Annotated in this window: 44 protein-coding genes; 21 read left to right on the plus strand and 23 right to left on the minus strand. The window is 43.7% G+C overall.

All coding sequences use genetic code 11. The annotated features are described in order from the left end of the window. Positions 1 to 141: 141 nt before the first annotated feature. The 5 genes from B3143_RS04820 to betI all read right to left on the minus strand — a co-directional run bounded on the left by B3143_RS04820 (position 142) and on the right by betI (position 7,335). Positions 142 to 2,340: an OsmC domain/YcaO domain-containing protein gene (locus B3143_RS04820; protein ID WP_004785685.1), complete on the minus strand. Its 2,199-nt coding sequence runs from the start codon at positions 2,338 to 2,340 to the stop codon at positions 142 to 144. A gap of 355 nt (positions 2,341 to 2,695) precedes the next feature. Continuing rightward, positions 2,696 to 3,466 (minus strand): hypothetical protein, encoded by a 771-nt coding sequence (locus B3143_RS04825; RefSeq protein ID WP_261634843.1) that lies wholly within the window; start codon positions 3,464 to 3,466, stop codon positions 2,696 to 2,698. Positions 3,467 to 3,593: 127 nt separating this feature from the next. Next, positions 3,594 to 5,249 (minus strand): choline dehydrogenase, encoded by a 1,656-nt coding sequence (gene betA / locus B3143_RS04830; protein WP_004785682.1) that lies wholly within the window; start codon positions 5,247 to 5,249, stop codon positions 3,594 to 3,596. Between the two features lie 10 nt (positions 5,250 to 5,259). Next, positions 5,260 to 6,735 (minus strand): betaine-aldehyde dehydrogenase, encoded by a 1,476-nt coding sequence (gene betB / locus B3143_RS04835; protein ID WP_004785680.1) that lies wholly within the window; start codon positions 6,733 to 6,735, stop codon positions 5,260 to 5,262. Positions 6,736 to 6,756: 21 nt separating this feature from the next. Continuing rightward, on the minus strand, positions 6,757 to 7,335 hold the full coding sequence (gene betI, locus B3143_RS04840; RefSeq protein WP_004785677.1) for a transcriptional regulator BetI: 579 nt from the start codon (positions 7,333 to 7,335) through the stop codon (positions 6,757 to 6,759). Positions 7,336 to 7,605: 270 nt separating this feature from the next. Between betI and B3143_RS04845 the strand changes: the two genes are divergently transcribed. Both B3143_RS04845 and B3143_RS04850 read left to right on the plus strand, forming a co-directional pair. Then, on the plus strand, positions 7,606 to 9,642 hold the full coding sequence (locus B3143_RS04845) for a choline transporter (RefSeq protein WP_004785675.1): 2,037 nt from the start codon (positions 7,606 to 7,608) through the stop codon (positions 9,640 to 9,642). A 28-nt stretch (positions 9,643 to 9,670) separates the two neighbouring features. Then, a complete protein-coding gene (locus tag B3143_RS04850; RefSeq protein ID WP_004785673.1) occupies positions 9,671 to 10,279 on the plus strand; it encodes a MarC family protein in 609 nt (202 codons plus the stop codon). Between the two features lie 64 nt (positions 10,280 to 10,343). Here the strand turns inward: B3143_RS04850 and B3143_RS04855 are convergent, their stop codons facing one another. Together B3143_RS04855 and B3143_RS04860 are read right to left on the minus strand one after the other, a co-directional pair. Next, on the minus strand, positions 10,344 to 12,494 hold the full coding sequence (locus B3143_RS04855; protein ID WP_004785671.1) for a TonB-dependent receptor family protein: 2,151 nt from the start codon (positions 12,492 to 12,494) through the stop codon (positions 10,344 to 10,346). 479 nt (positions 12,495 to 12,973) lie between these two features. Further along, positions 12,974 to 13,126 carry a hypothetical protein gene (locus B3143_RS04860; protein ID WP_004785669.1) on the minus strand — a complete coding sequence of 51 codons (153 nt, stop codon included), beginning with the start codon at positions 13,124 to 13,126 and terminating at the stop codon, positions 12,974 to 12,976. 323 nt (positions 13,127 to 13,449) lie between these two features. On the opposite strand from B3143_RS04860, the gene B3143_RS04865 reads away from it, so the two are divergent. Both B3143_RS04865 and B3143_RS04870 read left to right on the plus strand, forming a co-directional pair. Further along, positions 13,450 to 14,028 (plus strand): ANTAR domain-containing response regulator, encoded by a 579-nt coding sequence (locus B3143_RS04865; protein WP_004785667.1) that lies wholly within the window; start codon positions 13,450 to 13,452, stop codon positions 14,026 to 14,028. A 10-nt stretch (positions 14,029 to 14,038) separates the two neighbouring features. Further along, on the plus strand, positions 14,039 to 15,043 hold the full coding sequence (locus tag B3143_RS04870; protein ID WP_286739708.1) for an ABC transporter substrate-binding protein: 1,005 nt from the start codon (positions 14,039 to 14,041) through the stop codon (positions 15,041 to 15,043). A gap of 68 nt (positions 15,044 to 15,111) precedes the next feature. Here B3143_RS04870 and mtlD read toward each other — a convergent pair whose 3' ends face one another. Continuing rightward, positions 15,112 to 17,238 (minus strand): bifunctional mannitol-1-phosphate dehydrogenase/phosphatase, encoded by a 2,127-nt coding sequence (gene mtlD / locus B3143_RS04875; protein ID WP_004785663.1) that lies wholly within the window; start codon positions 17,236 to 17,238, stop codon positions 15,112 to 15,114. Positions 17,239 to 17,643: 405 nt separating this feature from the next. On the opposite strand from mtlD, the gene B3143_RS04880 reads away from it, so the two are divergent. Further along, positions 17,644 to 18,354, plus strand: coding sequence for an HAD family hydrolase (locus B3143_RS04880; RefSeq protein WP_004785662.1), 711 nt, complete (start codon positions 17,644 to 17,646; stop codon positions 18,352 to 18,354). A 68-nt stretch (positions 18,355 to 18,422) separates the two neighbouring features. On the opposite strand, the gene B3143_RS04885 is transcribed toward B3143_RS04880, so the two are convergent. The 5 genes from B3143_RS04885 to B3143_RS04905 all read right to left on the minus strand — a co-directional run bounded on the left by B3143_RS04885 (position 18,423) and on the right by B3143_RS04905 (position 23,639). Next, positions 18,423 to 18,773: a hypothetical protein gene (locus B3143_RS04885; protein ID WP_286739709.1), complete on the minus strand. Its 351-nt coding sequence runs from the start codon at positions 18,771 to 18,773 to the stop codon at positions 18,423 to 18,425. 259 nt (positions 18,774 to 19,032) lie between these two features. Then, entirely contained in the window at positions 19,033 to 20,199 is a 1,167-nt protein-coding gene (locus B3143_RS04890; protein WP_004785658.1) for a fatty acid desaturase family protein, read from the minus strand. A 40-nt stretch (positions 20,200 to 20,239) separates the two neighbouring features. Further along, on the minus strand, positions 20,240 to 21,262 hold the full coding sequence (locus B3143_RS04895; RefSeq protein ID WP_004785657.1) for a flavin reductase family protein: 1,023 nt from the start codon (positions 21,260 to 21,262) through the stop codon (positions 20,240 to 20,242). A 318-nt stretch (positions 21,263 to 21,580) separates the two neighbouring features. Further along, on the minus strand, positions 21,581 to 23,218 hold the full coding sequence (locus B3143_RS04900) for a long-chain-fatty-acid--CoA ligase (RefSeq protein WP_004785656.1): 1,638 nt from the start codon (positions 23,216 to 23,218) through the stop codon (positions 21,581 to 21,583). 259 nt (positions 23,219 to 23,477) lie between these two features. After that, a complete protein-coding gene (locus B3143_RS04905; protein WP_162835335.1) occupies positions 23,478 to 23,639 on the minus strand; it encodes a hypothetical protein in 162 nt (53 codons plus the stop codon). A gap of 189 nt (positions 23,640 to 23,828) precedes the next feature. Here B3143_RS04905 and B3143_RS04910 point away from each other — a divergent pair, with 189 nt between their 5' ends. Continuing rightward, entirely contained in the window at positions 23,829 to 25,250 is a 1,422-nt protein-coding gene (locus tag B3143_RS04910) for a PLP-dependent aminotransferase family protein (RefSeq protein ID WP_004785652.1), read from the plus strand. Between the two features lie 40 nt (positions 25,251 to 25,290). On the opposite strand, the gene B3143_RS04915 is transcribed toward B3143_RS04910, so the two are convergent. From B3143_RS04915 to B3143_RS04925, 3 genes are all read right to left on the minus strand, one after another. Further along, the gene (locus B3143_RS04915) at positions 25,291 to 26,631 is read right to left on the minus strand and encodes a DcaP family trimeric outer membrane transporter (protein ID WP_004785650.1); all 1,341 of its coding nucleotides are present in this window, start codon (positions 26,629 to 26,631) and stop codon (positions 25,291 to 25,293) included. 112 nt (positions 26,632 to 26,743) lie between these two features. Continuing rightward, on the minus strand, positions 26,744 to 28,114 hold the full coding sequence (locus tag B3143_RS04920; RefSeq protein WP_004785647.1) for an MFS transporter: 1,371 nt from the start codon (positions 28,112 to 28,114) through the stop codon (positions 26,744 to 26,746). 229 nt (positions 28,115 to 28,343) lie between these two features. Next, positions 28,344 to 29,255 (minus strand): LysR family transcriptional regulator, encoded by a 912-nt coding sequence (locus tag B3143_RS04925; protein WP_004785644.1) that lies wholly within the window; start codon positions 29,253 to 29,255, stop codon positions 28,344 to 28,346. Positions 29,256 to 29,370: 115 nt separating this feature from the next. Between B3143_RS04925 and B3143_RS04930 the strand changes: the two genes are divergently transcribed. The 12 genes from B3143_RS04930 to pcaD all read left to right on the plus strand — a co-directional run bounded on the left by B3143_RS04930 (position 29,371) and on the right by pcaD (position 40,629). After that, positions 29,371 to 30,480 (plus strand): muconate/chloromuconate family cycloisomerase, encoded by a 1,110-nt coding sequence (locus B3143_RS04930; protein ID WP_004785642.1) that lies wholly within the window; start codon positions 29,371 to 29,373, stop codon positions 30,478 to 30,480. Positions 30,481 to 30,495: 15 nt separating this feature from the next. Further along, the gene (gene catC / locus B3143_RS04935) at positions 30,496 to 30,786 is read left to right on the plus strand and encodes a muconolactone Delta-isomerase (RefSeq protein WP_004785640.1); all 291 of its coding nucleotides are present in this window, start codon (positions 30,496 to 30,498) and stop codon (positions 30,784 to 30,786) included. A 153-nt stretch (positions 30,787 to 30,939) separates the two neighbouring features. Then, positions 30,940 to 31,860 (plus strand): catechol 1,2-dioxygenase, encoded by a 921-nt coding sequence (gene catA / locus B3143_RS04940; protein ID WP_004785638.1) that lies wholly within the window; start codon positions 30,940 to 30,942, stop codon positions 31,858 to 31,860. A 75-nt stretch (positions 31,861 to 31,935) separates the two neighbouring features. Continuing rightward, positions 31,936 to 33,324 carry a benzoate 1,2-dioxygenase large subunit gene (gene benA, locus B3143_RS04945; protein ID WP_004785635.1) on the plus strand — a complete coding sequence of 463 codons (1,389 nt, stop codon included), beginning with the start codon at positions 31,936 to 31,938 and terminating at the stop codon, positions 33,322 to 33,324. Then, complete coding sequence (gene benB, locus B3143_RS04950) at positions 33,321 to 33,812, plus strand: benzoate 1,2-dioxygenase small subunit (protein ID WP_004785632.1); 492 nt, start codon at positions 33,321 to 33,323, stop codon at positions 33,810 to 33,812. Before benA ends, benB begins: the two co-directional genes overlap by 4 nt. A gap of 91 nt (positions 33,813 to 33,903) precedes the next feature. Further along, positions 33,904 to 34,920 (plus strand): benzoate 1,2-dioxygenase electron transfer component BenC, encoded by a 1,017-nt coding sequence (benC, locus tag B3143_RS04955; protein WP_004785630.1) that lies wholly within the window; start codon positions 33,904 to 33,906, stop codon positions 34,918 to 34,920. 16 nt (positions 34,921 to 34,936) lie between these two features. Beyond that, complete coding sequence (gene benD / locus B3143_RS04960; protein ID WP_004785628.1) at positions 34,937 to 35,722, plus strand: benzoate diol dehydrogenase BenD; 786 nt, start codon at positions 34,937 to 34,939, stop codon at positions 35,720 to 35,722. A 57-nt stretch (positions 35,723 to 35,779) separates the two neighbouring features. Next, a complete protein-coding gene (benE, locus tag B3143_RS04965; RefSeq protein WP_004785625.1) occupies positions 35,780 to 36,994 on the plus strand; it encodes a benzoate/H(+) symporter BenE in 1,215 nt (404 codons plus the stop codon). Positions 36,995 to 37,036: 42 nt separating this feature from the next. Then, positions 37,037 to 37,708 (plus strand): 3-oxoacid CoA-transferase subunit A, encoded by a 672-nt coding sequence (locus B3143_RS04970; protein WP_004785624.1) that lies wholly within the window; start codon positions 37,037 to 37,039, stop codon positions 37,706 to 37,708. A 21-nt stretch (positions 37,709 to 37,729) separates the two neighbouring features. Next, positions 37,730 to 38,383, plus strand: coding sequence for a 3-oxoacid CoA-transferase subunit B (locus B3143_RS04975; RefSeq protein WP_004785621.1), 654 nt, complete (start codon positions 37,730 to 37,732; stop codon positions 38,381 to 38,383). Positions 38,384 to 38,546: 163 nt separating this feature from the next. Continuing rightward, positions 38,547 to 39,752, plus strand: a complete 1,206-nt coding sequence (gene pcaF / locus B3143_RS04980; protein WP_004785619.1) for a 3-oxoadipyl-CoA thiolase — start codon at positions 38,547 to 38,549, stop codon at positions 39,750 to 39,752. A gap of 97 nt (positions 39,753 to 39,849) precedes the next feature. After that, a complete protein-coding gene (gene pcaD, locus B3143_RS04985; protein ID WP_004785618.1) occupies positions 39,850 to 40,629 on the plus strand; it encodes a 3-oxoadipate enol-lactonase in 780 nt (259 codons plus the stop codon). Between the two features lie 57 nt (positions 40,630 to 40,686). On the opposite strand, the gene B3143_RS04990 is transcribed toward pcaD, so the two are convergent. Continuing rightward, entirely contained in the window at positions 40,687 to 41,574 is an 888-nt protein-coding gene (locus tag B3143_RS04990; protein ID WP_004785615.1) for a DMT family transporter, read from the minus strand. A 629-nt stretch (positions 41,575 to 42,203) separates the two neighbouring features. Between B3143_RS04990 and B3143_RS04995 the strand changes: the two genes are divergently transcribed. After that, positions 42,204 to 43,292: a zinc-binding metallopeptidase family protein gene (locus B3143_RS04995; protein ID WP_004785614.1), complete on the plus strand. Its 1,089-nt coding sequence runs from the start codon at positions 42,204 to 42,206 to the stop codon at positions 43,290 to 43,292. Positions 43,293 to 43,423: 131 nt separating this feature from the next. Here B3143_RS04995 and B3143_RS05000 read toward each other — a convergent pair whose 3' ends face one another. Further along, positions 43,424 to 44,599 (minus strand): thiolase family protein, encoded by a 1,176-nt coding sequence (locus B3143_RS05000; RefSeq protein ID WP_171064830.1) that lies wholly within the window; start codon positions 44,597 to 44,599, stop codon positions 43,424 to 43,426. Between the two features lie 78 nt (positions 44,600 to 44,677). Next, positions 44,678 to 46,459 (minus strand): acyl-CoA dehydrogenase C-terminal domain-containing protein, encoded by a 1,782-nt coding sequence (locus tag B3143_RS05005; protein ID WP_004785610.1) that lies wholly within the window; start codon positions 46,457 to 46,459, stop codon positions 44,678 to 44,680. Positions 46,460 to 47,023: 564 nt separating this feature from the next. Here B3143_RS05005 and B3143_RS05010 point away from each other — a divergent pair. Next, positions 47,024 to 47,632 carry a TetR/AcrR family transcriptional regulator gene (locus tag B3143_RS05010; protein WP_004785609.1) on the plus strand — a complete coding sequence of 203 codons (609 nt, stop codon included), beginning with the start codon at positions 47,024 to 47,026 and terminating at the stop codon, positions 47,630 to 47,632. 53 nt (positions 47,633 to 47,685) lie between these two features. Here B3143_RS05010 and B3143_RS05015 read toward each other — a convergent pair whose 3' ends face one another. The 4 genes from B3143_RS05015 to cysK all read right to left on the minus strand — a co-directional run bounded on the left by B3143_RS05015 (position 47,686) and on the right by cysK (position 52,243). Next, complete coding sequence (locus B3143_RS05015) at positions 47,686 to 47,883, minus strand: heavy-metal-associated domain-containing protein (RefSeq protein WP_004785606.1); 198 nt, start codon at positions 47,881 to 47,883, stop codon at positions 47,686 to 47,688. 53 nt (positions 47,884 to 47,936) lie between these two features. Next, positions 47,937 to 48,371, minus strand: coding sequence for a Cu(I)-responsive transcriptional regulator (cueR, locus tag B3143_RS05020; protein ID WP_004785605.1), 435 nt, complete (start codon positions 48,369 to 48,371; stop codon positions 47,937 to 47,939). Further along, the gene (locus B3143_RS05025) at positions 48,371 to 51,061 is read right to left on the minus strand and encodes a heavy metal translocating P-type ATPase (protein ID WP_286739720.1); all 2,691 of its coding nucleotides are present in this window, start codon (positions 51,059 to 51,061) and stop codon (positions 48,371 to 48,373) included. Before B3143_RS05025 ends, cueR begins: the two co-directional genes overlap by 1 nt. Before the next feature lie 183 nt (positions 51,062 to 51,244). Beyond that, the gene (gene cysK, locus B3143_RS05030; RefSeq protein ID WP_004785600.1) at positions 51,245 to 52,243 is read right to left on the minus strand and encodes a cysteine synthase A; all 999 of its coding nucleotides are present in this window, start codon (positions 52,241 to 52,243) and stop codon (positions 51,245 to 51,247) included. Positions 52,244 to 52,533: 290 nt separating this feature from the next. Here cysK and B3143_RS05035 point away from each other — a divergent pair, with 290 nt between their 5' ends. Continuing rightward, positions 52,534 to 52,854 (plus strand): ArsR/SmtB family transcription factor, encoded by a 321-nt coding sequence (locus B3143_RS05035; protein ID WP_004785598.1) that lies wholly within the window; start codon positions 52,534 to 52,536, stop codon positions 52,852 to 52,854. Positions 52,855 to 53,056 lie beyond the last annotated feature (202 nt).

Here is a 53,056-nt window from a genome sequence, read left to right on the forward strand (position 1 = left end):
GTTAGCCGGATGCTTACCTTTATTTTTCTTTTTTAAAACACTCGCAAAATGTTAGAGCAATATAAAAAAATAGCCCATTCTAAGATGGGCTATTTTTTAAAGATTTAAAGACCAGTAAAGTCAGCTAATCATCTTCACTTATTACGCTGCTACAAACTTGGCGCGCGCTGCATGGAGTTTCTTGTAGCTATCAATTAAACGCAGATGACGATCCAGACCTTCAAGCTGCATATTGGTTTCAGCTAAACCGTAGAAACGTACTGTACCTTCTACTGAACCGAGGACTGCATCCATACGGGCATCGCCAAACATACGGCGGAAGTTGTGTTCATAGTCTTCCAGTTCCATTTCATCATCCAGAATGACTTCAAGCACTACATTCATGCATTGATAGAACAGGCCACGTTCAACGGTATTGGTATTGTATTGCAAGAACTGTTCGACCAGATCTTTAGCTTCTTCAAATTGTTGTAGAGCCAGATAGATCAGGAGTTTTAGTTCCAGAATGGTCAGCTGACCCCATTCGGTATTTTCGTCAAATTCAATGCCGATCAAGGTACGGATCTCGGTGTAATCATCTTCATCTGCTTCTTCCAGACGTTCAACCAGAGCTTCTAGCTGTTCATCATCCAAACGATGCAGGTTCAGAATATCTTCACGATATAACAGCGCCTTGTTGGTATTGTCCCAAACCAAATCTTCCATCAGATAAATTTCAGAATAACCCGGCACCAGAATACGACAAGCGGTTGCACCTAAATGCTGATAGACCGCCATATAAACTTCATGGCCCATCTCTTCCAGAATGGTAAACAATTCTTGTGCCTCATCGGCATTTGAGTTTTGGCCATTATTGGTGAAATCCCACTCAACAAAATCATAGTCAGATTTTGCGCTGAAGAAACGCCAAGATACGACACCACTTGAATCAATAAAGTGCTCAACAAAGTTATTCGGTTCAGTGACTGCATTTGAACTGAAGGTTGGTTTTGGCAGATCATTCAGGCCTTCAAAACTACGACCTTGTAACAGTTCAGTCAGACTGCGCTCTAAAGCCACTTCAAAGTTTGGATGTGCACCGAATGAGGCAAAGACACCACCCGTACGCGGGTTCATCAAGGTCACGCACATCACCGGGAACTGACCGCCCAAAGAAGCATCTTTGACCAGTACTGGGAAGCCTTGCTCTTCTAAGCCTTTAATACCTTCAATAATTTTCGGATATTTTGCCAGTACGTGTTCAGGTACATCCGGCAGTGCCAGCTCACCTTCCAGAATTTCACGTTTAACCGCACGTTCGAAAATCTCAGACAGACATTGTACTTGAGCTTCAGCTAAGGTATTGCCCGCGCTCATACCATTACTGAGATACAGGTTTTCAATCAGATTCGATGGGAAATATACAGTTTCACTATCAGACTGACGTACAAATGGCAATGAACAGATACCACGTGCTTTATTGCCCGAGTTAGTATCATAAAGATGAGTACCTAGTAACTCATCTTCAGGATCATAAATTTCACGGGTATGTTCATCTAAAACTTCTGCTGGCAACTCACCATTTGGACCCGGCTGGAACCATTTTTCATCCGGATAATGCACAAATTCTGCATTGGCAATATCTTCACCCCAAAACTGGTCATTATAGAAGAAATTACAGTTCAGACGCTCGATAAATTCACCCAGTGCAGATGCCAGCGCACTTTCCTTGGTTGAACCTTTACCATTGGTAAAGCACATCGGTGACTGGGCATCACGAATATGCAATGACCAGACATTCGGTACAATGTTACGCCAAGACGCAATTTCAATTTTCATGCCGAGGCCTGCCAGAATCGCAGACATATTGGCAATAGTTTCTTCAAGTGGTAAGTCTTTACCCGGAATACAGGTTAGGCTGTCTGAAGCCAGATTTGGCATCAACAAAGCCTGCGCATCGGCATCAATGCTCTCAACTTCTTCAATAACAAATTCAGGACCAGTCTGAATCACTTTTTTGACGGTACAACGGTCGATCGAACGCAAAATCCCCTGACGGTCTTTTTCAGAGATATCAGCCGGTAGCTCGACCTGAATTTTAAAAATCTGTTTGTAGCGGTTTTCAGGATCGACGATATTGTTTTGAGACAGACGGATATTGTCGGTTGGAATGTCACGCGCTGCACAATAAACTTTAACAAAATAAGCTGCACACAACGCAGAAGATGCCAGAAAATAATCAAATGGACCTGGCGCAGAACCATCACCTTTATAGCGGATCGGCTGATCGGCGATTACCGTGAAGTCATCGAACTTGGCTTCCTGACGAAGATTATCGAGATAATTGACCTTAATTTCCATGTGGATACCTAAATATTCTTATGTGCCACCACGGACAGATAAGATGCTAAATCTGAATATACAAGCCGAATCACGGAGGAGAATTTGACTCAAAAATAATAATAACCCGGGTTAAACCTTCAACCAGTTAGTTTCAGGATAAGCTCGAGTAAGAATGGGTGCTATTATAGAATCATTTTATGAAATTGATAATGTTTGCTCGAATTTCCTGTGGATTTATCAAAATATGTGTTAATTAAATATTCAGAAAATCTGGCTTTAAGCCGAGAACAGACTGTTTTTATTAATACTTGCTGTTCCCGGCCGGATTTTATGGACTGGGAAATGCGTTTTTTAAATCAGATCAAGATCCAAATTAAAAATCATAACCAATACCAAACACAGCGAGATCGCGCTGCTTATCACCAAAACGGTCATAACCACCAAAGATATAATCACCAGATAAGGTCAACTTCGGCGCAACTTCATAACTCAATCCGGCAGTTGCATAACGGAAAGCATGCTGTTTGGTAGTGTTGCCTAGCTCATTACCTTCATATTTGCCTTCATCATTAAAATAACCACCCGCTGCACCGACATGCGCACCCAGCTTATCATTAAGCTGATGGGTTAAATCCAGGGTATAAAAAGTATCGCCCTGATTGGCATAGGCCACATCATATAAATAGGTCGATACACCCGCTGTAACGCTGGTCTTGTCGTTTAGTGCACGACTTACATTCAAACCTAATTCATTTGAAGTGGTATGGCTGCCACCCGGATAATAATAGGTCGCATCCCAAAAATTCCAGTCGTAGTTTTCACTGCTATAGGTATATCCCACGATAAAATCATGTTCGAATTTATCACGACGATGTGATTTCTTGCCTTCCAGTTCCGGATAGGAATACCCTAAGGTTGAGCCCCAGTAACCGACATAAAAATTACCATAAGCCAGATTCAGTGCTGCCTGTAAGGCAACGTCATCATTTTCTGGTGCATTGGTCAGACCACGGGAGATGTATTTAGAAACTACACTGATGTTTCCACTGGTTTCAATTTTTTTTGCTTCTGCATCGTCTGCAAAACAATAAACACTAGAAACAGCAGCACAGCCGAAAAGGACTGTTTGTTTGAACATTCTCATAAAATATAAATTATATTAAGCAAAGAATGGATAACACTGAAACCGATTACAGCCTTATCCAGCTTTGGGTAAAAATAAATTCCGCTATATTCCTCTTTGCAGCAAGCAACAGGAATATAGCCATGACTTAAGCGCGTGGGGCCCGGTAGAAAGGCGCTGTAGAAGCAGGTAATGCCTGCTTGCCACGGATATGATCTGCAAGCTTTTCAGCCATCATGATCGTGGTTGCATTGAGGTTGCCTGTAATAATGAGCGGCATAATTGAAGCATCGATGACACGCAGGCCTTGCATCTCATGCACACGCCCATAACCATCGACAACGGCCATATCATCCTCACCCATTTTACAGCTACAGGACGGATGATACGCTGTTTCTGCATGATTACGAACAAATTCATCAATTTCTGCATCAGTTTGCAGATTTTTGCCCGGACTGATTTCTTCACCACGATATGGATCCAGGGCGGGCTGATGCATAATTTCACGGGTAATGCGGATGGCATCCCGGAATTCACGCCAGTCCTGTTCGGTACTCATATAGTTGAACAGAATACTTGGATGCTCGAACGGATCTTTGGATTTCAGACGGACTCGACCACGAGATGGTGAACGCATAGAACCGACATGGGCCTGGAAGCCGTGCTCATGGATAGCATTAGTTCCATTGTAATTGATCGCCACTGGCAGGAAGTGATACTGGATGTTTGGCCATTCGAACTCATCCGAAGAACGAATAAAGCCACCGGCTTCAAACTGGTTGCTGGCACCAATTCCTTTACCTAAGAATAGCCATTCTGCGCCAATCATGGGCTGGTTATACCATTTTAATGCTGGGTATAAGCTGACCGGTTTTTTGCACTTATATTGTAAGTACATTTCCAGATGGTCTTGCAGGTTTTCACCCACACCCGGCAGGTCCTGAACCACCGGAATATCCAGACTTTTTAACAATTCAGCCGGACCTACACCAGAGCGTTGCAGGATTTGTGGAGATGCAATTGCACCTGCACATAGTAGAACTTCACGATCCGCAAAGACCTGAATCGGCTGTAAGGTATTTTGACCTTCAAAATATTCTACGCCAATCGCCTTATTGCGATTAAACAGAATTCGGTTGGTCATGGCATGGGTAATAATGGTGAGATTATCCCGGCCTTTGGCCATATCCAGATAACCACGTGCCGTACTGGAGCGACGACCTTGGGGTGTCACAGTACGATCCATTGGCCCGAAGCCTTCCTGTTGGTAGCCATTCAAGTCATCGGTACGTGGATAACCGGCTTGAACCCCAGCTTCGACCATAGCATGAAACAGCTCATTATTATCATTTTTAGGCGTTGCGACTGAAACCGGGCCTGAATCGCCATGATAGTCATTGCCGCCAATATCGCGGGTTTCAGCTTTTTTGTAATAGGGTAGACACTGCGCATAGTTCCAGTGTTCCAGACCTTTAAGGCTGGCCCACTGTTCCAGATCCATAGCATTACCACGGATATAGCACATGCCATTAATCAGTGAAGATCCGCCCAGACCTTTACCACGGCCGCATTCCATACGGCGATTGTTCATGTGGGGTTCTGGATCGGTCAGATAGGCCCAGTTATAACGGCGTCCTTGTAAAGGATAAGCTAAAGCAGCCGGCATCTGGGTTCTAAAATCCAAACGATAGTCCGGGCCACCTGCCTCAAGTAATAGCACCTTAGTATCTGGATCTTCAGTTAAACGCGCTGCCAGAACATTACCCGCAGAGCCCGCACCGATAATAATATAGTCGTAATTCATCAAATCCCCCTTATGCGCTAAATACAGATTGGAAAGGACTGAGTTCGACCTGAACCGATTTGGTCTGGGTGTAATGCTGCAAGGTCACAAGCCCATTTTCACGTCCAACACCGGAATGTTTATAACCACCGACTGGCATTTCTGCAGGCGATTCCCCCCAGGTATTGATCCAGCAGATACCCGCTTCTACCTGATGAATAATTCGGTGTGCACGGGCTAAGTCTGGTGTGACGACACCTGCAGCCAGACCATAATCGGTATCATTGGCACGACGAATCGCTTCTTGCTCAGTGTCATAACTAAGAATACTCATGACTGGACCGAAGATTTCTTCACGTACAATGGTCATGTCATCACGACAGTCGGTAAATACGGTTGGCAGGACATAAGCCCCTTGGACAAACTGTTCATCCTCAGCACGACCGCCACCACATAATAGGCGTGCCCCTTCTATCTTGCCTTTTTCAATATAGCCCAGCACTTTTTCCATATGCTCAAAGCTGGACACCGGACCGAAATTGGTTTCAGGATCGAGAGGGTCACCCATACGAATATGTTCAACACGCTGTAAAATCTTTTCTTCAAATGCTGCTTTCAATGCCAAAGGCACAAATACACGAGTACCGTTGGTACACACCTGACCGGAGCTATAGAAGTTGGCCATCATGGCAATATCAGCCGCCAGATCCAGATCGGCATCTTCACAGATAATCAGCGGAGACTTACCGCCCAGCTCCATGGTAACTTCTTTCAGGCTAGAATTTGCAGCTTGCGCCATGACTTTTTTACCGGTAGAAACGCCACCGGTAAAAGACACTTTGGCAATATCGGGATGCGAAGTTAGATAACCACCAATTTCACCACTACCGGTAACCACATTAAAGACACCATGCGGCACACCGGCTTCGGTATAAATTTCTGCCAGTTTCAGCGCAGTTAAAGGTGTAACTTCACTGGCTTTGAAAATCATGGCATTGCCTGCAGCGAGTGCCGGTGCAGATTTCCACAATGCGATCTGAATCGGATAATTCCATGCGCCAATTCCAGCGACAACACCCAAAGGTTCACGGCGAGTATAGACAAAGGAACTGCTTCTCAGCGGGATTTGCTGGCCTTCAAGAACCGGTAGAATTCCCGCATAATATTCGAGTACATCTGCACCTGTCGTAATATCAACAGTCGATGTTTCACTAAAGGCTTTACCGCTGTCCAAGCTTTCTAATTTTGCCAGTTCATCGTTACGCTCGCGTAAAATGGCGACTGCCTTGTTCAAGATGCGCGAGCGTTGAATCGCGGTCATTTCTGCCCAGACTTTTTGCCCTTGTTGTGCAGATTCAACCGCACGATCGATATCATTTTTTGAACAGACCTGCACTTCAGCCAGGACTTCACCGGTGGCAGGATTAATAGTTTGAAACGTGCTATTGGACGTTGCATCGACATATTGTCCATGAATATAAGGACGTTGCAGTTTGAATGTTGTCAATGGAATTCCCTCGCAAATTGGTTATTTGAGTTGTTGCCGGATATATTCACTACACAGTTCAATCGGCAGTTCTGGATCAATTTCGCCACTTACTAAAGCACCTCTTAGCCAGAATCCATCAATGAGTGCAGCCAGACCTTGTGCTGCCTTCTCAGCTTGATCCTTACTCAGCTTTTTCATGAATTCATATTTAAGATTGGAATGTAAGCGGTAATGGTTTATTTGCTGTAAACGATGTAAATCGGGCTGATGCAGACTGCTGGCCCAAAAAGCCAACCACACCTTCATGACCGCTTTATCCGTTTGTGGAGCAGTAAAATTGCCACGCACAATTGCCAGTAAGCGTTGTTCAGGGGCGTCATTCACCTGTGACTTGATTTCAGCAACAGATTTACCTAATTGCTGCAATAAGTAACGCATTGTGGCTTCAATTAACCCATTTTTACCTTGAAAATAATGACTTATGATGCCTGTTGAGACACCTGCCCTCTGAGCAATCTGACTAATTGAAGCTTCTGCAAAACCTAGCTCATTCACTGCAGCTAAGGTGGCATCGATCAGTTGCTGACGACGGATCGGTTGCATACCAACTTTTGGCATAGGACTAACCTGAATAACGGATGTAGCAATACAAAATCACTCTGCTAAAGCAAATAGCGGAATGATGTAACAATTCCTAAACGCTTTTTTAATTGAACGTTCAATTAATAAAAATTATAGTGCCAGCTCACCCTTGATGTACAGCGCAGTTTGTTTTGGATTTGCAAAAGTTTGTAATTCACGAAAACAAGGAAGCTTTAGGGCCAGCTTTTGCTTTTAAATCACACTGCACTGTAGATCATTCGGCAACAAAACGATGGTCAGAGATTTATGCAAAAGAAAAACGAAGAGGTGCAAGATAGTCTGAATAAGGTAGTCTTTTATTGTTCGGCGACGCTTATTCTGCTGTTTTCTATCATCACGATTTTATTTAATGAACAAGCCAATCTAGTCATTATTAATATTTTAAACTGGGTCAGTAGTACCTTTAGCTGGTATTACCTGCTGGCGGCAACGCTGTATCTGGTTTTTATTGTCTTTATCGCCTGCTCACGTTATGGCGAAATCAAGCTTGGTCCCAAACATTCTAAACCCGAATTCAGCCTGCTGAGCTGGTCGGCCATGTTGTTCTCAGCCGGGATCGGGATTGACTTGATGTTCTTCTCGGTCGCTGAACCCTTGTCTCATTATATGAGTCCTCCAGTCGGTGAAGCTGAAACCTTTGAAGCCGCGCGTCAGTCTATGGTCTGGACCCTGTTTCACTATGGTCTGACCGGCTGGAGCATGTACGCGCTGATTGGGGTTGCGTTGGGATATTTCAGTTATCGCTATAATTTACCACTGACAATTCGATCTGCGCTTTATCCTATTTTTGGAAAAAGAATTAATGGCCCGATTGGCCATACGGTAGATACCGCTGCAGTACTCGGTACGATTTTTGGTATTGCCACCACCTGCGGTATTGGTGTCGTTCAATTAAATTATGGTTTGCATGTCCTGTTCGGCTTGCCAGAAAATATCTGGATTCAAACTGCATTAATCGGTGTTGCCGTCATTATTACCATTATTTCCGTCACTGCGGGGGTCAATAAAGGTATCCGGGTCCTGTCCGAAATTAATATCTATGTATCAATCGGATTGCTGCTCTTTATTCTCTTTATGGGAAATACCGAGTTTTTATTAGCAGCTCTAATTCAGAATTTTGGTGATTATCTCAGCCAGTTCCCGAAACTCTCTTTAAGCAGTTTTCCTTTTGAGCAGCCTAAAGAATGGATGAATAGCTGGACCCTGTTCTTCTGGGCATGGTGGATTGCCTGGTCGCCATTTGTAGGTCTGTTCTTGGCCCGTATTTCTCGTGGTCGTACCATTCGTGAATTTGTCACCGGGACTTTGGTTATTCCTCTGTTATTTACCCTGACCTGGTTGTCTATTTTCGGTAACAGTGCTTTATACAGCGTGATTTTTGATGGTAATACTCAGCTTGCGACAACTGTTTTAGAAAATCCGGCACATGGTTTTTATGACCTGCTGGCACAGTATCCAGGTTTCACATTTATCGCAGGTGTAGCCACCATTACAGGGTTGCTGTTCTATGTGACTTCAGCGGATTCAGGGGCATTAGTATTGGGGAACTTCACCACTAAATTCACTAATATTGAGCATGATTCACCGCGCTGGCTCAGTGTGTTCTGGGCGATTGCGATCGGTCTTTTGACGCTAGCTATGCTAATGGCTAACGGTGTTACTGCATTGCAAAACACTACCATTATTATGGGACTGCCTTTTAGTTTCGTGATCTTCTTTGTGATGGCCGGTTTGTATAAATCCTTGCGTCTGGAGGATTTTCGTCAGGCCAGTACCAGCCTGAATGCGGCACCTGTGGTCGGTAATGTGGATATCTTGAACTGGAAGAAGCGTCTGAGCCGGGTCATGCTGCATCCAAGCCTGTCCCAGACCCGGACCATGCTGGACAATGTCTGCAAGCCGGCCATCGAGGCCGTTGCAACCGAGTTAATTGATAAAGGTATTCAAGTCAATATTCAGGAAAAATCACTTGAGGAAGAACCTGAACTGTATCATCTGGATCTGACTATTCAACTCGATGAAGAAGAAAACTTTGTTTATGAAATATGGCCGGTACGCTATGACACGCCAAATTTCAGTTCACGTGGTAAACGAACCAAACGCTATTACTATCGTCTGGAAAGTTATCTGTTTGAAGGCTCTCAGGGTAACGATCTGGTCGGTTACAGTAAGGAACAGGTGATCAATGACATCCTGGATAAATATGAACGCCATATGATGTATTTGCACATTAACCGGATCAGCCCAGGTAAACGTCCACTTTTCCCGGATCGTGAAATCTAGGATCTCTCAACTACGGAAGGACGCAATGATGTCAGAAAGTTTGAATGCCTTTGCCCTGTTTTTTTCGTTACTCAATCCATTTTTGATGAGTATCTATATGCTCGGAATTATTCGTAATTCCGAAGCAAAGGTCTTCAATATGGCATTGATTCAGGGCAGCCTGATCAGCTTTATTGTTTTCATCATTTTTGCGAAAACTGGTGAAGCCTTCTTTAATGAAGTCTTGCATGTGCGGTTTGAGTCCTTCCAGATTTTTGGCGGTATTATTTTTCTAGTAATTGGCTATCGTTATGTCTTTGAAGGTGCTGATACGATTGGCGTGATGCGTGGAGCGCCCAGTCATCTGGCGGGCACGATTGCCATGCCGTTTATGATCGGTCCGGGCACCATTTCGGCTTCTGTGATCACAGGTATACAGCTCAGTTTAATGCAAACCATTCTGGTGATTTTCTTTACCCTGTTTCTAACCTGTAGCTTGCTGATCCTGATGAAATATCTGCATGATCATTTGCAGCATAAATACTCCAACTACATTGATTTATATGTCGATATTGTAGGTCGTGTTGCTGCGCTTCTGATTGGTACGATTGCCATCGATATGATTGTGACAGGTGTCAGTGGAATTCTGGAAGGCTAGTTTTATATAAGCTGACAATAAAAAAAGCGGGCAAAAATGCCCGCTTTTTTATGCAGTGATTATTTTAAAATTTAAACGACACACCTGCATAAGTCGAGAAGCCTTCACCTGGTGAAGATCGTGCTTCATCTTTCCCATTATCATTAAGACCTGGAATCACCACTGCTGCATATTTTTCATCCGTGATGTTCTTGAAGTTAACCCAGGCACTCCATGACTGATCTTCTGGCGCATATCCCAGATCTATACCCCAAATCTGATAATCATCACTGAAGCGGCTATTGGCATAATCATGTGCCATCTTCGATGCATATTCAGTATTTAGCCCCATATAAAGACCATTATTCAAGGCATAACTGAGCTGCGCCTGATAAAGGTGTTTTGGAATTCCTGGCAACTGGTTTTTACCAAACGATGGATCATTTTTATACTGGAAATCGCTAAGCGTATAAGCCTGTTGCAGACGCAGTTCACCATATCGGGATTCATGCAATGGCGTATCCAGACTTAACTCCACCCCTTGATGAATCGTTGGCGTCGCATTTGCTTCTACACTAATTCTTTCAGATTGAGGAGAGTTACTCCCATAATCTTTAATCATTTCAGAGGTTAACAGTTCATTTTTAACTTTAGAATAATAGTAGCTCAGTGCCCAATCTCCAAAGCCTGATTGTCCACGTCCGCCCAGTTCAAAGCTATTGGCAGTTTGCGTGTCCAAATAGATTGGCGCACGTACCCGACCAGAAGCGACCCCACTATCAAAATAATATGGTGAAGACCATGCCATCGCCCAAGGATGTGCCGGTTCAATGCTGCGGCTTAAATTGGCAAACCATTGCACAGACTCATTCGGCTGATAGGTCAATCCAAGTCTTGGTGCAAAATTCCATTCATAACGACTGACTTCAGGACTCGCCTCAGGATAAGTCACTTCACTTTCCCGATGGGTATACACCGCTGCCAGTCCCAAATCTAATTTGAACTGATCATTTAATGTAGTTTCCTGATCAAATTGCAAGACGTTGTCTGAACCGCGATAGGTATAACGGCGGGTAACGGTATCTGCCGGATATGATGGAGTGTCAAATCTTAAAGTTTCAGTTACGCCACTGTCTGGACGATGAGTGGTGCTACGCAAGGCAATACGCCCCTGATGTTCCAGACCTAGAAACTGATAAGGCTTTTTATACTGGAAGCGCGCAGTAATATCTTCATAATCGACATTAGTACGATAACGACTTTCACGTAGATCCAGCGGATAATGATGATAAGCCAGACTACCGGTCAGTTTTGCATCATCCTGCAGATTCCATGTCGTGGTATTGGCCAGCCAGGTACTGCCCGGCTGGATCCGTTTGGCATCAATAGCTGCAAAATTACTGTCAGCCGTTTCAGGGTTATTTTTAAGATCTTTCTGTTTAATCCGCCCTGGAGTTAAATGTTTGCTCTCACGGTAACGGGCATAAAAACGGGTTTCAATATCCGGACTAATTTGATAGCCCAAATTAAAAGCCAGACCTTTACCATCACTTTCGGCATGATCCTGAATCCCATCAAACTGCGAACCCGTCACTGCCAGATAATAATCTAACTTGTCGATTTGTCGGCCAGTACTAAACTGGTATTTCTGATAGCCATGGCTACCCGCTTCATATTTTAATTCAGAGCCATTTTGCTCTACACCAGTCTTACTTTTATAGTTAACTGTTCCACCTAAGGACAATCCGCCCTGTTTTAAACCATTGGCACCACGGTACACCCCAACATGATCAATCCACCATGGCTCAAGCAGTTCATAAGCCGTACCACCCGGTCCGGTAAAGGGAATATCATCGATCATGACATAAGTTCCGGATGCATGTGCACCAGAAGTACGGTTAATGCCAGAACCACGGATAGAAATTTTGGCTCCTTCATTGCCCGGCGATTGGGCATAAATACCGGGCTGGAGACGGAAGACGTCAGCAGTGGTTCCCAGACGCTGATGTTGTAACTGCTGATCTGAAATAAAGTTGGTTCCTCCCGAAACGCTGACAAGTTCCGCCTCAGTCTGTTTCTGAGAATTTGTATTTTGCTCAGTGGTCACCACAATAGTGTCCAGTTGCTGAACACTATTCTGCGCTAGCGTAGTTTCAGCATAAAGATGGCCTGAAAATGCCGACAATATCATCAGGCTAAGTGGATTCTTCTTGAGAGGAATTTTTGTCATATTCATGGCGAATTTATACAATCCTGTATAAGTGATCCTGATCTGCTTTAGGACTTGGCTTAAAATTTAAGCTGTAGCATAAATGAAGCACGCAAAATTAAGCAGATATTTTCTGCCAAAATATCTGACTGGTGCGGCAATATTTTTAATTTATTCTATACAAATAATCTGTCAGTACTTTGCAAGATCGCAGACAGATTCAAACAAGTTCTGATATCTAACTTATTAAGTATTTGTAATTTATATATATGTATTTTTTTCTTGTAACCATCTTATTTTAGTTGGCAAAAAATGATTTAAATTAAAAATTTCGAAGATATAAACAATATTCTGATTCATCAAGATCAGTTTAATAGACAGGTTTCTAAACCAAAATCTAAGTTATAACTAGAAAATAGAATTCTTATTTTTTGAACTATGGCTTATAGATTTCAGCCCAAAAAAGAAACCCTTCCGCTGGAGAGTTTCTTCATGTATTCTGGCTATTATTTAGAGTCATTTGCAATTACTTGCGCTTGTAATGGTGCAGCTTGCTGGGTGTCGGCTGGTTTTTTCTTGGTTTTCATTTCTGCCACTTTGGCCAGAGTTTTCTCGGTAAAACGTAAACCACCATCTTCTGCCATCACATTACCCGCCATCAAAAGAGTTCCTATTACTAGCAGTGATGGTATAAGTTGTAATTTCATGTCTATTCCACCTTTTTATTTTATAGTGGATTAAAAACAAGCAATTATTATTCCAATATTTTTATATTCTTATTCGCCTTAAAACTCCTTATTTTAGTGCGCTTATTTCAAGAACGCCTTATTTTAGTCAGGTTAATTCGGCCTTCTAAGTTCTTCTGCACTATTTTTATGACACTTTTAACCTGATCTCCTAATTTTTTGCACCAAATTGCATGGTATGTTTTTTGCATAAGTCTTCATGGAATATTCCCCGATTTACTAGCTAAAAATCTTGCATGTCTAAATTACGAATTGCCCTGATTGATGATGATCCAGAACGCGCTGAATTTATTCAGGCTTCTTTGCTTGCGCATGATTTTCATGTAGTGGCCTGTGTCATTCTGAATGACCTCAACATTGTTGATATCAAAAGCCTGCATGCCGATGTCATTCTGTTAAATATGGATCACCCTCATCGCGATATTATCGAAAGCTGCGTGAGTCAGTATGAATTACCTACAGTTCTGTTTACCCAAAATTCCAACAAGGACACCATCAGAAATGCCATTGATGCCGGCGTCACGGCATATATTGTGGACGGGATCGATCCGACCAAACTGGAAAATATTCTGGAAATATCGATTGAACAATTTCAGAAACATAAAAAACTGTTACATGACCTGAAGGAAACTCAGGAAAAATTAAGTGATCGCAGGGATATTGATAAAGCCAAAGTCCTGCTGATCCAGCTGCATGGACTGAGCGAAGAAGAAGCATTTGCCCTGTTGCGCAAAAATGCCATGAGCCACCGGATTACCATTGGCGATATGGCAAGGCGCTTACTTGATGCACAAAAACTGTTATCTGGCCAATAAGGAGCATTCAATGACAACAATAGAAAAAACAGAACTCAATATTGGCTATATTCCACTGCTTGATTGTATTGCTATTCTTTGGGCGGAGCGACAAGGTTATTTTACTGAACAGGGTTTAAAGGTAAATCTGATCCGTGAAGCCTCCTGGTCCAGCTTACGCGACCGTCTGGCCTATGGCTTTCTGGATGCAGCCCATTGCCTGTCTGCCATGCTTCCCGCGGCTGCTTTGGGTGCAGACCAGTTACAAGTCGCTTTGCAGACTCCATTAGTACTCAGTATCAATCAGGCATTTATCAGCTTAAGACAGGATCTGTGTTATGCACTGGGCATTCAGCCTGAAGATAATGAACAGATCACGTCGCAAAAGCTGGTCAGTGCCTTAAAGCAGCAACACAAGGTAGGTTTGGCGCATGTTTATAAATACTCCATTCATCATTACTGTTTAAGAGAATGGCTGGCTTTAACTGATCCGCAATATGCCAAAAATATATTGCTCAAGACCTCACCACCCCCTTTGATGGTCAAAGGGATCGCAGCACAGATTTTTGATGGTTTTTGTGTGGGTGAACCTTGGAATATTCAGGCCAAGCTTGAAGGTTATAGCCTGATTGTTGCAGCCAGTCAGAATGTCATTCCTAAAGTGGCAGACAAAGTGCTGGCGATAACTCAGGAATGGGGCGAGTTGCATCCACTGACTGTTGAGGCCTTAGTCACGGCTGTAAAAAAAGCCCAGATGGATTTAAAACATGTTACGGATCTTTCTGAAGTTTGGGACATGCTGATGGATTATCAGATCATCCAGTTTGAATGTTCAGCTTCTCGACACGTTTATGACTTCCATAAAATTCAGAATATTATCCGTAACCTTACAGGTGAAAGTGTTGAGCCTCAATTCACCGATTTTATCTGGTTACTGGGGCAGATGGAAAAATGGGAAAATATTGATCTGTCCGCAGATGATCAGCGACAAATTGCCCAATCCTGTATTTATCAGCAAGAATCCACGACTGTATAAATTATAAATTTATAAACTTCCAATAAAAACCCAGAAATTTCTGGGTCTTTTTTATTTACTGCTGATATTTAACTGAGCGCTTGCTGTAAATCCAGTTGCATGAATTTCTGCAAGGATAGTTTTCCGGCGATAGTCTGATTGATGAATTGTGACATTTCATCATACAAGGTCTCATATAGCTGCGGCTCTAATGCCATACGTCTTAACTGGATCTGTAAATGCATCAACAGTTCCTGCTGCTCGCATTCACCCTGTTCCAGAGCATAGATATAACCCAGCACTGCGCCTTTTAAAACCACATCAAATGGCAAGCTATATTTAAGCAAGGTCAATAATGAACCCATAACCCGTTCATTGTGTTCCAGCTTTCTTAAGGGTTCACGTCCTACACGTGCACATGGGTCCTGATAAGCATAGGCACAAGATTCAGTGAAACTTTGTGCCAGACGTTCCAGATCTGAAGCATGCTTAGGAATCTGATAACAGAGGCCATGCTTTACCTGCGCTAAAGCCTGCTGCATAAATTTTCTGACCGAATGATCTGACATGGCCACGCCAATAGTCTGATGACCGCGCAGGCTGGCATACCAAGCCATCATCGCATGTACACCATTCCATAATCGGTTTTTAATCAGCTGGATATTGGCAATATCATCTACCAGAATCATCTGGCGCATTTTGGCCAATAATGGACTGTTATTTTCCACATAGATTGGCATATCCGTTTCGGCATTAAACAGAATCAGATCCATCGACTGCAGAATATGACTCGGCTGAAAATTACGACGCAGGTCTTCAATATACAAGCCCGCCTGATGTTCCTGGTCTGCATTCAGGGCTGTAGAATCATCCAGACCCACTACGGACAGATCTTCATCCAGCTGATACTGCTTGAACATGTTGTATTTGATGCGCAGCTGACGGTACAGTTTCTGGTCGGACAGTTTGGAGACCATACGGTTCACCACTGTGTCACAGAAATAATGCTGATCCATAATGTGCTGCGCTGTCTGTTCATCCGTAATCTGTTTCAGACGGCTCAGAATCTGCTGCATCACCAGCTGTTTGGCCCCGATTTTATTTAGGATAATTAACAGCGTCAGCGGCTGTTCCTGCTGCTCGTAGGCCAAGTATCGCGCATATAAACCCTGTGCAATCACCTCTGCTTCAGAAACCAGCGCTTCCTCAGGGACACAGACTGCGACCAGACTGGATTCAATATACATGTTCTGCATTTGCTCCAGATCATGCGCATCAATTACACTCATATTTTCAATACGCTGGTCAAAAGAGTTCTGACCATAACGAATGCAATAAGTGCCAAACGCATTTACGGCAGACTGATAGAGTGGATTACGCGTTGAGGCAATAATTTTGCGTGGACGCGTATAACCATCCCAGTGTGATAACACCTGAGCCAAATAACCACCACCAATCGCACCGAAACCGTGAATCCCGACCGTTAACTGATTCAGCGTTTGCGGAAATGCGGTCTCAAGTTCTGGCATTTCCAGAACCGGAACAAACTGGTTCAGATCTGTCAGAAAATCTTCCATCATTTCATAATAATACTGGGCTTGTGCCAGCATCGATTCATTCGGTGTTTTAATGTCTTTGAAAAGTACCGTCATACCACCTGCATCATAAGCAGATCGCAGGCCATTTTCAGAATCTTCAAACATCAGGCATTGAGCCGGACTTAAATTGATTTTTTCGGCTGCGCTGATAAAAATTTCTGGATGAGGTTTCCCCTGTTTAATCTCATCACCACACACCAGCACATCAAAAAATTTATAGACATTGGCATTGATCAGATATTCTTCTGCGATCGCACGTCGACTCGAAGTCGCCACAGCCATTTTTAGGCCTGCCTTGCGTAGGCGTTCCAACACCTGTAATAAACCTTTTTTAATTGGAACACCATAATTGCGTACATGTTCTAGTTCCAGTACATCGGCGCGCTGGCGGATCTCGGCATAAGGAACATCTTGTCCATAACGCTCTTTGGCCAGCTGCTCGGCACTACGGGCACTTAAGCCCAAACACTGCATTAAATAGTTTTCAGAAAATTCGACGCCGATCAGCTCACGTGAAGCTTGTTGCAAGGTTTGAAAGCGCAAACGTTCAGTATCAAACATGGTTCCATCCATATCGAAAATTGCGCCGTGTACGATTTGATTTTTAAATTCTAGCATTGCTCCCCTTTTATAATTCAATGAGTTAAGAAGTGGACAATACCTTAAGGAAAATAAGAGATTAAATAAACCGATGTAAAGATATGAAATAGTTTTGACTATAAATTGATCAATAAAGACTAAATTAAATAGTTTTAAGTTTTCTTATACAACCGTTAGGTAACAAAAAGTAACCAGCAAGTTGTTTCTTATAAAAAATAAATATTTAAATTAGGAGGTGTAGATAAATGCAAATGACGTGCCAATTTGGTATTACGATTTTTATTATGAGTAATACTTAAAATGCTCAAAATAAGTTCATTTTAGGAATTTATTGATAAAAGCAATCTAGATATGCACCCAAACTGGACTTTTTATCTCTATCCAAAAACGGGATAATGGCGGTGAAAGAAAAATGGGGGTGACATGTTTAAAGATAAAAAGCTGGTGTGTTTTGACCTGGATGGAACCTTGATTGATTCAGTGGGAATCTGGAACCAGGTCGATGCTGCCCTGATTCAGGAATTGTCGGGGATCGTAGTCGGTCTGGATCAGATTCAGCAGCTGCGTGATCTGCAACTGAAAGCCTTTAGACATATGCCCGATCCCTATCTGGAATATTGTGGCTATTTAAAAGACCTCTATGGTTTCAAGCCAAGCAAGGAAGAGGTTAAAAATCGCCGTTATGGTATTTCAAGGCATTTTCTGGATCATGTGATTGAACTCAAACCTCAAGCTGAGCTGCTGATTCAAGCTTTAAAACAGCAAGGAATACAATTGGCACTTACGACTACCACCAGCTTATTCAATGTGCAGCGTTATCAGGACAATAATCAGAAGATTAATCAGAAAATCAGTTTTGATAATGATTTTGCGATTATTTTGACTCGCGAAAATGTTGAGAATATCAAACCGCATCCAGAAGTGTATTTAAATGCGCTCCAGCATTTTGAAATTGAAGCTAAAGATTGCCTGATTGTTGAAGATTCTTTAATTGGGGTGGAAGCTGCCAACAATGCGGGAATTGATGTCGTGGCAATTTACGACCAGTATTCTGCGCATGAAATGGATTTGATCAAAGCCAAGGCAGATTATTTTGTAGAAGATTTTGCTGGTCTCATAAAATTGGTGAACTAAAAAATGCCATGAATCTTCCCTGATCATGGCATTTTTCGTGTTATCTCTGAATTGATTAGATTAGAGCATTATTTGGCTTTTTTATAGACGGAACCTGAACCGACCAGATTGCCAGTTTTTTCGTCAATCGCGAAACCAACGACACCTGTACCTGAATTAATCTGTAGCAGACCATTATCAGCGACTGAAGCAGGCATTGGATTTTTCTTGTCGGTTTTGCCGCTTTCTTTATCTTTAACGGTATTGGTAATGAAATAGTTTTCACCATTTTTGGAAATCACCAGGATATTTTCCAATTTAGGGTTTTCCAGTGTATTTTTCCAGTTCCCCTGATAATCTGGTGCTGGAGTTTCCGGGGTATTACACGCGGTTAACAGCAATAACAGTGAGATGCCTGAAAAATATTTAAGATATTTCAAAACTGAGACCTTGAATGCTTGAATGATAGAACGCGGCCATTATAAAAAGAACCTCCTTGAGGTAAACGCTTAGCTTGTACGCGAAGCGTTTCAGCCGTAGTAAATCTGTCCCGGCTTCGTCATTTTTTGAAAAACATCTTCATATTTCATTCATAAATTCGTGTGAACTGAGCACTTTTTAACAGATAAAAAAATCCTCAATAGACCATCCAAATCTATTGAGGAGTACCAAACTGGATAATAGAGAAACCTTAAAAAATTAATTTACAAGCTTAGATTTAAAGTAACGAAACACCGATTTAACTGCATGAGTTTTTTCTGCAATTTGCTGATTCCATTCATTTGGCAGTGAGCATTTCGCCAGTCTGACCCATACAGTCGAGAACTGCTTCACAAAGCTAGCTTCGTTATAGTGAATCCCGTACTCGGCACATAAGGCTTTGATTTTTGGTGCTACTTCGGCATAACGGTTTGCTGGCATATCGGGAAACAGGTGATGCTCAATCTGATGGCTTAAATTACCACTCAGAATATGCAACCAGTTCGCCCCACTGAAGTTGCTCGAACCACGGATCTGACGCAGATACCATTCCGCACGGGTTTCATTGTCGGTATTGTCCATTTCAAAGGTTTCTGCATCTTCAGTGAAATGTCCATTGAAGATCACCGCAGACGCCCATAGGCTACGAATCACATTGGCAACCGCATTTCCCGTAAATACTGGAATCGCATTTGGACCGGCAATAATCGGGAAAAATACATAATCTTTCAGGACCTGACGACGCATTTTTTTGCGTAAAGGTGCTGCTTCTTCCCAGACCTGTTTCCAGGTTTTGGCTTTATAAGCAATCACATCTTCCAGATGCAAATGCTGTACACCCACATACCATTCAAAGAACACCATCAACTGAATGGTTAAAGGAATATTCCAGATAAAGCGTAGTTCCCACGGCTGAGATTCACTGACACGGATCAGACCATAACCGACATCGTGATCCATACCAACAATATTGGTATAAGTGTGGTGAATATAGTTATGGGTGTATTTCCAGTCATCCCCAGTGGAAATAGTATCCCAATCATAAGTAGAACCATTCAAACTTGGATCATTCATCCAGTCGAACTGGCCGTGCATTACGTTATGGCCAAGTTCCATATTTTCCACGATTTTCGAGATACCCAATAAGCCTGTGCCCGCTAACCATACTGGTGGCAACCAGCCTGCAAACATTAACATGCCGCGGGAAGCAATCTCGCTATAACGTACAAAATTACGGATTTTATAAATATATTCTGCGTCTTTCTCGCCCAAATCTTCCATTACTTCACGGCGGATAGCATCAACCTTGGCGCCGAACTCTTCAACCTGTTCCGGGCTTAAAAATTGAGATTTACTGTGTTTTTTAAAATCAATTTGCATATTCATGGGAGCACCTTCTTATTCGTTTAGTAATGGTTAAAATAGCTTATAAATTAATCACCACAGGACTGACGGCCTGTGAAATACAAAGTTTGATTGGAGTATTGCTGCCGTGGTCGATCTCACCCGTCAGCATGTTTTTCACCGAACCGCTGACTTTGGTACATGAGCAAGTATTACAAATGCCCATACGACAACCATGCGCTGGACGAAGACCCGCCTGTTCTGCACTTTCCAGCAGATTAGATTCTGCCTGGAATTCCTGCTGCGATCTTAAAAACTGTACAGGCTGTGCTTTCGCTTTTTCATCCATTGCAATCTGGAAATATTCAGAATGAAAGCTGGATTTCACCGCCAGTTTATCGGCAATCTTGAGTGCAGTTTTCATCATTCCCGCGGAACCACAGGCATAGATTTCACGCTGTTCAAAATCTGGTACCAGCTTGTTTAGCAATTGCTGGCTCAGATGCTGCTTATGCTCGACTGTATTAAAATGATGATATTTCAGATGAGGATGCATCAACGCCAAGGTTTTGATCTCGGCATGAAATGCATCATCACGGGTGAAATAGATCAGGTCAATCCGATGCTGAAACTGCACGACTGCTTTTTGCAATAAGGAATAAATTGCTGTAATGCCACTGCCTGATGCCAGAAATAGAATCGGTTTAGGAGAGTTTAATAAGGTAAATTCGCCCTGTGGCTGAGACAGCTCGACCACTGCACCCAGTTGCAATAAAATTAGGGCACGCGACACTTTACCTTGCTGCTTGACTGCAATAATCACATCACCATTTTTTAAAATGGTCACGATAGAATAATGACGTTGATGCCGTACTCCATCCAGACGCAGAGTCACCGCGATATTTTGACCGGCCTGAAATGACCCGCGATTAAAGTTATAATTTGGACGTAACTGGATTTTGAAAAAGTCCGGGCTGACCGCCTGAATATTCACGATCGATGCTTTGACTTTTTTGAGTGCCCAGGTTGGATGGATTTTTTCACCAACAAAATCAATGAAATCTTCACGAATCCAATGCGGCTTGTAGGTTGTCATACTTGTCATTTTTATCCCCCTCTATTCCGCAGACAGCATTAATGTACAACTGTCTATTTATTATGTAGTCTAGAATAAAGAATTCTGAAGCTCACACCATGTCAATGTAGGTCAAATTATGTGTTTAAAAACCATTGTTGAGCTTTTTGTAAGACAATCCTAGCCAGAAAGTGCTGTTAAAACTGTATGAACTGAATAAATTGCTTTTTTGGTCTGTATATTTTTAGCAAAAACACATAAAAAACTGACCTCTATATAAGAGATCAGTTTCTGTTTTAAATATTGGGTGAGTTAAAAAGGCAAAAATTTACCTTTTAAAAAAATAGCTTAACCTACGGCCTGTTCGAGCAAGATAGAACCATAAAGTTCACGCAGGTCTTTTTTCAGCATCTTGCCGGTTCCACTTAATGGAATAGAATCTACAAAAATCACGCGATCCGGGATCTGCCATTTTGCGACCTTGTCCGCATAGTAATCCAGAATTTCGGCTTCACTCACATGACTCTCTGGCTTTTTAATTGCAATTAGAACGGGACGCTCATCCCATTTAGGATGCTGTGCCGCAATCACGGCAGCCATGGCAATTTCAGGATGTCCCATGGCCATATTTTCAAGATCGACTGAAGAGATCCATTCACCGCCTGACTTGATCAGATCTTTGGAGCGATCACACAGCTTCATAAAGCCATCTTCATTTAAGGTAGCAATATCTCCGGTATCAAACCAGCCATCTGCTGTGAGTGCAGATTCTTCCTTGCCGAAATAATGATCAATGATCCAGTGCCCTTTAATTTGTAGATTCCCTATGGTTTCACCATCTCGGGCAATTTCCTGAGTTCCTTTTTCTTCATCGGTTAAACGTAAATCAACGCCAAACGGTGGACGACCTTGAGACAGACGAATCTGCATTTTTTCTTCATCCGCCAGATCAAGGTGTTTGGTTTTTAGCTGATTGGCACTACCGAGTGGGCTGGTTTCAGTCATCCCCCAGGCATGAATGGTTTCGCAGTTAAACTGCTCTTTAAAGGTTTTCAGCATCGCCGGTGGGCAGGCAGAACCACCGACCACATTCCGTTTCAGGCTTTCCAGTTTTGAACCACTTTGCTGGGCAGCCGCAATCAGCCCTTGCCAGATCGTTGGAACGCCTAAAGCTACAGATACTTTATACGTATCAATCAGATTGACCAGACTGGCTCCATCCAGGCCCGGCCCCGGCAGCACCAAGGTACAACCGACCATGGCAGCGGCATATGGGGTTCCCCAGGCATTGACATGGAACATTGGTACCACCGGCAGCATGATGTCACGCGCTGCCACATTCAGGGAATCCGGCATGATAATGGCGTAACTATGCAATACTGTTGAACGATGACTATATAAAACCCCTTTTGGATTTCCGGTCGTACCGGAGGTATAACACAGTGAACTCGCTGTATTTTCATCCAGTTCAGGCCAGTCAAATTCTGCAGATTGCTGGGCAAGCAAATCATCATAAAACTGAACTTCCGGAATGGCTTCACGAATCGCGGAATCTTCAGCATCCAGACAGATATACTGTTCTACAGTTTTTAATAACGGTTTGACGGCTTTAATCAAAGGTGCAAAGGTTTTATCAAACAGCAGTACCCGATCGGCAGCATCATTGATAATAAATACCAGCTGTTCCGGAAATAAGCGCGGGTTAATGGTATGGCAAACCAGTCCACTTCCCGAAATGGCATACCAACATTCTAGATGTCGATGATTATTCCAGGCAATGGTTGCAACCCGGTCGCCGAGTGTCAGACCGAATTGCTGTAATACATTGGCAAAACGTTTCGAGTTTTCCCGGATCTCTCCCCAATTGGTCTTTTTAATGCTGGTATCAGTATTTTTAGAAATGATCTCGGTATCGGCATGATAACGGCCGGCATGTTCAATCATGCTGCTGATCAGTAAGGGCTGGAACATCATATTTCCGAGCATGCTTCACTCCTTTATGCTTGTTATTTGTCCATCTGTTATATCGTTGTTATTTCTGTATGATGCGCTGGCGAAAAGCCTGTATTCATTTTTATCATCAAACAGTCTGAATCTAGCAAGGAAATCTGACTTTGTGAGTATCAAATTGTGACAAAGCCATAAAGTGGATGCAGAAAAAAAGCAGAAAATAAAACTGGTAATGTGTGCCATAAAAAAAGCCCCAATTTAGATTGGGGCGATGATAGTGTTCAGGGAGAGAATTTTAAAAGCCGCTCATCATAATTTTGTCTGCATTTACTACAAAGATAACGCCTAGGCAGAATAAACCGGCATAAAGTGCAAACCAGAGAATCATCTTCTTGAATGCTGCATCAGAAATACTGCTATCCGCATATTTTGGTGCTTTGTTGTCTTCTGAATTCATATGATCACCCATAGGTTGGTCTGGCGTTATGAGCTTTATTATCAGCAGACCTAAATCAGCTGTATAGATACAATATTCATTAAAAAAAATATAACAGTTAGCCACTGTTTTTCTTCATTTGTTATATTTTAACAACTTATTCATAATATAATCCTGATTATACTAGTACAGTTTAGATTTTATTTTCTTATGTTCAAATCTGAAAAGCTGGCCCAGAATATTCGCCAGATGATTGAAAATGGCGCATGGAAGGCGCATGACAAATTACCTTCATTGCGGGAACAGACTGAACTGTCCGGCTATAGCCTGATGACGGTGCTTAATGCCTATCAGGTGCTTGAATCGCAAGGATTAGTCTATGCCAAAGATAAATCTGGCTACTATATTGCGGAGCGACCTCAAACCTATAACAGCAAAGAACCTGCGGTACAAATTGGCTTAAATTCCAAAATTAAAATCAACTCTGTGGTATTTAATTATTTAAAGTCACTGCAAACCCCAAATATTGCGCCTTTTGGTTCAGCTTTTCCAAATGCTGAACTGTTATATAACAGCCGGTTTATGCAGATTCTGGCGCAGCATAGCAAAAGAAAAAGCAGTTATAGCCATCAAAATCATATGCCACCGGGTAATCAGGAATTACGCCAACTGATTGCCAACCGCTATCAGTTACAAGGCATAAACTGCACTTCGGATGACATTGTCATTACTTCTGGTGCATTGGAAGCCCTTAATCTGTCTTTACAGGCTTTGACTCAACCTGGTGATTTTATCCTGCTGCAGCAAACCATTTTTTATGGTGCCTGGCAGGCGGCTGAACGTTTAGGCCTGCAAGTCATCACAATCCCTGAGCATTCACAGTTTGGTTTTGACCTGGAATCATTTGAACAAGCACTTAAACAGTACCCGATCAAAGTTTGCTGGCTGATGCTGAATGTGCATAATCCGATTGGCTTTACGGTAAATTCAGAGATCAAGCAAAGAATTGCGGAACTGTTGAATGAATATCAGGTATATCTGATTGAAGATGATGTCTATCAGGAACTCAATTACGGTGCTCATAAACCGGTTTCCGTAAAATATTTTGATCAGCATCAACGGGTATTGCACTGCTCTTCATTTTCCAAAACCTTGGGCATGGGTGCGCGGGTCGGCTGGGTTTTCGCTGGCCCATTTTCTGATGCAATCCAGCATTTACAGCTCATGAGTACTTTGACTGTTAGTCCGCTATTACAAAATGCACTGGTCGATTTTCTGTCCCATCATCATTATGAAAAGCATTTGCGCCATTTAAGACAGCAGCTAGAAAAGTATAAGCAAAAGTTTTATCAGGAACTTAAATCGCGTTTAGATTCAGTCTGTGAAATTTATTATTATTCTAGTGGCTATTTTCTCTGGATCAAATTGCCGGAACAGCTGGATGGCCAGGTTTTATATGAACAGCTGATTCAGCAAAATATTGCCATTGCTCCTGCTTTGCTGTTTAAACCGGAACATACCAGCCAGAATTATATTCGCCTGAACTGTTCATTTGACTGGACCTCTGAGATAGAAAACGTTGTCGATGTGCTGGCAAAGGTGATCCTGAATCATGCAAAAAGCGTGGATTAATTCATCCACGCTTTAAGTTTCTTATGTAAATCGCTAGAGCTTAGAAACTGTAAATTGCAACGGCATTCACTCGGTTATCTTCACCTTTTGTACTGCCATTTGATGCAGCACCCAATGCTTCACGTTCGCCATAGACATATTCCAGGCCAAAACTCAGCGGTTTTGTAGGATTATAGAACACATTGGCCCAAGCCTGCCAAAGGTCTTTGTTCACTGCTGTTAGATTCAGGCCAGGAGCAGCAAGATATCCATTATCTTGGTCGAAATTCATATAACCATAGCCTACTGTGCCACGCAATTTATCATTAAACTGCTGCGTTAGACCGACTGTAATTGAGTCGAATTCACTCTGTAGAAGATCTCCATTAGCAGCTGTAACGACACCTGGATTGGCGTAAGAGACAAAACTGCTATCACCTTTGACATGATAATAATCTGCCTTAAGGCTGGTGCCTGGAACAAACTCGTATTTCGCGCCTACACCTACACCCCATGCAGTTTTTTCATCTTCATTCACGCGTTTTTCATTCCCCATCGCACGCGCGCTGACAGAAAGATTATCCGCAAATTTGTGGTTTAAGCGTGCTGTTAAGGCAGGTAAACGCTGTTTGATTCCCGTAATGGTCGCATCTTTCGGATCTTCTACTGCAAGCACCAGATTAGTCGCTGGACTCAAAGTACTGGTATGACGAATCTGAGGTGTCCGTTTAATTGAACCACCGGCATAAACCAGTGCATCTACCGTCTCAGGTATATAGTCCGGAGTTGCAAAGTTTGACCAGGTTTGACCAATTAACCAGTCAGCATAGCTGATATAGGCATGACGGATACGCAGGTTATCAAAACCAGCTCCACCCAGGAAATCGACCTCAACCTTACCACTTAAGGCCTTATCCCCAGCACCCACGGGCGCTTTAAAATCCATCCCTAAACGGGTGGCTGAAAGCGTGGACTTAAACTCATCACTGCGTTCACCTGTGCCTAGAGGTACCGCATTAATCTGGTTATACATACGTGTCGCTGCACCGCCTTCAGCCTGATAAGAGGCATCAGCACGAATATTTCCATATAAATTAAACTCGGCCCCACTGGCAATTTTCATCACAGGTTTGCTTGTAGGAGCTACTGCTGTATTTGCAGATGCCGGCGTTGCCGCTACAGGTGCAGTCACAGCAGCTGTCTGAGTCTGCTGCTGTTCAATCAAGGCACGTAAAGCTTGAACCTCTTGACGCAACTGCTCAATTTCCTGCTGATTGGACTGAGCTGGAGTTTGTGCCTGGGTAGACAAGCTAAGGCCCCCTAAACTCATTGCCATCATGCTCATCAGAACCGTACGTTTTAATGTGATTGTTTGATTATTAAATAATTGTTCCGTGTTCATCCTAAACTCACTTTTTTATTATGCGTCTCGATTCTAGCAACAGATCACCACCGCTTACGATGGCGATCTCTATCATTAGAATTGTTTTCTTTATTAATTGATATTTAATCCATTAACTTGCTTTTTCAGCGAGAGAATCAGTACGAATATCAGGTGTAGCAAGGGCTTGACCTTCTACAGACATTTTTAAGTTCACCAGGAAAATTGCCAGCGCAGCAATCAAACCGGGAATCGCAATTGCAAAGAAGTTCATTTGATGCGGTAAATTCATGGTGAGTAAAGCACCTGTCAATACCGGTCCAACGATCGCACCGATACGCCCAATTCCGGAAGCCCAACCCATGCCGGTGGAACGCACCGTCGATGGATAATATTGTGCCACGAAGGTATAAAGCAGAATTTGAGAACCAATGGTTGCTGCACCGGCCACTGCAATCAAGCTATAAAGCACGAATTGCGGACTGTTATAACCGAGCAGGATTAAAGAAGCTGCCCCGCAAAGAAACATGATGGCCAGTACTTTTTTGATATGGAAACGGTCTGCCAGATAACCCCCACCGATAGCCCCGATCATGCCGCCAATATTCAGGGCAAACAGAAAGATCATGCTCGCACCCAGTGAATATCCGGCTTGAATCATCAGTTTTGGTAACCAGCTGCCTAGTGCATAAACCATTAATAGACACATAAAAAACGCCAGCCAGAACATAAAGGTACTAAATGTGCGACCTTGCTGGAATAATGCTTTTAAAGGTGCTTCATCGCCTTTTTGCACTTCATTCAGAACAAACTGGGTGTCAGATCCAATTACCTGTGTTGGTGAGATTTTCTGAATAATGCTTTGCGCTTGAGCAGTCTGCTGCTTATTAGTCAGATACATCAATGATTCTGGTAAATATTTCCAGAGTATCGGCAGGAACAGTAAAGGAGTACCCGCAAGTAAAAACATGATTTTCCAGCCAAACTGTGGCACCAGCCATGCGCCAAGTAAGGCAGATGTCATGCCGCCGATCGCATAACCACTAAACATTAAAGCAACCAGCGTGCTGCGAATCCGCTTCGGTGCGTATTCCGTCATCAGGGCAACGACGTTGGGCATCACACCACCAATACCAAGTCCGGCAAGAAAACGTAGAATTCCGAATTCGACAGGTGATGTTGCAAAGGCACCGATAAACGTAAAACCACTAAAGATCGCGACACAGATCATGATGGTTTTTTTACGTCCCAGTTTATCCGATAAGGTCCCGAAGCTCATGGCTCCGAACATCATACCGAACAAGGCGGTGCTGGCTAACATGCCGGCCTGTACTGCACTGAGTGACCATTCCTGCATCAGTAGCGGTAACGCTACGCCGTAAATCACCAGGTCATAACCGTCAAAAATAATGATCAGCAAACACCAGATCAGGACGCCCCAATGAAAAGGTGTGAACTTTGCTTCATCGATCAGCGTATTTATATTCACTTTATTTGTAGACATCTTCACCTCCTAATTGTGAAGTTCAATTTATGAGATTCACAATGCAGAAGATATCCATAAATGTCCAAAACTGAATAGGCATACTTCTATACCTATAAAGTCTGCCTTCAAGAAAAGGCTTTATTTACTATGCCTTAATGATATTCATCCAAATAAAACGACTTTAATTCAGTCATTAAATAATAATTTCACCTATTTTATATAGCATCTAAAAAGTTTTTAATCTTGTTTAAAACACCGCACGATCATATTTAATCGCTTCAAGATCATAGACCTGATAGACCGCATCAAACAGATAACGAATATATTCACTTTCATCCATGTTACGAATCGCCATAAAGACCGGACTGACCGCAAATTCATCTAATAAAGGGATAAAGTTTAAATGTGCCAGACGAATATTCTGGGCACTTTCCGGCACGATACAAACACCCTCTCCAGCAGCCACAAAACCCAGCGCCAGTTGCAATTCACTGACTGCACGGATATTTTTCGGCTCTAGTCCATACTCGGAAAATATACCGCGCACCTGGGTAGAAAAATTAGCCTTACCATTATTCGGGTATAAAAAGAGTGGCTGATCCACCAGTTCAGCCAGGTTCACGCCATCTCGTTGCGAAAAAAAATGGCTGGAATGCGCAGCGACCATGAGTCTTTCTTCACGCAGCAACACCCGTTTCACTGCTGGATCTGAAATTCTCAAGCGTCCAAAACCGACATCAATCCGCCCTTCCTTAAGTGCCTGAATCTGCTCTGAAGTATTCATTTCAACCATCTCAATTTTGAGCTGGGGATGTTGCTGCTTAAATAAAAACACAATACGTGATAGCAAACCGAACAATAACGAGCCAACAAAACCAATACTAATGGTGCGATCCGCGATACCAATCCGCTTGGTCATCGATTTGATTTCTTCCGCATTAGACAAAAGTTTAACCGCATGCTGGTAGAAGAATTGACCTGCTTCTGTGGTCTTAAGCGGTCGGCTACCTCTTTCAAAGAGCTGAATATCCAGTTCCTGTTCCAGATTTTGTATCTGTCTGCTTAAAGGTGGTTGAGCAATAAACAGTTTTTCTGCCGCCTTGGTAAAACTTTGTTCTTCGACGACTGCGACAAAGTAACGCAAATGCCTGAGTTCCATATTCCTGCATACCTTTAAAGTATAAAAAAATGCTAAATCGATCTTAGACCAATTAAAATTATTCTTTTAAGGTATATCAAGTCAAAACATTAAAGCAAGAATGTGAAGCGTAATTATGTATAAGTCAGTTGAAACCTTGCTGGTTCAAATACCGACGATCCGTCCTCACAAGATGGCTGTCGCAACCATGCAAACCCAGACACTGGTCCTGGTCAAAATCACCACCGAAGACGGCTATGTGGGTTGGGGCGAAGCCACCACTATTGGCGGTTTAGGCTACGGTGAAGAAAGCCCAGAAAGTGTCAAAGTGAATATTGAGACTTACTTTGCACCGCTTCTGAAAACATTATCGGGTTTGAATGTCGCACAGACATTACGAGCCATCAAAAAGAATATTAATGGTAACCGTTTTGCCAAATGTGCCATTCAAACTGCGCTACTGGATATTCAGGCACAACGTCTGAACCAGCCACTGAGTGAAATTCTAGGTGGACATTTACGTAACAGCGTACCAGTGCTGTGGGTACTGGCATCTGGCAATACCGAGAAAGACATTGCTGAAGCTCAGAAAATGATTGCGGCCAAACGCCACAATATTTTCAAACTGAAAATTGGTTCTCGTCCAGTGGAACAGGATGTTGAACATGTGCTTGCCATTAAACAGGCATTGGGCAAAGACATTTCGATCCGTGTTGATGTCAACCGTGCTTGGTCAGAGCTGGACGCGATTAAAGGCATTCAGTTACTCCAGGACGGCGGCATTGATCTGATTGAACAGCCGTGCGCCATTGACAATCTGGATGCAATGCGACGTCTGACCCAGCGTTTTGATATCGCCATCATGGCGGATGAATCCTTGATGGGTCCGCAGTCTGCCTATCAGATCGCACGTCAGCATGGCTCATCAGTTTTTGCAGTCAAAGTGGCGCAGTCTGGTGGCCTGATTGAAGGCTGTGAAGTTGCAAAAGTGGCACAGCTGGCAGGCATCGATCTGTATGGCGGCACCATGCTGGAAGGCCCGGTGGGCACGATCGCCTCTGCCCATGCCTTCTCGACTTTTGAAAGTCTCGCTTATGGCACCGAACTGTTTGGCCCCCTGCTACTGACTGAAGATATTTTAAAAACCCCACTCCAGTATCAAAACTTTGAACTTGAGATTCCGAAAGGACCAGGTCTGGGTATTGAGTTGGATGAAAACAAAATTGACAACTTGCGTCGTCAATAATTCCAGGAGAATCCCATGCTTTTCCAAGTACGAATGGACGTCAACATTCCAAAAGATATGCCGTTTGAACAGGCCAATGAAATTAAGGCTGTCGAAAAAGCCTATTCACAGGATCTGCAACGTCAGGGTAAGTGGCGTCATATCTGGCGTATCACCGGGCAGTATTCGAACATCAGTATTTTTGAGGTTGAAAGCAATGAAGAGTTGCACAACTTGCTACAGGGCTTGCCGCTCTATCCGTATATGAACATCGAAGTTATCGCATTGAACCGCCATCCATCATCGATTCGGGATGATGACAAGTAATGAATAAATTCGGGAATGGAAATAAAAAAAATCCTTCCCCCCATACACCTGAGGGTAATCCAAAAGGACTTGTGGCCAGCAAGATTTAGCCAGCCAAATGAATGCTAAAACATGCGCCACTAAAATATGAAAACATACTTTAGGAGCAATAGTATGAACCGCCAAGAAATTGATGCACTGGTTAAAAAAATGAATGTCGATACAGCGACAGGACCAGTAGATGAGCGTGTACAACAAGTTATTGTACGTTTATTAGGTGATCTTTTCCAGGCTATTGAAGATCTTGATATTTCTCAGACTGAACTCTGGAAAGGTCTGGAATACTTTACTGATGCAGGTCAAGCTAATGAATTAGGCTTACTGGCTGCAGGTCTTGGTCTGGAACATTACTTAGACTTACGCGCGGATGAAGCAGATGCCAAAGCAGGCATTACAGGTGGTACACCACGTACCATCGAAGGCCCGCTGTATGTTGCAGGTGCACCTGAGTCGGTTGGTTTTGCGCGTATGGATGACGGTTCTGAAGAAGGCAAAATTCCGACCCTGATTATTGAAGGCACAGTGACCGATACTGACGGCAACATCATTGAAGGTGCAAAAGTTGAAGTCTGGCATGCCAACAGCCTAGGCAACTATTCGTTCTTTGACAAGTCGCAATCTGACTTTAACCTGCGCCGCTCTATCTTTACCGATCAAGACGGTAAATATGTGGCGCTGACCACTATGCCGGTCGGTTATGGCTGCCCACCTGAAGGTACTACCCAGTTCGTACTGGACAAATTAGGTCGTCACGGTAACCGCCCGTCTCATGTGCATTACTTCGTATCTGCACCGGGTTACCGCAAGTTAACCACACAGTTCAACATCGAAGGCGATCAATACCTGTGGGATGACTTTGCATTCGCCACACGTGATGGTCTGGTCGCAACTGCTGATGATGTAACCGATGAAGCTGAAATCGCACGCCGCGGTTTAAATGGTCCATTCAAACATATCCAGTTCAATATTGAACTGGTTAAAGACCAAGCTGCAGCGCCAAGCACTGAAGTAGAACGTCGTCGCGCAAGCGCTTAATTCAAAATGGAATCGGGATGTCAGTCTGAGCAACATCCCGATGACTTCCCCTCCTTGGAAAGTCGGAGACTGGACATGCCTCGTATTCCTGTAATTAACACCAGCCATTTAGACCGTATTGATGAATTACTGGTCGATGATTTTGAATCTGGTGAATTTAAACTGCACCGTTCCGTATTTACTGATCAAGCCCTATTTGATCTGGAAATGAAATACATTTTTGAAGGAAACTGGGTTTATCTGGCCCATGAGAGCCAAATTCCCAATAACAACGATTACTACACAACCCATATTGGCCGTCAGCCAATCATCATTGCACGCAATCGTAATGGCGAACTGAATGCCATGATCAATGCCTGCTCACACCGCGGTGCACAGCTCTGCCGCTACAAACGTGGTAATAAAGCAACCTATACATGCCCATTCCATGGCTGGACATTTAATAACTCGGGCAAGCTGTTAAAAGTGAAAGACCCGGCTGATGCAGGCTATTCAGATTGCTTTAACCAAGACGGTTCTCATGACCTGAAAAAAGTAGCCCGTTTTGAAAATTACAAAGGCTTCTTGTTTGGCAGCCTGAGTCCTGATGTTCCATCTCTGGAAGAATACCTGGGTGAAGCCATGAAGATCATCGACATGATCGTGGGTCAGTCTGAGCAAGGCCTGGAAGTTTTACGTGGTTCATCGACTTATACCTATGAAGGTAACTGGAAGCTGACTGCAGAAAACGGGGCCGATGGTTATCACGTCTCTGCCGTGCACTGGAACTATGCTGCAACGACTCAGCAACGTAAGGAAAAAGAAGCTGGCGATAATATTCGTGCCATGAGCGCAGGTTCATGGGGCAAACAAGGCGGTGGTTCTTACGGCTTTGAACATGGTCACATGCTGCTTTGGACTCAATGGGCCAATCCAGAAGACCGTCCAAACTTTGCCAAGAAAGATGAATATACCGAGCGTTATGGCGAAGCCATGGCGAAATGGATGATCGAGCGTTCACGTAACCTGTGTATTTATCCAAACGTTTACTTCATGGATCAGTTCGGCTCACAAATTCGTGTCCTGCGTCCGATCTCTGTCGATAAGACTGAAGTGACTATTTACTGTATCGGTCCTGTCGGTGAAGAGCCGGAAGCACGCACTCGCCGTATCCGTCAGTATGAAGATTTCTTTAATGCTTCTGGTATGGCAACGCCGGACGATCTGGAAGAATTCCGTGCCTGTCAGGCTGGTTATGCCGGGATCGCGCTGGAATGGAATGACATGTGTCGTGGTTCTAAGCACTGGATTCAAGGGCCCGATGATGCAGCCAATGAAATTGGCCTGAAACCAAAACTGTCCGGCATTAAAACTGAAGATGAAGGCTTATATCTGGCACAACACCAGTACTGGCTAGAACTGATCAAAAAAGGCATTGCGACCGAAAAAGAAATTGCTGCAAGCACTGAAGGAGAAACCGCATGAGCGACATCACTTTAGAAAATATTGCACAGTTCCTGTATCAGGAAGCCCGCTTTTTAGATGATGAGCAATGGGATGACTGGTTACAGTGCTACGCCCCTACTGCTTCTTTCTGGATGCCAGCTTGGGATGATGATGACCGTCTGACTGAAGATCCACAGTCTGAAATCTCACTGATCTACTACCCTGACCGTCAGGGCCTGGAAGACCGTGTGTTCCGGATCAAGACAGAACGTTCATCTGCCACCATGCCGGATACCCGTACCAGCCACAACATCTGCAATATTGAAATTGTGGAACGTGATGGTGACAAGGTCACTGTGCGCTTTAACTGGAATACCCTGAGTTTCCGTTACAAAACCAGTTACAGCTACTTTGGTATGTCTCGTTATGTGATCGATTTTTCAGGCGAAAAACCACAGATTTTAAGCAAATACGTGGTGCTGAAAAACGATTACATCAACCAGGTTATCGACATTTATCACCTCTAAGACTGTTTCGACAGCAAGGTCAAAAAGCCTTTCAGCCAGGGAAATATGGCTGAAAGGCTAAGTTTCAAAGATTTATATAGGATATTCAGCCATGTCAAACCACAATGTTGCACTCCAATTTGAAGATGGCGTTACACGTTTTATTAGTGTTGCCCAAGGCGAAACCCTGTCCGATGCAGCTTACCGTCAAAAGATCAATATCCCTCTAGATTGCCGTGACGGTGCATGTGGAACGTGCCGCGCTTTTTGTGAATCAGGTGCGTATGACATGCCTGAAGAAATGTATATTGAAGATGCACTAACTCCAGAAGAAGCTGCAGAAGGATTTATTCTGGCTTGCCAATGTAAGCCGACTTCGGATGCCGTGTTCCAGATCCAGGCCTCATCTGATGTCTGCAAAACCGAGATTCACGCATTTCAAGGTACGTTGGCCCGTGTAGAAAATCTGTCTGATTCCACAATTACCTTTGATATTCAACTCGATGCTGGTCAACCAGATATCCATTTTCTGGCCGGACAATATGTCAATGTCGGCATTCCAGGCACTAACGAAACCCGCTCCTATTCATTCAGCTCTAAGCCGGGCAACCGTTTAACCGGTTTCGTGGTGCGCAATGTGCCGAACGGCAAAATGTCGAGTTTCCTCAGCGCTGATGCAAAAGCGGGTGACAAAATGATCTTTACCGGTCCATTCGGCAGCTTCTATCTGCGTAATGTGACCCGTCCAGTATTGATGCTGGCAGGTGGTACAGGCATCGCACCATTTATGTCGATGTTACAGGTACTGGAAGAAAAAGGGTCTGAACATCCAGTACGTCTGGTCTTTGGAGTGACCAATGACTTTGACCTGGTCGCAATTGAAAAGCTGAATGAACTACAGGACAAATTCCCATGGTTCGAATATCGCACGGTGGTCGCAAATCCAGAATCTACACATGAGCGTAAAGGTTATGTGACCGGTCATATTGAAAATGAATGGTTAAATGGTGGCGATGTCGATATCTACCTGTGTGGTCCGGTACCCATGGTTGAAGCAGTTCGCGGTTGGCTGGATGCGGAAGGTGTCAAACCTGCCAGCTTCCTGTTTGAAAAATTCTCTGCCAACTGATTGAGGATATTTCGACATGACCGAACGTCAAAGATTTTTAAATAAAGTCGTGATCGTGACCGGTGCTGCCCAAGGCATCGGCCGCGGTGTAGCCATCCAGGCTGCTGCTGAAGGCGCACAAGTAGTATTGGCCGATATTTCGGACTATGTGCAGGAAGCCCTGGCAGAAATCGAAGCGGCTGGCGGTGATGCCATTATTGTCAAGGCCAATCTGGAAACCTATGCCGGTGCCGAAGCTGTCATAGCCAAAGCACTAGAGACCTATGGACGTATTGATGTGCTGATCAACAATGTTGGCGGTGCGATCTGGATGAAACCTTTTGAAGAATTTTCTGAAGAAGAAATCATCAAAGAAGTGAACCGCTCATTGTTCCCAACCATGTGGTGCTGCCGTGCAGTGCTACCGCAAATGATCAAGCAGCAGCATGGCACCATTGTAAACGTATCGTCAATTGCAACCCGTGGCATTAACCGGGTGCCTTATTCGGCTTCTAAAGGTGGAGTTAACGGCTTGACTGCTGCTCTTGCCTTTGAACATGCCAAAGACAGGATTCGTGTCAACGCCGTTGCAACGGGTGGTACCGAAGCACCGCCACGTAAGGTTCCACGTAATGCCAATCCATTAACGGAAACTGAAAAAGTATGGATGCAGCAAGTGGTGGATCAAACTATTGACCGTACTTTCCTGGGACGTTACGGCACGATTCAGGAACAAGTGAATGCCATTTTATTCCTGGCTTCGGATGAATCGTCCTATATGACCGGTACGGTAGTACCTGTCGGTGGTGGCGATCTGGGTTAATCCAGATCCACAACAGATCAACAGGATCATTGCTAGACGCAAGGAGGCATATTGCCAATGAGTCACCTGTTTCAAACCTTAAAAAATGATTGGTCGATTTCAGCCACTGTTGCAGGATTTTTAGCAGTACTGATTTCTTATGCCGGTCCCCTGATTATTTTTTTCCAGGCGGCCCAGCAGGCACAAGTGTCTGCAGCCATGATGATTTCCTGGATCTGGGGGATTTCCATAGGTGCTGCTGTTTCCAGTATTTATTTATCCACCAGGTTCAAAGTGCCGATTGTGATGGCTTGGTCAGCTCCTGGTACAGCGCTTTTAGTGACCTTATTTCCCGATATTTCACTGAATGAAGCGATTGCAGCCTATATCACTACGGCTGTGGTGCTGTTTGTAATTGGCATTAGTGGCTATTTCGATAAATTGCTGGCGCTGATTCCACAAGCGGTTGCCGCAGGAATGATGGCCGGCATTCTGGTGAATTTCGGTTTGGGCCTGTTTAGTGCCACAGACAATATGCCCGTGATCGTACTTGGCATGTTGCTGGTGTTTTTAGTCGCCAAACGACTGAATCCCCGTTATGCCATGTTATGGGTATTGGCGGCTGGTGTCTGTTTAAGCCTGATTCTCGGTCAGTTTCAGCCAGTCAGCATGGACTTCAATCTGGCCATTCCGCAACTGATTCAGCCGGAATGGACCTGGTCATCGACCTTTAACCTGGCACTCCCCCTGATTCTGGTCAGCCTGTCTGGTCAGTTTTTGCCAGGGATGAGCTTATTAAAAATCAGCGGGTATCAAGTCTCGGCCAAACCCATTATTACCATAGCCAGTATTACCTCTCTGGCAGTGGCCTGGGTTGGTGGTATTACCACAGTTCTGGGTTCAATTACTGCAGCACTTTGCATAGGCAAAGATGCGCACGAATTACCAGAAAAACGTTATATCGCAGGTGTATGTAATGGCCTGTTTTACATTTTAGGTGGCCTGTTTGCAGGCAGTATCGTGATGCTGTTCAGTCTGTTCCCGAAAGAACTGATTGCAGCACTGGCTGGACTGGCCTTATTGGGTGCGATTTCGACCAACCTGACAGTTGCCATGCAAACCGAACAGCAGCGCGAAGCCGCCCTAATTACATTTTTAGCAACTGCCTCAGGCATGAGTGTACTCGGCCTGAGCTCAGTGTTCTGGGGCATCTGTATCGGCCTTTTGGCTCATTTTCTCCTGACAAAGAAAAGGCCTGCTACCCTCACTGCTGTTGCTTCAGATTCAAAATAAGTAATAGCCCTTCATCAGATTAGGACATGCAAGGACAAGATTATGATAGATAAAAGTTCACTATCGCTGAAAGCAGCACTTTCCCAGATCAAGGATGGTTCGACCATCATGATCGGCGGCTTTGGCACAGCAGGTCAGCCAGCAGAACTGATTGATGGCCTGATCGAACTGGGTATCAAAGATCTGGTGATCGTTAATAATAATGCCGGTAATGGTGACTATGGCCTGGCGAAACTGCTGAAGACCGGTGCAGTACGTAAAATCATCTGTTCTTTTCCACGTCAGTCTGACTCCTGGGTATTTGACGAGCTGTACCGTGCCGGAAAAATCGAACTGGAACTGGTACCTCAGGGCAACCTTGCCTGCCGTATTCAGGCTGCCGGTATGGGACTAGGTCCAATCTACACGCCGACTGGTTTTGGCACCTTGCTGGCGGAAGGCAAACCAACCCTGAATTATGAAGGCAAAGATTACGTTTTAGAAAATCCAATTAAAGCAGACTTTGCCCTGATCAAGGCGCATAAAGGCGATCGCTGGGGCAATCTGGTTTACCGTAAATCGGCGCGTAACTTCGGTCCAATCATGACGATGGCGGCAGATGTGACTATTGCCCAAGTTGCTGAAGTGGTTGAGCTCGGTGAGCTGGATCCGGAACACATCATCACCCCAGGCATCTTTGTTCAACACGTTGTTCAAGTTCAACCGGCACAGTAATTACGGATAAGGAGAAGATTGATGAGCTATAACAAACTGACCCGTGACCAGATTGCTGAACGTGTTGCCCAGGACATTCCGGATGGTGCCTATGTCAACCTTGGTATTGGCCTGCCGACCAAGATTGCCAGCTATCTACCAGCAGACAAGGATGTTTTCCTGCATTCTGAAAATGGCCTGCTGGCTTTCGGTCCGCCACCTGCCAAAGGTGAAGAAGACCCTGAGCTGATTAATGCCGGTAAAGAAATTGTGACTATGCTGACTGGAGGTGCATTTTTCCATCATGGGGATTCTTTTGCGATGATGCGTGGTGGTCACTTAGATATCGCAGTCTTGGGGGCATTCCAGGTCGCTGAAAATGGTGACTTGGCCAACTGGCATACTGGTGCACCGGATGCAATTCCTGCTGTCGGTGGCGCGATGGATCTGGCCGTCGGTGCCAAGAAAGTCTTTATCACTACCGATCATGTCACTAAAAAAGATGAACCGAAGATCGTGGCTGAACTGACTTATCCTGCCACTGGCCTGAAATGTGTAGACCGTATTTATACCGATCTGTGTGTGATTGATGTCACGGCTGAAGGCATGAAAGTGATTGAAAAAGTTGAAGGTCTGTCATTTGAAGAATTGCAGTCGATGACGGGTGCAACATTGATTGATGCGACACAGGATTAAGTAATAAAGGAAAATTAAATCCCCCTATATCCCCTGAACAAGACTTAAGCACTGCTTTAAGTCAATGTGCAAGAAAGGGGGACTTTCGAAAATATATGACGGAAGCTCTCCTCCCTTTATCAAAGGGAGGTCAGGAGGGATTAGAGAACTGGAAATAGAAACAATGAAAAATGCATATATTATCGATGCCATCCGTACCCCATTCGGCCGCTATGCCGGTGGCCTGGCCCCTGTCCGTGCCGATGACCTGGGTGCGATTCCAATTAAGGCTTTGATGGAACGTAACCCAAGTATCAACTGGGAAAAAGTGGATGACATCATCTATGGCTGTGCCAACCAGGCCGGTGAAGATAACCGCAACGTGGGTCGTATGTCCGCTTTGCTCGCAGGAGTGCCTTATCAGGTACCGGGAACTACGATTAACCGTCTTTGCGGTTCATCACTCGATGCGGTAGTCATTGCGGCTCGTGCCATTAAAGCCGGTGAAGCCGATCTGATTATGGCTGGTGGTGTGGAATCCATGTCACGTGCACCGCTGGTGATGGGTAAGTCTGAAACCGCTTATGGCCGTACTCAAAAGCTTGAAGATACTACCATGGGCTGGCGTTTTATCAACCCGAAACTGAAGGAACTGTATGGCGTGGAAACCATGCCGGAAACTGCGGAAAATGTGGCAGCACAGTTCAATGTCAACCGTGAAGATCAAGACAAGTTTGCCCTGACCAGCCAGCAACGTACTGCAGCGGCACAGGCCAAAGGTTTCTTTAAAAATGAAATCATTCCGGTAGTGATTCCTCAGCGTAAAGGCGAACCTGTGGTTGTTGATACAGATGAACATCCACGTGCTTCTACGACACTAGAAGGTTTAACTAAGCTAAAACCAGTTGTAAAAGCGGATGGTACGGTGACTGCCGGCAATGCTTCTGGCATTAACGATGGTGCAGCGGCACTCCTGATTGCCTCTGATGAAGCTGTTGCTGAATATGGCCTAGAAGTGCGTGCCAAAATTATTGGCTCAACGGTTGTCGGTGTTGAACCACGCATTATGGGCTTTGGTCCGGCACCAGCGATTAGAAAGCTACTGGCCCAGACCGGTTTGACACTAGATCAGATGGATGTCATTGAACTGAATGAAGCCTTTGCTGCACAGGCCTTAGCCGTGACTCGTGACCTTGGCCTTCCAGATAATGCTGCGCATGTAAACCCAAATGGCGGTGCGATTGCAATTGGTCATCCACTCGGTGCTTCCGGTGCCCGTCTGGTGACCACTGCCTTGAACCAGCTGGAACAGACTGGCGGTAAATATGCCCTCTGCTCTATGTGTATTGGTGTGGGTCAAGGTATCGCGCTGATTATTGAACGTGTTTAAAAAATCCCTCCTAACCTCCCTTTCTTGCACAAGGCTTAAGCAGTGCTTATGCCTTGTTCAGGGAAGAACTTTTAGAAGGAAATAAAAGGAATAACAAATGCCAACATTTACATCAAATGATGCCCAGATTAATTACCAGACTTTTGGGGATGCCAACAAACCTGCCTTGATATTTTCCAACTCACTGGGTACCAAATACAGCATGTGGCAGCCACAGATTGAACATTTCCAGCAGGATCATTACGTAATCTGCTATGACACCCGTGGTCATGGTGCATCATCTGCACCACAAGGCCCGTATAGCTTGGAGCAGCTGGGGCAGGATGTCGTGAATCTACTGGATCATTTGAACATTGCAAAAGCAGCATTCTGTGGTATTTCTATGGGTGGCTTAACCGGTCAATGGTTGGCGATTCATAAGCCAGAACGTTTTAGCCAGGTGATAGTCTGTAACACCGCAGCCAAAATTGGCCAGGAACAGGCATGGCAAGACCGTGCTGCGCTTGTCTGTGAGCAAGGTCTTGCTCCGATTGCAGCAACTGCGGCATCACGCTGGTTTACTGATCCCTTTATCCAGAGCAACCCGGCAGTCGTTGCAGAACTTTCAAACGACCTCGGAGCTGGCAGCCCAGAAGGCTATGCAAACTGCTGTGAAGCTCTGGCTAAGGCGGATGTCCGCGAACAACTTAGCAGCATTCAAATCCCTGTGCTGATTATTGCGGGTCAGCAGGACCCTGTGACGACTGTTGCAGATGGCCAGTTTATGCAGCAACGTATTGCGAATAGCCAGTTGTTTGAAATCAATGCTTCGCATATTTCGAATATTGAACAGCCGGAAGCCTTTAATCAGGCCGTACAAACTTTTCTTGCTGCTTAAATTTATTCTTATAAAAAAGCCACGATATTTCGTGGCTTTTCTTTTTTCGTGTATTCGTTAAGCCCAGATCACCAGCATCGCTGCAATCACCACCAGTCCCAATCCCCAATGCTCGGCACGCGCCAGTTTTTCTTTAAAGAAATAAGCTGAAATCAGCAAACTGAACAGGATTTCGATTTGTCCCAAGGTTTTCACGATTGGCACGCTCATCATACTCATGGCGGTAAACCACCCAAGGGAGGCCATAAAGCTGCAGAAGCTGACTTTAAACGTAAGTCCCAAACGTTGCCACATGGCAACTAAGGTTGTGCGGCTAAACAAGCTTAAATAGATCAGCATACTGATACACTGGAAACCAATCACTGAAATCAGTACCCATGAAGCACGATGCACGGTTGGCAACATCGCTAGTTCCAGACTGGCTTCACGTACCAAGAGTGAAGTAATAGCAAAGCTCAAACCGCTGCCGATGCCGATGGCTAAAGTCTTGGTGGATAAACCAGTGATCTGATTGCCCTTACTCAGCAGGAATACCGCATAACCGCCGATCAGCACACCGATCCATGCCAGTGCAGAAAGATGATCTGACAGGAAAATCACTCCGATAATGGCTGCCAGAATCGCTTCACTTTTTGCCAGTCCAACGCCAATCGCATAATTTTTCTGTTTAAACAGCTGCACCATCAAGGCGGTTGCCAGAATCTGGCTGATACCGGCAATCAGAATATAGATCCAATACTTCGGGGTAAAATGCACTACACTTTCTACCGGTTTGAAGTGGTATAAAGTCGCGATATAAAGTCCAGCCAGAGGCAATCCAAACAGGAAACGCGCCAGCGTCACGCCCCAGATATCGACAGTGGTACTGAGCTGTTTTTGAAAGGCATTTCGCCAGGCCTGCATAAATGCAGCCATTAAAGTAAAGAAAACCCAGCTGATTGCCATACCCTGATCATTAATGCCGTAAAAGTGAATTAATTCTATGTCTTAGTACAATCTATGACTAATTAAAAATGATATAATGGCTAATAGCTAAAAGTTTAATTTTCTAATTCAAAAATAATTAAAATTTATCAGTTTAATAAGGGTGAAATTGATTTCTCAGATTCCAACTATGCTTAAAAAATAAGAAAGTAACTCCTCATCTTTGATTAACTTATAATAAAAGGCTCTTCTATTTTAAGAGACCGAAGATGTTTCATCAGTATACCAATTAGGTTTTATGAAAAACGCTATTCAATCAATTTTTTTCAATAATTTTTGATCTCTAATTTTTTATAGTTTGCATTATTCAGTTTTTTTAAATTGATACTTTCGTTTTTATTTAAGAAAAAAATACATAAGTCAGTTCATCGGTTTTTTTATTTCTGTCAGCTTTTCTTCTATAAACAGTCACTAAACTATAATCTAATGAATAATCGATCACATGCATTTTACAATTAATCAACATAGTGTTTTTTAAGAAATTTTTATGATGAATTTTTAAACAGGATAAAATTCCGCAATGCAATCTGAATATAAATTACAGAGTTTCAGCAATCCATTGTAATTCATTCATTTCGCAGGGAGTATCGATGAAATATTTTGAATGTCCAGTTTGCGAAAAGCAGATCTTTTTCGCCAAATTCGTATGTGATCACTGCCTTTCCTCTATCGGCTATATCGCCTCCGAAAAAGAAATGACGACATTTAAAAAGCTGAATGCTCAGGAGTGGGTTCCGGTTGCTAAAAAGTATCAACATTCCCGTTATAAACCTTGTTATAACTATACCCATCATCAGGTATGTAACTGGATGATCCCTGCAGATGATGAGGAAGATTTTTGCGAATCCTGCCAGCTGACTCATGTAATTCCAAATCTGGAAAATGCCGAAAACATGATTTACTGGTATCGGCTGGAGGAAGCCAAACGCCGTTTTCTGTATCTGACCCAACGTATGAACATTATGCCTCGTCCAAAACATTCGGATGATGATCCATTGGGTTTACGTTTTGATTTTCTTCTTCCTGAAAAAGACAAGCCAGTACTTACCGGCCATGCCAATGGTGTAATTACCTTAAATGCCTTTGAGGCCGATGTGGTTTATCGTGAAACCACCCGGGTCAATATGGGTGAAAACTACAGAACCTTATTAGGGCATTTTCGTCATGAAAGTGGGCATTTTTATTTTAATCTCATCCAGCACCTACATCCGGAATTACTGGATGAACTTCGCCATTATTTTGGAGATGAGCGGCAAAATTATAGTGAAGCACTAGAGAGGCACTATAATCAGGGTGCGCCTATTAACTGGCATGAAAAATATATTAGTCCCTATGCCACCGCACACCCGTGGGAAGACTGGGCTGAAACCTGGTCGCATTATCTGCATATCATGGAAACGCTGGAAACGGCATTTTATGCTGGCTTACGCGTGGAAGGTAATGGCCGAAATCTGGCCAGTATGGACTTTAAAGAATGCCCGATTGGTGGACAGGATTTTGAACATATCCTGGAAAACTGGGTCACCCTGACCTTTAATTTAAATGCCTTAAACCGCAGTATGGGTCTGGAGGATGCTTACCCCTTTAAGCTGACTGAAGCTGTGAAAGATAAACTGCGTTTCATTCATCGGCATATATTGGATAAAGTCTTTAATAACCCACGTCTGATTCAGAACTAAAATATTTATCTAATACAATATAAATAAAGCCCGTGATCCACAGGCTTTATTTTGGGCTTAATACTATTTCAATAAATTAAGCGATACTCTTAGCTTATTACCAAAAGCATCGCCATCTAATCTAAATAAACTTAAACCAGTTCTACCGCAATCGCTGTTGCTTCACCGCCACCGATACATAGCGCTGCAATACCTTTTTTGCCGCCAGTACGTTTCAAGGCATGAATCAGGGTCACAATGATACGGGAACCTGAAGAGCCCAGTGGATGACCTAGAGCGCAAGCACCACCATTAATATTCACTTTGGCAGGATCCAGTTCAAAGGCATCAATCGCTGCCATGGTTACCATCGCGAAAGCTTCATTAATTTCCCATAGATCCACATCAGTTGCATTCCAGCCAGTTTTCTTCAGTACTTTTTCAATTGCCCCCACCGGTGCAATCGTGAATTCTGATGGATGTTGTGAATGGCTGGCATAAGCCAGAATATTCGCTAGAGGTTTCAGGCTATACTGTACTGCAATCTCGCTCGATGTTACAACCAATGCGGAAGCACCATCGGAAATTGAACTGGCATTTGCCGCAGTAATCGTACCGTCTTTTTTAAATGCCGGACGTAAAGATGGGATTTTGTCTGCTTTGGCATTCAGTGGTTGTTCATCCTGCTCAACCACCACATCGCCTTTACGCGTGCTGACTGTAATTGGCACGATTTCATCTTTGAAGAAGCCCTGCTGAACGGCAGTCACGGCTTTATTTAAAGAGCCAATCGCATAATCATCCTGTTGTTCACGGGTATAGCCTTTTTTGTCCGCCATTTCTTGTGCCAAGATTCCCATCGACAGACCTGTTTCAGCATCTTCCAGACCTTCCTGGAACATATGATCGGTCACTTTCCCGTGGCCCATACGGAAACCGGCACGAGCTTTATCCATTAAGTACGGTGCGTTCGACATGGATTCCATACCGCCCGCCACTACGATTTCTGCAGAACCGGCCTTGATCGCATCCGCAGCTTGCATCATCGCTTTCATGCCTGAACCACAAATTTTATTGATCGTAGTCGCACCGGTTGAATCTGGCAAACCTGCCTGACGCATGGCCTGACGTGCCGGACCCTGTTTTAAACCTGCCGGCAGTACACAGCCCATGATCACTTCATCAATATCATTGGCTGCCAGACCTGCACGTGCCACCGCTTCCTTGATCACTACAGCTCCTAAATCTGGTGCGGTACAGCTAGAAAGTGAGCCTTGAAAACCGCCCATCGCGGTACGTACAGCTTCTACAATTACAATCATTCTAATCTCATCCTTTAACATCATTGTTATCAACACTGCAAAGTGATATCTGTGCAGTGTTTGTCCTTCGCAATATTTGCGGGTTTAGGCCTGTGCAGTGAAATATTCTTCTGGTAATTGCATCACCAGCTCTGCACCTGCCTGAATGCGTTGAATTCTCGCACTCAAATCCGGGAGTACTTTAGCAATATAGTAATTTGCCAGTACCAGTTTATTCTGGAAATAGCTCTCTTCTTTAGTAGCCGCCGCTTTACTGATACGTGCGTACATGTAAACAAAGCTCAGCAGACCTACAGCGTGCAAATAATCAACAGCAATCGAGTTGGCAAGGTCAGGATTTACCTGAGACTGTTCAACAATAAAATTGGTAATATCTTCCAATTGTTGACAGGTATCTAAGGTTGCCTTTTTAATCGTCAAGGCATCGTCCAGACTTTGGGAAAATTCACGGATTTCTGCAATATATTCTGCAATATAAGCACCTTTGCATTTTGTGGTTTTACGGCCGATCAGATCAATCGCCTGCACTCCATTGGTCCCTTCATAGATCTGTGAAATGCGCAGGTCACGGATACATTGTTCCATGCCCCATTCACGAATATAGCCATGACCACCAAAGCACATTTGTGCTTCAAGTGCAGCATCCAGTGCTTTATCGGTGAGGTAAGCTTTGGCAATAGGCGTTAATAAAGCCACACGATCGGTTGCTTTACGTACCGCCTCAGGATCGGTGGAGTATTTGGTAATATCCAGCTGCTGACCGACATAGACTGCGAAAGCACGTGAAGCTTCATTATTAGCACGTACATTCAGCAACATACGGCGTACATCACCATGTACCAGAATTGAATCGGCTGGTTTTTCTGGTGATTTTGCACCGGTTGATGCACGGCCCTGTAAACGGTCGGTCGCATACTGTGCTGCATTCTGATAAGCAAATTCTGCCGCGCCAATGCCTTGAATCCCCATCGACAAACGTTCGTAGTTCATCATCACGAACATGCCCGCCAGACCTTCATTTTCATTGCCCACCATATAGCCTTTGGCACCATCAAAGTTCATGACACAAGTTGCTGAACCTTTAATGCCCATCTTATGTTCGATCGAACCGGCAGCGACTGCATTGCGCTCACCGAGTGAACCATCGACATTGACCAGGAATTTTGGGACAATAAACAGGGAAATACCGCGTGAACCTGCTGGCGCATTCGGTGTTTTGGCCAATACCAAGTGAATAATATTTTCACTCAGATCATGCTCACCACTGGTAATGAAGATTTTGGTCCCGGTAATGTTGTATGAACCATCTTCGTTTGGTTCAGCCTTGGTTTTGATAATGCCCAGATCTGTCCCTGAATGTGGCTCAGTTAAACACATCGTGCCCGACCATTCACCCGTATAGAATTTTGGCAAATAGGTTTCTTTCTGTTCCTGCGAAGCACGGTCATTGATCGCCATGCCAGCACCCACGGTTAACAGGGGGTAAAGCATGAAAGATGGATTAGTACTCCAGATCATTTCATCAGCCAGTACGGTCAACATTTTTGGCATACCTTGACCGCCCCATTCTTCAGGCGCACCCAGCCCCACCCAGCCGCCTTCAGCAAACTGTTTGAAAGCTTCTTTAAAACCTGCAGGTGTTTTGACTTCACCATTACTAAACTGAGCACCACCTTCTTCATCTGCAGGGCGGTTCAGATCAAGAATCACATTCTTGGAAAACTTGGCCATCTCCTCCAGAATTGCATTTGCAGTTGCCATATCTAAATGTGCAAGATTTTCATTATTTTGCCAAAATTGTTCGGCCTGAAACACATCATTTAAAATAAATTCCATGTCTTTTAGTGGCGCATTATAAATAGGCATTTTCACATTCCTTCACTGGTGATACTCAATCCTGTTACTGAGTATTTTTTCATTATGGATTCGAGAAAATATTTGGATGCTTTTTGCTCGAATCCATGCATGTCATTCAAAAATCATCATGTCGAATTAATCTGATGATGAATTCATTGACATAAATCAGCGATATAAAATTTAAAATCAAAAACTTTATACCTCTGGTATTTACTGAATCCTTAAAACTTAAATCCATTGATGAATGAAAAATTTAAGCTGTTAAAATGACTCTGGCTTCACTTCGCTAAACCTTGTCTGGTCTGGGTTTAAAACAAAAATATGATTCAGCTTTATGCCCTAAAAACCATAAATCAAATATATTGAAAATGGAATTTTATTTAACAAAGTTGATCTCAAGGGTTCAATTTTCTTGACAATATTTTTAATGCAGCTGTATATGACTTTCTTCTACAAGAAATATTGAATAGATATACAAATTTAGATAAGTATGACGACCTTAGTTTTATAGCTATACCTGCGAAAATAGCATATTCTTAGTAGGTTCCTTTTCGAAAATGATGAGTCAAGAAGATGACGACTGTAAGAAAGCAGAACTTCCTTCTTCGTAAAGAGAAGATCTTGAGCATGGCAGAAAGTCTACTGCTTGATAATAATCAGGACATCACCTTGAGTGAACTTGCTGAAGAACTGGACATCGCCAAAGGAACTATCTATAAACATTTTAAAAGTAAAAACCAGTTATATTTAGAACTCATCATTCTGAATGAAAAAAGAATTCTGGCAATTTCTGATAAATATAATAACGATATTAAAAATTATGTTTCGCAATATATGCTTTATCACATGCTCAATTCAAACCGGACTATTTTGCTGCATGTCATTGAAGAGCGTTTAACTAATAATGAAAAAAACCTGAAAGAGTTATTTCAGGAACTCTATCGTATTCGTGAAGAACGGATTATCCGCATTAAAGATATGACCCATGATTATCTGGTATCTTTAGACAGTGCAATGTCAATCCGGGATTATTTATCTTATATCTGGACGGTAACTTATGGGGCTTCACTATTATTAAATTCGACCAGTTATCAAAAAGCGATTGGTTCGCGTGAACGCTTGATTAAACTGTATATTAATCAGGCATTGATGACGCCAGATAAAATATCGGCAGTTTCATAAAAAATGCCTAATCATGATTAGGCATTTTAGAATTATCTTTTAAATAGTGAATATCAAGCTATAGTTTCGGGCGGAAAGCCATCTTCAGTTAATGCCGCGATAATCTCAGATTCGCTTGCACTCGATTCAACCTCCACCATTTTACTGACCACATCAACATTTACTTTAGCATTTTCATCCAGCTCCTGAATGGTCGCAGTCACACTACGCGCACAACCACTACAAGTCATATTTTCAATACGGAATTTCATCTTGATCTCCCTTTGATCAGTTTAAATTTGGGTTAAGTGATATAAGTTCAAGTCTATTTATCTGCTTTGATAGGCGTATGCGCAGTTTTCCCATGTGACACACCCTGCTCAATCTGTTTCAGGATTTGGCAATCAGACTGTTCATCTCCAGCACACTGCGCAACCGATTGCTGCAAAATTTTCATCATATTTTGCATATCCGCAATTTTCTGTTGCAGTAACTCGATATGCTTTTGCGCCAACTGTTTGACATCACGGCTGTGTCTGGCATCATTCAGCCACAGGCCGAGCAATTCTTTCATCTGCTCGGAAGAAAAACCCAATTCACGCGCATGCTGAATAAAACTTAAAGTCTTCATATCATCGTCACTATAAACACGATAACCTGAATCGCTACGTTTAGGATTGGGTAATAAACCGATATCTTCATAATAACGGATCATTTTGGCCGAGATCCCGGAGCGTTTCGCGGCCTGTCCAATATTCATTACACTGCCTCCTTCAACTGGATCGGCTGATAAGTCTTTAAACGAAGCGCATTGCTGACCACAAAGACTGAGGATAATGCCATCGCCCCTGCTGCAAACATCGGTGATAACAAAATACCGAAGAATGGATACAACAGACCTGCAGCAATCGGAATCAAGGCAATATTATAAACAAAGGCCCAGAACAGGTTCTGTTTGATATTGCGCATGGTTGCTTGACTCAGGCCAATACCGGTTACTACATGCTGTAAATTTCCTGACATCAGTACCACGTCTGCTGCTTCAATCGCCACATCCGTACCAGTTCCTATTGCCATTCCGACATCGGCCTGAGCCAAGGCAGGTGCATCATTAATCCCGTCACCGACAAAAGTGACGATGCCATGTTGCTGTTGGAGTTGGCGTACCGCATCGACTTTTTCATTAGGCAGAACTTCGGCAATGACATGGTCAATTTTCAACTGTTTAGCAATGGCTTGTGCAGTATGCTGGTTATCACCGGTGATCATGGCAATCTTTAAGCCTTGATCATGTAAGGCCTGAATCGCACTATAGGTTGTGGCTTTAATCGGATCAGCCACAGCAATAATGGCAGCCAACTGCTGATCTATCGCGACATATAAAGGCGTGCGTCCCTGCTCGCCTAACTGTTGTGCTTTCTCTTTAAAAATATCGACACTTAAACCCAATTGCTGCATCAGGCGTTCTGCGCCAATATGAATTTGCTGACCTGAAACTTGAGCTTTCACGCCTGCACCAGTGATTGAATCAAAATCACTGACTTCAGGTAGTTGCAGCTGTTGTGCTTTCGCAGCTTCAACAATCGCATGGGCAATCGGATGTTCAGACTTGGCTTCCACTGCTGCGACCATTTGCAAAACTTTTTGCTGCTCAAAACCAGATGTCACTGCAAAATCGGTCAGGGCTGGTTTCCCTTCAGTTAAGGTTCCGGTTTTATCCACCGCCACAACTCTGGTTTGCTGCAAGAGTTGCAATGCTTCGCCTTTATGGAACAAGACACCCAGCTCTGCTGCCCGGCCGGTGCCGACCATAATAGATGTTGGCGTAGCCAGGCCCATTGCACAAGGACAGGCAATAATCAGTACTGCAACAGCATTGACCAGTGCATAAGTCAGATTCGGTTCAGGACCCAACAGGAACCAGACAATAAAAGTCAAAGTCGCGAGCAGCATCACAGCCGGCACAAACCATAAGGTCACTTTATCGACTGCCGCCTGAATCGGAAGCTTTGCGCCTTGTGCCTGTTCCACCATATGAATAATCTGAGCTAGAACTGAATCTTGTCCGACTGCTGTCGCCTTGATCTGCAAGGTGCCATTCTGATTTACCGTTCCGCCAATCACCCGATCTCCAGCCTGTTTAGCCACCGCTAAAGGTTCACCGCTGATCATGGCTTCATCGATATAACTTTGACCAGAAACGACTTCACCATCAACTGCGACTTTCTCACCCGGACGAATCTCGATCAGCATGCCCTGCTGTACATCAGCAATTTTCAGATCAACCCAGGTTCCATTTTGTTGTACTCGAGCAGTTTTTGGCTGCAAGCCAACCAGATATTGAATCGCTTCAGAGGTTTTACCTTTGGCTCGAGCTTCCAGATAACGTCCTAGTAAGATCAAGGCAACAATCACAGCCGCCGCTTCGAAATACACATGTACAGTACTTTGCGGCAATAATTGCGGAAAGAACGTGGAAATACAGGAAAATCCATAAGCGGCTATTGTTCCCACGGCAACCAGAGAATTCATATCGGGTGCCAGTCGCAACAATGCCGGAATCCCATGCTGATAAAACCGCCGTCCTGGAATCAGTAAGACCAGAGTAGTCAGCAGAAACTGGATATACCAGCTGTTTTGGGTACCTAGCGTATGTGCAATCCAGTGATGAAAAGCCGGAATCAGGTGTGAACCCATTTCCAGAATAAACACCGGAACAGCTAAAATTAGCGCCAACCATAAGTCACGTTTTAGCTGTTCAGTTTCAGCGGTTTTCTTTTCCTGAAATGCCGTCTGGGCATCGGTAGCCTGTGTATCTAATTTTTCATGGGCGTTATATCCAGCTTTTTCGACGGCAGCAATTAAAGCTGGAAGCTGACTACGCGGCGCCTTGACCGAAGCTGTTTCAGTGGCGAGATTGACTTGTGCTTCACTTACCTGATCGACTTTTTTCAAGGCCTTTTCTACACGTGCTACGCAGGAGGCACAGGTCATTCCTTCAATCGCCAGTTCAATTCGGTCGGTTTGAATATCAAAGCCGGCCTTTTGTACCGCCTTAACCAGTTGGGAAACAGCGAGAGGACGAATTGCAGTGACATGAGCTTTTTCGGTTGCCAGATTAACCTGCGCATCTAGTACCTGATCGACTTTTTTCAAGGCTTTTTCAACACGAGCTATACAAGACGCACAGGTCATACCTTCAATATTTAAATCAAACTGCTGGATCACAGCTTCAAAACCGGTTTTATTAATAGCATTAACAAGTTGCGTTGCAGGAATAGGTTGTTCACTTTTTAAAAAAGCCTGTTCAGTGGAGAGATTGACGTTCGCTTCCACCACACCTTCAATTTTCTTTAAGGCTTTTTCCACACGTGCGACACAAGAGGCACAGGTCATTCCTGAAATCTGTACCTGCTGTTCATATAACTGTGTGGTTGCTGGTGTATTCATTCTGCGCTCTCCATTTACCCATTCACTGCCTATGCTATAGCTTAAACATTACCATAATAGGAAGGTCAAGCTTCTGCTTTAAATTCTTGATCTTTCATTATATGAAGGCATAAAGTCCAATAAAAAAGCCCAAAGATGACTTCAGGCTTTTTCGAGATTTAGTGAAGCTAATTTGTTAAATATTTACTCAGCCGAAATATCTTCAAAAAGAATTGAAGATAAATAGCGCTCACCACCATCTGGCAGAATCACCACGATATTTTTGCCTGCATTTTCAGGACGTGCAGCCAGTTGCGCAGCTGCAGCCATTGCAGCACCACTTGAAATACCGACCAAGATACCTTCTTGAGTTGCAGTTTTACGTGCCCATTCCACTGCATCGCTACTGGTAATGGCAATCACTTCATCTACCAGATCCAGATCCAGGTTCTTTGGAATAAAGTTCGCGCCAATACCCTGAATTTTGTGTGGTCCTGGAGTGAGTGTCTCACCACGTTTTGCCTGACCAATAATGGCAGATTCAGCCGGCTCTACAGCAACTGAATAAATCGGCTTGTTTTTCACTTTTTCAAAAAAGCGTGAAATACCGGTAATCGTACCGCCTGTGCCTACACCCGCTACCAGAATATCGACATTACCTCCAGTCGCTTCCCAGATTTCAGGACCGGTCGTCTCTTCATGGATTTTCGGATTGGCTGGATTTTCAAACTGTTGTGGCAGGTAATACAGTTCAGGATTTTCATTCACCAAACGTTGTGCTTCTTCTACGGCACCTTTCATACCTTTGGCTGGATCTGTCAGTACCAGATTGGCACCTAAAGCCTTAACCACTTTACGGCGTTCTATACTCATGCTTGATGGCATAGTTAAGGTAATATCATAGCCTTTAGCCGCTGCTACAAATGCCAGCGCAATACCGGTATTACCACTGGTTGGCTCGACAATGTGCATGCCCGGCTTCAATTTACCTGACTTTTCTGCATCAGCAATCAAGGCTGCGCCAATACGGCATTTCACCGAAAATGCCGGGTTACGGCTTTCAATTTTCGCAAGTACAGTCGCTCCGCCAGAAATGGCACGATTGATACGAACCAGAGGGGTATTACCAATCGCCTCTGCATTATTGCTATAAACCGCTATACCTAAATTGGCAGGTGTTGGAAAAGCTGAATCTGTAGTCATTAGAATATCCTTGATATTATTCGCCAAGATGTATTTACATGATACAAGCATTTTCCGGCTTTGTAGATGCCTGAAACAAGATGGATCACGATAGCAGTTTGAAATGAAACATCTTCTTCGCAAAAAACCGGAACACGATAAAATTATCTTATATTTTAATTAGTAAATTATAACTATTCTTGATAACACAATTCATTAAAAACCATAGTAATTCACGCTTTCTATCCATCAATTCACGCTGTTCGAGTCGTATAATTCGCGGGCTGTAATTGTATAAATGGACATAGTAAATGAAAACCGATCTTGAAATTGCCGCGATGCGGGATTCAGCTCAACAGGTTGTCGGTATTTTAAAGTTAATGGCCAATACGGACCGACTGCTCATTTTATGTCATCTTTCCCAAAATGAACTGAATGTCTCTCAAATTGAAGAGATTACCGAGATCAGACAGCCAACCCTGTCTCAGCAGCTCATGATTTTGCGTAAAAGCGATGCGGTAAATACCCGTCGAGACGGTAAACAGATCTATTATTCGATCAAAGACCAGAATCTGGTAGAAATGTTAAACAAGCTTTATCAAATCTACTGTGTAAATCAAGCAGTCGCTTAAAGCTGTAATTTACCTCATTCGTCCTGTTTTATTTTAAAGCGATCTGCCTGATTTAAATTTTCTCTATTGAGCGTTTTAAGTCTTTTGCCTGGATCCTTTGTCTCCTCATTCCTTTTTCAAAATGTGAATGATCACCTATTTATATCCTAAGACTTCTTAGCAGAATTTGTGCATAATATATCTAACCTGAGTTCGACGAAAT

Source organism: Acinetobacter sp. UBA1496 (assembly GCF_002324975.1).
In the GTDB taxonomy this organism is placed as follows: domain Bacteria; phylum Pseudomonadota; class Gammaproteobacteria; order Pseudomonadales; family Moraxellaceae; genus Acinetobacter; species Acinetobacter variabilis.

Coding starts and splice junctions, on each gene's coding strand:
- benC (WP_004785630.1), top strand. CDS start 33,904: ATGTCAAACCACAATGTTGCACTCCAATTTGAAGATGGCGTTACACGT.
- B3143_RS04900 (WP_004785656.1), bottom strand. CDS start 23,218: ATGCTCGGAAATATGATGTTCCAGCCCTTACTGATCAGCAGCATGATT.
- B3143_RS04930 (WP_004785642.1), top strand. CDS start 29,371: ATGTATAAGTCAGTTGAAACCTTGCTGGTTCAAATACCGACGATCCGT.
- B3143_RS04990 (WP_004785615.1), bottom strand. CDS start 41,574: ATGGCAATCAGCTGGGTTTTCTTTACTTTAATGGCTGCATTTATGCAG.
- benE (WP_004785625.1), top strand. CDS start 35,780: ATGAGTCACCTGTTTCAAACCTTAAAAAATGATTGGTCGATTTCAGCC.
- B3143_RS04845 (WP_004785675.1), top strand. CDS start 7,606: ATGCAAAAGAAAAACGAAGAGGTGCAAGATAGTCTGAATAAGGTAGTC.
- B3143_RS04850 (WP_004785673.1), top strand. CDS start 9,671: ATGTCAGAAAGTTTGAATGCCTTTGCCCTGTTTTTTTCGTTACTCAAT.
- B3143_RS04915 (WP_004785650.1), bottom strand. CDS start 26,631: ATGAACACGGAACAATTATTTAATAATCAAACAATCACATTAAAACGT.
- B3143_RS05025 (WP_286739720.1), bottom strand. CDS start 51,061: ATGAATACACCAGCAACCACACAGTTATATGAACAGCAGGTACAGATT.
- benD (WP_004785628.1), top strand. CDS start 34,937: ATGACCGAACGTCAAAGATTTTTAAATAAAGTCGTGATCGTGACCGGT.
- betI (WP_004785677.1), bottom strand. CDS start 7,335: ATGCCAAAAGTTGGTATGCAACCGATCCGTCGTCAGCAACTGATCGAT.
- B3143_RS05010 (WP_004785609.1), top strand. CDS start 47,024: ATGACGACTGTAAGAAAGCAGAACTTCCTTCTTCGTAAAGAGAAGATC.
- B3143_RS05015 (WP_004785606.1), bottom strand. CDS start 47,883: ATGAAATTCCGTATTGAAAATATGACTTGTAGTGGTTGTGCGCGTAGT.
- pcaF (WP_004785619.1), top strand. CDS start 38,547: ATGAAAAATGCATATATTATCGATGCCATCCGTACCCCATTCGGCCGC.
- B3143_RS04995 (WP_004785614.1), top strand. CDS start 42,204: ATGAAATATTTTGAATGTCCAGTTTGCGAAAAGCAGATCTTTTTCGCC.
- B3143_RS04820 (WP_004785685.1), bottom strand. CDS start 2,340: ATGGAAATTAAGGTCAATTATCTCGATAATCTTCGTCAGGAAGCCAAG.
- benA (WP_004785635.1), top strand. CDS start 31,936: ATGCCTCGTATTCCTGTAATTAACACCAGCCATTTAGACCGTATTGAT.
- B3143_RS05035 (WP_004785598.1), top strand. CDS start 52,534: ATGAAAACCGATCTTGAAATTGCCGCGATGCGGGATTCAGCTCAACAG.
- B3143_RS04865 (WP_004785667.1), top strand. CDS start 13,450: ATGTCTAAATTACGAATTGCCCTGATTGATGATGATCCAGAACGCGCT.
- B3143_RS04925 (WP_004785644.1), bottom strand. CDS start 29,255: ATGGAACTCAGGCATTTGCGTTACTTTGTCGCAGTCGTCGAAGAACAA.
- mtlD (WP_004785663.1), bottom strand. CDS start 17,238: ATGCTAGAATTTAAAAATCAAATCGTACACGGCGCAATTTTCGATATG.
- cysK (WP_004785600.1), bottom strand. CDS start 52,243: ATGACTACAGATTCAGCTTTTCCAACACCTGCCAATTTAGGTATAGCG.
- B3143_RS04870 (WP_286739708.1), top strand. CDS start 14,039: ATGACAACAATAGAAAAAACAGAACTCAATATTGGCTATATTCCACTG.
- benB (WP_004785632.1), top strand. CDS start 33,321: ATGAGCGACATCACTTTAGAAAATATTGCACAGTTCCTGTATCAGGAA.
- catC (WP_004785640.1), top strand. CDS start 30,496: ATGCTTTTCCAAGTACGAATGGACGTCAACATTCCAAAAGATATGCCG.
- B3143_RS04880 (WP_004785662.1), top strand. CDS start 17,644: ATGTTTAAAGATAAAAAGCTGGTGTGTTTTGACCTGGATGGAACCTTG.
- B3143_RS04860 (WP_004785669.1), bottom strand. CDS start 13,126: ATGGCGGGTAATGTGATGGCAGAAGATGGTGGTTTACGTTTTACCGAG.
- B3143_RS04855 (WP_004785671.1), bottom strand. CDS start 12,494: ATGAATATGACAAAAATTCCTCTCAAGAAGAATCCACTTAGCCTGATG.
- B3143_RS04975 (WP_004785621.1), top strand. CDS start 37,730: ATGAGCTATAACAAACTGACCCGTGACCAGATTGCTGAACGTGTTGCC.
- cueR (WP_004785605.1), bottom strand. CDS start 48,371: ATGAATATTGGACAGGCCGCGAAACGCTCCGGGATCTCGGCCAAAATG.
- B3143_RS04910 (WP_004785652.1), top strand. CDS start 23,829: ATGTTCAAATCTGAAAAGCTGGCCCAGAATATTCGCCAGATGATTGAA.
- B3143_RS04890 (WP_004785658.1), bottom strand. CDS start 20,199: ATGAATATGCAAATTGATTTTAAAAAACACAGTAAATCTCAATTTTTA.
- B3143_RS04920 (WP_004785647.1), bottom strand. CDS start 28,114: ATGTCTACAAATAAAGTGAATATAAATACGCTGATCGATGAAGCAAAG.
- B3143_RS04905 (WP_162835335.1), bottom strand. CDS start 23,639: ATGAATTCAGAAGACAACAAAGCACCAAAATATGCGGATAGCAGTATT.
- betA (WP_004785682.1), bottom strand. CDS start 5,249: ATGAATTACGACTATATTATTATCGGTGCGGGCTCTGCGGGTAATGTT.
- B3143_RS04895 (WP_004785657.1), bottom strand. CDS start 21,262: ATGACAAGTATGACAACCTACAAGCCGCATTGGATTCGTGAAGATTTC.
- B3143_RS05005 (WP_004785610.1), bottom strand. CDS start 46,459: ATGCCTATTTATAATGCGCCACTAAAAGACATGGAATTTATTTTAAAT.
- B3143_RS04825 (WP_261634843.1), bottom strand. CDS start 3,466: ATGAGAATGTTCAAACAAACAGTCCTTTTCGGCTGTGCTGCTGTTTCT.
- catA (WP_004785638.1), top strand. CDS start 30,940: ATGAACCGCCAAGAAATTGATGCACTGGTTAAAAAAATGAATGTCGAT.
- pcaD (WP_004785618.1), top strand. CDS start 39,850: ATGCCAACATTTACATCAAATGATGCCCAGATTAATTACCAGACTTTT.
- B3143_RS04970 (WP_004785624.1), top strand. CDS start 37,037: ATGATAGATAAAAGTTCACTATCGCTGAAAGCAGCACTTTCCCAGATC.